This window comes from Plantactinospora sp. CNZ320 (assembly GCF_002846275.1).
Genome location: NZ_PJMP01000001.1, coordinates 230,687 through 288,357, shown reverse-complemented (window position 1 = coordinate 288,357; position 57,671 = coordinate 230,687). Strand labels below are relative to the sequence as shown.

Sequence of the window (57,671 nt, the reverse complement as noted above, 5' to 3'; positions counted from 1 at the left end):
GGCGTCCTGTGCGGCGTTGACCGGTACGTTGACCCCGGTGTTCCAGTTCGACGGGGTGATCGTGGCGGTGCTGGCGCCGAGCGTCACGTCCGCGTCGCCGGTCTTGGCGAGGTTGACTGTGACGTTGCTGGTCGGCGCGGCGCTGAGCCGGACGTTGAGTGCGGCGTTGCCACCCTCGGGCACCGACAGGGTCGCCGGGACCACCACGCTCGCCTGGCTGGTGCCGCCGACGGTGAAGGCCACCTCGTCGATGCCGCTGAGCCCGGCGCTGTCGTACGCGCGGGCCTGGGCGGTGTACGACCCGGCCGGCAGCGCGCTGTTGGTGTAGCTGTACGGCGCACTGGTGTCGGTCCCGACCAGCAGGCCGTTGCGGTAGAACTCGACCCGCTCGACCGGTCCCTCGGCGTCGGTCGCGGTGGCCGAGACGGTGACGTCGGCGGGTGCGGTGAAGGTCGCGCCGTTGGCCGGGCTGGTGATGTCAACGGTCGGCGCGGTGTTCTGGGCGCCGTTGCAGGGGTTGCCGTTGATGGTGAACGCGGTGGGGTTGGCGTTGGTCCCCGAGTAGGAGCCGTTGAACCCGATGCTGGTGGAGGCGCCGGTGGCCAGGTTGCCGTTCCAGGGCATGTTCGTCGCGGTCACGTTCGCGCCGGACTGGGTCCAGTTCGCCGACCAGCCCTGGGTGACCCGCTGGTTGCCCGGGAAGGTGAAACCGAGGCTCCAGCTGGTCAACGGGTCGCCGACGTTCCGGATCGTGATGGAGGCGCTGAATCCGGAGCCCCAGCTGTTGGCGGTGTAGGTGACGTCGCAGCCGGGTGCCGCGTAGGCGGTGCCGGGGACGACGGCCACACCTCCGACCACCAATATGCCGGCGGCGGCCATCGCCACTCGGCGTCTTCCCAACCTCAACTTCATGTCGTGACTTCTCCTCGCGGACCGGGCCGCGGTACTGCCGCGGCTGGGCGCCTCCTGCGCGTGGTACAGGAGCGGTGCGCATGGGTGGGTAGGCGCCGGAATGGTGGTGATCAACCCGTCCCGGACCGGGGTCGGCGGACGCCGGAGGAGACGCCGGACGTGGCGGCTCCGAGCTGTGCAGGGGCGCCGTACCGAGAGACTCGGATGCCCTGGCGGCCCATGATCGCGTCAGCTTCTGGCTCCCCTACCGCGATGTTTCGACAGTGTGGCATGGGAGCGCTCCCGCAGCAAGTGGAGTCGGACCGGGCTCCACTGCGGACATCCGCAGGAGGACTCTGAGCTGGGCATCGATGCGATCGAGAGCAGCACAACGGAGTTTCCTCGACGTTGGCCGGATGTTTCGATCTTATTTTGGGTCTTTCACAAAGCCGTGACGCGGGCTACAGTCCAACCAACGTCGATGGGAGCGCTTCCATTGATGATGGTGTAAGTAGCTTGGATCGCACCACCACGGGTGTTGCGAGGACCCGGCCCTCCGGGTCGACAGCTCCCCGTTGGGCGAGCTACGGCAATGCCACGTAGCCGCCGACCGCTCAGCCAGAGGGCTGAGGGCGGGCCAGCCCGGACTCCGCCGTCAGCCACCTCACCACCGTCGGAAGGAGGTGGAACCAGAGCCACTCGCGTGGCCCGGCTCCCGCGCGGCACGCACGACCTGGACGCCAATTCCGCTCGTGCGTGTTTTGTAACTCAAGCTGGGGACGGGGGTTGCCCTCCCCGTCCCCACACTAACCCCCCGCCAACGACGGGAAAATCGGTCATCGGTACAGCGTCTCGGCGCCGAACCGGTCGATCGGCTGCGTCATCGGCACCTCGGACGGCGACCAGCATCGTCGCGCAGCGACGAGCGGGTCGCCGTGGTCGTGACGCAAGTGGGGACGGGCAATGGACGAGGCCCAGACCCGCCATTGCCACCCGAACATCCCATACGCAATCGCTCGGTAGATCGCTACGCTCCTCCATGGGAGCGCTCCCGGGCGTCGTGCGGAGGGCCCCACTCACGAGGAGACAGCATGTCCGTACTGACTCGGCGGGATCAGCTGCGCCGCGCCGCGTTGACCGCCAGTGCCGCGCCCGCCGGCCCGCTGCCGACGAGCACGGCGGCAGCCGCCGTCGTCGACGCGCCGCTGGCCGCTCACGACGCCGCCCCCCAGGTCGACGACGAGCGACGTACGGCACCGGAGGCGCAGCTCGGACTCCGCTTCCCGGACGGCTTCGGGTGGGGCGCCGCCACCTCGGCATACCAGATCGAGGGAGCGGCCAAGGACGACGGACGGGGCGAGTCCGTCTGGGACACGTTCAGCCACACCCCCGGCCGGGTCCGGGGCGGGGACACCGGCGACATCGCCGCCGACCACTACCACCGGTACGTCGAGGACCTGGACCTGATGAAGGACCTCGGGCTGCGGACGTACCGGTTCTCCATCTCCTGGCCACGGATCCAGGCCGACGGCACGGGCGCGCCCAACCAGCGCGGACTCGACTTCTACCGGCGCCTGGTCGACGGCCTGAACGACCGGGGAATCGCCCCGATGGCCACGCTCTTCCACTGGGACCTGCCGCAGTCGCTCCAGGACGTCGGCGGCTGGGAGTCCCGGGACACCGCCTACCGCTTCGCCGACTACGCCGAGGCGATCTACGAGGCGCTCGGCGAGCGCGTGCCGGTCTGGTTGACCATCAACGAGCCCAAGACCGTGGTGCAGAACGGCTACCTCCAGGGCCACCACGCCCCGGGCCTGCGCGAGCCGGACGCGGCCTACCTGGTCGCGCACCACCTGCAACTCGCGCACGGACTGGCGGTACGCGCACTGCGCGCCACCGGCAGCAGCAGCCGGATCGGCCCCGCGCTCAACCTGCACCCCTGCTACCCGGCCGACGCCACCGCCCCCGGTGCGGCCGAGGCGACCCGGCTCTACGACGGCTACGAGAACCGGCTCTACCTGGACTCCATCTTCAAGGGCGCCTACCCGGCCGACGTGCTGGCCGACCTCGGCCCGGACAGCCGGATGGTCCGGGGCATCCGGGACGGCGACCTGGCGATCATCTCCTCCCCGGTCGACCTGCTCGCCGTGCAGTACTACACGCCGCTCTACGTCACCACCGACGGCGACACGGTCCGCAGGTGGCCGACCTCCGAGGCGGACTGGCAGCAGATCTTCCCCGACGGGATGTACGACACCCTGACCCGGGTGACCCGCGACTACGGCGACGTGCCGCTCACCGTCACCGAGAACGGCCTGCCCACCCCGGACCGGCTCGACGGGGACGGCACGGTCGACGACATCGGCCGGATCGCCTTCCTCCGCGACCACCTGGCGGCCGCACACCGGGCCATCTCCGACGGCGTGCCGCTGGAGAGCTACCACGTCTGGTCGCTGATGGACAACTTCGAGTGGAACGAGGGCTATGAACAGCGATGGGGGTTGATCTATATTGACTTTCCCACCCAGCGCCGGGTCCCCAAGCGCAGCGCGCACTGGTACCGGCGGGTGATCGCCGACAACACCGTCTGACCCCGAGTCCGGAAACCGCACCTCGGGTAGGCACCGCCGCCCGACCGTACCGCCAGGGGGTCACATGGAGCACCAGAGCACGACCAGGAGACACCTCACCGAGAGCGAACTCCGGTCGCTGGTCCGGCGCGGCTTCGGTGAGCGCACAGTGATCACGGACTGGCGGGAACTGACCGGCGGCACCTACAACGCGGCGTACGGCGTGACCCTGGGTGAGAGCACCGAACTGGTACTCAAGGTCGCGCCGTCACCCGAGCTGAAGCTGCTCAGCCACGAGGTCGACCTGATGCGCACCGAGGTCGACTTCTACCGCCGGGCAGCCCGGGTGGTGAGCGTGGTGCCCGAGGTCGTCTACGCCGACTTCGAGCGGGACCTGATCGGCACCGACTTCGTCTTCCTCAGTCGGATACCCGGAACGGACCTCGGGGGCCGCCGGGACGAGCTGACCCCGGCCCAGCTCGCCGACGTACGCGGTGAGATCGCCGCACACGCCGCCCGGGTGCACACGGTCACCGGTCCGGCGTACGGCTATCCACTGCGCGGCAGCCGGAGCTGGCAGCCGTCCTGGCGGGCCGCCTTCGGGGCGATGGTCGACGACATCCTCGCCGACGCCATCCGGCTGGGCAGCGCGCTACCCGCCACGCCGGACCGGATCGGCGACCTGATGCGCCGGCACGCCGACGTCCTCGACGAGGTGCACCGCCCCGCGCTGGTCCACTTCGACCTCTGGGACGGCAACGTCTTCGTCGCCGACGATCCTGCCGGTACGGTCCGGGTGACCGGCCTGATCGACGGCGAACGGGCCTTCTTCGGCGACCCGCTTGCCGAACTGGTCTCGATGACGCTCTTCCGCGACCTGGAGGACGAACCGGAGATCCTCGCCGGCTACGCCTCCGCCGGGCACGGCCAGCTCGAACTGACCGCGTCGGCCCGTCGCCGGCTCACCCTCTACACCAGCTATCTCTATCTGATCATGTGCATCGAAGGCGCCACCCGGGGCTGGGAGGGGCCGGAACGCGTCGAGTACGAGCGATGGCTCGCGGGCCTGCTCGACGCGCAACTGGGCCGACTGGACCAGGTCCGGCAGGACTGAGACGACGCCACACCGTCGCCCCGGCGACCGGACGCGGCAGGTCAGCGGGGCAGTGCCTGCTGGAGTTCGGCCCGCAGCGCCGGCGTGAGCATCTCACCGGCCGCCTTGGCCAGCTTCGCCATCTCGTAACCCACCACGCCGATGTCGGCGTCGTTGGCGGCGAGGGTGGCCAGGATGGAGCCGTCCCGGATCTGCATGACCAGGAAGTATCCCCGGCCCATCTCGACCACCGTCTGCTTGACGATGTCGCCGTCGAACATCTCCGCTGCTCCGGTGGTGATGCTGGACAACCCGGACGTGACCGCGGCGAGCTTGTCGGCATGGTCCCGGGGCAGGTGCTCGGAGACCGCCACCAGCAGTCCGTCGGCGGAGACGACGATCGCGTGCGCCACTCCGGGTACCCGTTCCGTGAACCCGCTCACCAGCCAGTTCAGATCCCGCGCCTCTTGACTGAGCGTGTTCAATACTTCTCCTCTTCGGTGCGCGCGCCGGCCGGCGCCATGGGTATCACCATCGTGTCTTCCGCCTCGGCCCGGCGGAGACCACCGTAGTACCGCGACAACATCCCGCCCACCTGCTCCGGATCCGGCTCCTCACGCTGGATCGGCGGCCTGGGCTGGGCAGGCTCCGCCTTCACTCGGAGCTGGGCCATCGGCACCCGGATCGGCAGCCCGTTGGCGTTGGTACCTCCGGTCACCGGCACCGCCGGTGGGGCGTTGCCGGTGACCGGCTCCGCGGACGCGGCACCGGCACCGGCAGCCGGGAGCGCCGCGCTCCCCTTGCCCTGCCGGGACCACCAGGTACTCGCCGGTGCGGAACCGGCACCGGCGGCCATCCCGAGCACGTCCTCGGCCCGGGTCGGAGTCTCCCGGCGCCCCGTGCGGCGCAGCGGGCCGCCGTCAGCGCCCTCGGCCGGCCGGCCGGTCGACGCATCCGTGCCGTTGGAGCCGGCGACCGTACCCGCGACGATCTCGAGCATCCGCCGTCCCGAGCCGCCCGCCGGCTCCACCGCCGGGGCCGGGGCGAGCAGGTTCGCCGGCAGCCAGACCGCCGCGACCAGTCCACCCTGCTCGTTGGTGCGCAGCCGCACCCGGACGCCCTGCCGGGCGGCCAGGTGGCTGACCACGAAGAGACCCATCCGCTCCGACGCGGCGACGTCGGCGGCCGGCGGTACCGCGAGCATCTGGTTGGCCCGCTCCAGCGCGGTCGGGCTCATCCCCAGCCCCTGGTCGACGATCTGCACCAGCACGCTGCCGTCCCGCTGCAGGGCCGTGTCGACCTGGACCACCGTGTCCGGGCGGGAGAAGGACGACGCGTTCTCCAGCAGCTCGGCGAGCAGGTGCACCAGGTCGGCGACGGCGTGTCCGACGACGTACAGCTCGTCGGCGACCCGGTGCCGGATCCGCTGGTACTGCTCGATCTCGGCGACCGCCGCCAGCACCACCGTGGCGAGCAGCACCGGACGGTTCCACCGCCGGGTCGCCTCGGTGCCGGCCAGCACCAGCAGGCTGTCGTCGTTACGGCGCATGCGGGCGGCGAGATGGTCCAGTTTGAACAGGTTGTCGAGCTGGTCCGGGTCGCTCTCGTCCTGCTCCAGCTCGTCGAGCAGCTCCAACTGCCGCTCGACGAGCACCTGGCTGCGTCGGGCCAGGTTGACGAACATGGCGTTGACGTGTCGACGCATGACGGCCTGTTCCAGCGCCACGGTCACCGCGCTGCGGTGCACCGCGACGAACGCCTCGGCCACCTCGCCGATCTCGTCCATCGACCGGACGTCGGCCGGTGGCACCTCGAACTCGCTGGCGACCGGATCGACCCTACGCAGCCGTTCCAGCGTCTCCGGCAGCTCGACCTGGGCCACCCGCAACGCCTGGCTGCGCAGCATCCGCAGCGAGCGCGCGATGGAGCGGCCGATCGCGATCGAGGTGAACAGGGCGGCCAGCAGTACGCCCAGCACACCGACCGCGGTGAGCAGGGTACGGCGCAACTGCTCGGTACTGCGGGCGTCGGCCAGCCCGACCGCGTCGTCGACGGCACCCGCCTCCACCTGGCGGAGCAGATCCTGGCGCTGCTGGCTCGTCGTCCACCACTTGCCGGGTTCGAGCACCGCGGCGGTACGCCCACCGGCGGAGAAGGTCGTCTCCTCCATCCGGACCGCGGCCACGAAGTTCGGGTCGGTCGAGACCTGGTCGTAGCGTTCGATCTGCCGGTCGGTGGCCGAGAGCCGGAAGCCGGCGAGGCCGGTGAGCTGCTGCGCCCGCAGGTCGGAGAGTGTCACCAGGTCGTTCTGGTCGTACCGGCCGGCCCGGGCCGCGGCGTAGAGCTGGCCCCGGATCCGCGAGTTGATTTCCTTGACCCGGGCGAACTCGACGTAGCGCAGCACCGCGTCGGTAAGGTCGGCCCGGTCCGTACCGGGCGACGGCTCGGCCAGCAGGACCAGCAGCACCTCGATCGTCCGGTCGTACTCGGCGAGCACCGGGTCCGGGTTCGAGCCGGCCGCCGGCACCGAGGACCGGATCTCCGGCAGCCGCTGCAGTGCGTTGTCGACCCGGTCGTAGGAGATCCGCCACGAGGCCTCGCCCTGGGCCAGCGGCGACGCCGCCGTACGGAACCGGTCGGCGGCACGGTCTGCGGCCGGGTAGACCGACTCCAGCGCCGGCAGCGGGCGACCTGGCTCGACAGGCTGTGACGCTCCGGCGTTCAGGGCCGCCAGCTCCCCCGCCGTCTGGTCCCGCTCGCGCTGCAACTCGTGCACCAGCGCGGTGATCTCGCGGCCGACCGTCACCTGGTCGGCGAACTCGTCCAGCAGGTCGGCCTGGCTCACCAGCGCGCCGGTCTGCGCCCCGGCGAGGACCAGGAACGCGACCGACGGGACCACGAGGACGGCGCCCAGCTTGGTACGCATCCGCCAGTCCCGCAACCGAAAGGGCGACCTGCGGCGATGCGGCACCACCCGGACGTCGAGGCGGCGCCGGCGGTGACGCGAGACGGCGCCGTGTGACGGGTCCGGGGCCACAGCCACCATGCCTCCTACCGTCCTCGATGCGGGGCGCGCCAAGGAGCGGAGCTATTTCAATTCAGGCCTGGACCTGCTGTCAATGATCAGGGGGGCGGAACAGCTCACGAAGGATACTGCGGGCGATCAGATCTTGTCGCTGTCGCCGACTCGTCCTCAGCCGTCCGGACGATACGCTCAAGCCCGGACGCTCCGTCCAGTCGTCCGATCGCCACCAGAGCCGCGCCAACCGCACCGATCTCCGGATTTCGGACGTGATGCACCTCGCGCGGGGCCAGCGCGACCGAAAACGAGCGCCGCCACCACCCGGAGGCGGCGACCGCGCCGCCACCCAGGACCACTTGGACCGATTTGTCCAGCGTGGACTCGATCGCCCCGACCCCGGCCGCGACCTGCCGACAGAGCGCGTCCATCAGTCCGGCCAGGATGTCCACGGCCGTGGTGTTGAAGCTCAGCCCGGACAGCCCACCGGAGCCGGCCGGGGCGAGCCCGGGTGGACGGTCGCCACCCAGCCGGGAGTCGGCGGGTATGCCGTCGCCGGGCGGCACCCGGGCCAGCGCCCGGTCGAGCTCCGGCCCCTCGGGCAGCCGCAGCTCCCGGCTGGCCCAGGCGTAGAGGTTGCCGCCGCCGGAGTAGGCGGTGCCGGTCACCACGTGCTGGTGGTCCACCCGGTAGCGCCACAGCTCCTCCGGCAGCGGCGGCAGCTCGACGCCCGCCGGGGCCGGCTGGACCAGCCGGACGGCCGCCGAGGTGCCGACGGTGACCGCCGCACGTCGACTGTCGTAGCAGCCGGAGCCCACGTTGGAGGCGGCACCGTCGCCGCTGGGCGGTGCCCACCGGGCGTCCCGCAGCGCCGGCCAACGCCGGGCGTACTCGGGGCGGAGCCGGCCGTGCCAGGCCAGCGGAGCCAGCGTCGGCAGCTCGCCCCGGCGTACCCCGGCCAGCTCGCACGCCTCCGTGTCCCACTCCAGGGTCCGCAGGTCGAGCAGGCCGGTACCGGAGGCCTGGGAGATCGACATGACCGCCTCGTCGAGCAGCCTGCCGAGGACGTACTCGACCAGGCCGGCGAAGTGGATCCTGACGTCGCCGCACCGCTCCCGCAGCCAGGGCAGCCGCACCGACCAGTAGAACCGGTGCCACCAGGTGCCGGTACGCCTGTGGTAGTCGTCCGGATCCGCCGGCCCGGTCACCCCGGCCGGTGCGGTGGCGCGGGTGTCCAACCAGGTCAGCACCGGGCCGAGCGGCTCACCGGCGGAGTCCAGCGGCACCGCCGAGTGCCACTGCGCCGAGGCGACTACCAGGCCCACCCCGTCCAGCTGACCGGCGGTGGACAGCTCGTCGAGGCACTCGACGAGGGCGGCGAGGTAGGCCGGCCCGTCCAGGGTGGCCCCGCCGTCACGCCCGATCATGACCTTGGCCGGTCGGCGGGCCAGCGCACCGGGCAACGGCCGGGCGGCCGCGTCCAGCACCAGGCCACGCACCGACGACGTACCGAGGTCGAGAGCGAGAATTCTCATCGACGAGAACCGTACCGGTTCGGCGGTGCCGACCAGGGCAGGGACGGACGGTACCGGCCGGACGGGCCGCGTCGCAGGGCGCCGGAGGGCGCCCACCTGGTGGACAGCTGGGCCGAAGGGGTGCCACCCGGGGCGGTGTCTGACCTAGACTCGGCCCGTGCTCGCGCGACTCAACTCCTGGTGGCCCGCCATTCCGGCGGCCGACCTCCGCGCGTAGCGATCTTCGACGCGGCCGCCCCACGCGGCGGCCGCCAGGGTTCCCAGCACGTCTCTCCGGCCACCGCTCGGGACGGCCCCCGGCTGTGAGGGACGACCGATGACCCTGCTCGACCACCTGCTCCGCACCATCGCCGGCGGCACCGACCCCGGCCCGTTCGCCCTGCTCCGCCGGGACGGTGCCACCAACCTGGAGGTCTTCACGGGGGTGCCGCGCACCGCCGGCAGCCTCGCCGACATCCCCCTGCCGGCCGGGCCGGCCGGACCGCGCACCCTCGCCGTGGTGCCGTACCGGCAGGTCGCCGAGCGCGGCTTCGCCTGTGTCGACGACGGCGCCCCGCTGGAGTGTCTGGTGCTCGACGAGCCCGAGCGGGTCCCGCTGGCCGACGCCCTGGCGGCCCTGCCCGAACTGCCGGTACCGGTCCGGGACGCCGGTTTCGACATCCCCGACCCCGAGTACGCGGAGATCGTCGACCGGGTGCTGCGCGACGAGATCGGCCAGGGCGAGGGAGCGAACTTCGTCATCCACCGCTGCTACCTAGGCACCCTGGCCGGCGCGCCGCTGCCGGCGGCGCTCGCCGCACTGCGCCGGTTGCTGACCGGCGAGCGGGGCGCCTACTGGACGTTCCTGGTCTACACCGGCAGCCGGATTCTGGTCGGCGCCTCCCCGGAACGGCACGTCAGCGTCGAGGACGGGCTGGTCATGATGAACCCGATCAGCGGGACGCTGCGCCACCCGGGACGGCCGGCGGACCGGGAGGAGCTGCTGCGCTTCCTCGCCGACCCGAAGGAGATCGACGAGCTGTACATGGTGCTCGACGAGGAACTGAAGATGATGGCGACAGTGGCCGAGCAGGGCGGCCAGGTGATCGGGCCGTACCTCAAGGAGATGGCCAACCTGACCCACACCGAGTACCTGCTCGCCGGGCGTGGCTCGCTCGACGTCCGGGAGGTGCTCCGGGAGACGATGTTCGCGCCGACAGTCACCGGTTCGCCGATGGAGAACGCCTGCCGGGTGATCGCCCGGCACGAGCGGCGTGGCCGGGGGTACTACGCGGGCGTACTCGCGCTGCTCGGCTTCGACGAGGCCGGCCGGCAGACCCTGGACGCGCCGATCCTGATCCGTACCGCCGAGATCTCGCCGGCCGGGCGGTTGCGGGTGCCGGTCGGCGCGACCCTGGTGCGGCACTCCACCGCCGCCGCCGAGGTGGCCGAGACGCACGCCAAGGCCGCCGGCGTGCTGACCGCGCTGGGCCTGCTGCCGGCGCCGGCCGGCCCGGACGACGAGCGGTCCGGCGCGGCTGCCCGGGCCGGCGTTGGGCCGCAGCGGACCGGACCGGCACCCGCCGCCGAGGTCCGGCTCGCCGACGACCCGGCGGTACGGGCGGCGCTGGCCGCCCGCAACGCCGGACTCGCCCCGTTCTGGTTGGAGCAGCGGACCCCGGGTGCACCGGTACCACCGGAGTTCGCCGGCCGCCGGGTGATGGTGGTCGACGCGGAGGACACCTTCACCGGCATGCTCGCGCACCAGTTGCGGGCACTCGGCCTGACCGTGGTGGTCCGCCGCTGGGCCGAGGTCACCGAGCCGGGCGGGTTCGACCCGGGCAGCGTCGACCTGACCGTGCTGGGGCCGGGGCCGGGCGACCCGGGACACCCGACCGATCCGAAAATGATCGCCCTGCGCGACCTGGCCGGCCGGTTGCTCGACTCCGGGGCGCCGATCCTCGGCGTCTGCCTCGGGCACCAGGTGCTGGCCGCCCGGCTCGGCCTGACCCTGCACCGGCGCGCCGCCACCTACCAGGGACTCTGCCGAGAGGTGTCGCTCTTCGGCACCGTGGCCCGGGTCGGTTTCTACTCCAGCTTCACCGCGCTTGCCGACACCGACCGGCTCGACACGGTGTACGGGCCGGTGCGGCTGGCCCGGGACCGGGGCGACGGTGCGGTGCACGCGCTGCGCGGACCGACGTACGCCGGGGTGCAGTTCCACCCCGAGTCGGTGCTGAGCCGGGACGGGATGGCGGTGTTGACCGAGCTGGTGGGTCCGCTGCTGCCGACCCCGTCCGGGGCGCGGGCGCATACTTCCCGGCATCCCGGGTAGGCATTCGCAAGCCGGTGGTCCGGGCGGGTTGAGAGCCCTCGTCCGGGCCGCCGGTCCGCGTGTGCCGCCCTCCCGAGTGGGCGTGGGACCATGGGATCCGTCCCGGGCTGCTCCGTCGGCCCCGGCGAGCCCCTGGTCCGGTGCGTTGGAGGTCTGCTGCGATGTCCGGCAACGCCCTGTCGACCGGACCGGCCGGCGACGTTCCGGAGTCCGCCTCGCCGGGTCCGGCCGAGCCGGGCAGTTGGGCCATGCGTTACCGGTTCTGGGACCTCTACTTCGGGCTGGTCGCGCTCGGTGTCGCCGGTGTCGTGGTGGTGCACGGCATCGACTCGTCGTCGCGGCTCGCGGCACTGCTCCCGCTGGTCGGGCTGACCGGCTGGTACGTCGGCTTCGGCCGTCACCTCATGCGCGACGAGATCGAGGACCGGCGCGGGTACGTCTATCTCGGCGTTGCCCTGCTGCTCTACGTACCCGCCGTACTGCTCGACGGGACGGTGTCGTTCCTGCTCTTCGCGCTCTGCCCGCAGGCGTACATGGTGGCGGCTCCGGTGCCGGCCACGGTCGCGGTGGTCGCGTTCAACTCGGTACACATCGCGGCGATGCTGGCCAACGGTGTCGAGCCGGTGGAGGTGGTGACCGGCCCGCTGCCGATCGCGGCTCTGATCGTGGTCTTCTCCGCGACCCTCGGCACCTGGAGCCAGCGGGTGGTCGCGCAGAGCCAGGAGCGGGCCCGGCTGATCCGCGAGCTGGACCGGTCCCGTTCGGAGGTGGCCCGGCTCTCCCACGAGGCAGGCATGCTGGCCGAGCGGCAGCGGCTGGCCGGCGAGATCCACGACACCATCGCGCAGGGTCTGGCCAGCGTGGTGTTGCTGGTGCAGGCGGCCGACGACGACGTGGACACCGATGCGCAGCGGGCACACCGGCATCTGGCGCTCGCCGCGCGTACCGCCCGGGAGAACCTTGCCGAGACGCGTGAGTTGATCGCGGCATTGACCCCGTCGGCGCTGGCCGGCACCTCGCTTACCGACGCGCTCGCCCGGCTGGTCGACCGGTTCACCGCCGAAACCGGCATCCCGACAGACTTCCGGTATGTCGGCGATCCCATCCCGCTGGGCACGTCGATCGAGGTGGTGTTGCTGCGAGCCGCCCAGGAGTCGCTTACCAACGTCCGCAAGCACGCCGCGGCCGGGACGGCCTCGGTGCGGCTCGACTTCGGGCCGGACCGGGTGCTGCTCACCGTCACCGACGACGGCCGTGGCCTGGCCGCGACCTCCGGCGACGGTCCGACCCCCGGCGGTTACGGGCTGACCGCGATGCGGGCCCGGGTGGCGCAGGTGTCGGGGACGCTCACCGTCGGTCCGGGCACCGCCGAGGGAGCCGGCACCACGGTACGGGTCGAACTGCCCGCCTAGTGCCTCGTCTTTGACGGTTGATGGGGTGGTCGTTTAGGTGTGGGGCACCTTGGGCGAGGTGTTTTCCAGCCGTTGTGATCGTGTCGGTGATCCGTCATTCGGATCACGGTTTCAGGCCGTGAGCGATCGGCGGCGGAGCCGGGGGTGGTCGGCGCGGAGACTGTCGAGCTGGGTGCACAAGCGGGGCACGGAAGCCGGGGTTGCCGACGGCGTGCCGCGGTTCGGGTCGACCGCCAGGCAGGGGCCGGGGGTTCGGGCAGCCCGGGAGGGTGGGCACACAAGCGGGGCAGCTCGACAGTCTCCCCGGCGCATATCCCCACCCCACACCCGACCCGACGTCAGAACGCCAACCCAGAGATACCTGGCGGCACCGGATCACCCGATCAACCCGCAAAGACGAGGCACTAGCTGTAGCGACCGTCGACGGATTCGCCCTGCCGGGCCCAGGTGTCGAGGCCGGTCAGCACCTCGCGGAGGCCGGCACCGCGCGCGGTGAGGAGGTAGCTGATCCGGGTGGGTGGCCCGGGCTCCACCCGGCGACGCAGCAGTCCCTCGTCGGCGAGTTCGCGCAGCCGTTCGGTGAGCACCCGCCGGGAGACGCCCGGCAGGGCCTCGGCGAGGTCGCGGAACCGGGCCTCGCCGTGGCCGAGCACGTGCAGCAGGTCGAGAGTCCAGCGCCGGCCGAGTGTCTCCAACGCGGCCGAGGTGGCCGCCGGTGGTCGCCGCTCGACAGCGATTACTTTTTCCAACCTGGTTTCTTGTTTCACGACTCGTCGACCGTCCGGGCCTGACGAGCCGGTCGGGGTGGACCCGCCGGGCGGGACAGGCTCGCCGCTGAGAAAGACGCCGATGCCGTCGAGTACCCGGGCCAGGCCGAACTCGAAGTCCTGCCGTACGGTCGCGGGTGCGGCGCCGACCTGTTCGGTGAGGCGGGACAGCACCGGAAACCGGCCGGTGTCGAGCAGCCGGGTCAGCGTCGGCGTCTGGGTCGCCCACCACTGCTCGGCGTCGACACCGGTCCGTCGCTCCTGCTCGGCCTCGGTCTGCACGTAGCGGGCGGCGCCCTGCACGTAGTCGCTGACGGTCAGGTAGACCTGGAGCATCCTCGCCGGGTCGAGCCCGAAGCCGTCGACCGCGCCCAGCACCCACTCCACGCTGGCCAGCACGTTCGGTCCGAGCGGTGGGCGACCGGTGCCCGCCACGATCGGCAGCACCCACGGATGCCGCCGGTACATCGCCCACTCCCGGCGGGCGGAGAGTTCGAGCCTGGCCCGCCAGCCGGCCGGGGCCGGCTCCGGATAGTCGATCTCGCCGAAGACGTTCTCCACCATCAGATCGATCAGCTCGGCCTTGCCCGGCACGTACCGGTAGAGCGACATCGCCCCGGCGTCCAGGGCGGCGGCGACCCGACGCATCGAGAGAGTCGCCAGGCCGTGCGCGTCGGCGAGCCCGACCGCCACCCGCACGATGCGGTCCAGACTCAGCCCCGGGCCGGTCCCGTCACCCTCGCCTGCCATCCGCCCGTCCCGATCGTCGCTACCCGGTACGCATCCTCGCGTACACTGTACCCACGATCCCCCGAGGGTGACGAGGTGACGATGACCGAGACGATGGCGGTACGCCGGGCCGGGCTGGCCGACGCCCGGGCCGTTGCCGAGGCGGTGGGCCGAGCAGGGCTGGACGAGGCGGTCTTCAGCTGGGTGGTGCCGGACGAGGCCGCCCGCCAGGCGTGCACGCAGGCGTGGGTGGAGTTCGCCCCGGCCTGGGTCTCCGGGCTGCTGGAGATCGGCGAGATCCTGCTGATGCGGGACGGTTCGGCAACGATCGGCGGCCTGTCGGTCTGGGAGTTGCGCGGTCCCGGGCGGGACGCGTCGGGCACCGCCGTCGACCCGGTGGAGGCCGAGCGGCAGGCCGCCTTCCTCGACCGGGCGTACGGCCGGTACGCGCCCCGGATGGCCCTGGTCGAGGAGCTGATCGCGGCCCGCCACCCGGACGGGGAGGCACACTGGTACCTCCAGCAGATGGCCGTACTGCCGGCACTGCGTGGCCGGGGACTCGGCGGTGCGATGCTTCGCCACCAGCTCGGCCGGGCCGACGCCGACGGGATCGGCACCTATCTGGAGGCGAGTTCACCCCGCAACCGCGCCCTCTACCAGCGGCACGGCTTCCGGGCACAGGGTGAACCGATCCGGCTGCCGGACGACGGCCCCACCCTCCAGCCGATGTGGCGCGACCCGCAGCCACCCCACCCCACAACCGGCAACTGACCTCACGACCGGCGGCTCAGGCCACGACCGGCGGCTCAGGCCACGACCGGCGGCTCAGTCCACGACCGGCGGCTCAGTCCACGACCGGCAGCCGAGCCTACGGGCAGCGGCGCAGCCCACGACCGGCAACTGAACCGACGGCCCGCGACCGGGCCGGGGATCCCGGAGCGCGCCCGCCGGGCGGTCAACCGCCCTCGAAACCCTCGCGGCCGGTCGAGCGGGTGCTGGCCAGCCAGATCCCGAAGCCCATCGCCAGGATGGCGGGCACCTCGACCAGGAGCCGAAGGCCGCCGAAGGAGAGCGTCTCGTGGAAGGCGGTCACCCCGATCACGACGCTGGCGACCGGGTCCACCAGGGTGATGGCGGTGAGCGGCGCGGCGAGTGGACCGTTCTGAAAGGCGTTCTGGTTCAGCGCGACCGAGGCGAACCCGACCACGGCCAGCGCGTACAGGTGCCAGTCGGTGAGCGTCGAGAACGGGTCACGGGTGATCCGCTCGGCGACGGTCTTCAGCAGCGAGGCGGTACCGGCGTAGAGCAGCCCGCTGGCGATGCCGAGCAGGGTTCCCCGGGCGGCGCCGGTGGCCCGGTGGGCGAGGAGCAGGCAGAGCGCGACGAGCGCACCACCGATCAGCGCGACTCCGAGCCAACCCATCACTGACGGTTCGGCCACTCCAGCCCGGGGTCGGGCGGCGATGAGGAAGACGGTCAGCCCGAGTACGCAGGCGGCGACCGCGGTCACGTCCCTCGGATGCGGTCGCCGGTGGTCCAGAGCCGCCTCCAGCGGGATCGCCAGGAACATCCCGCTGATCAGCAGGGGCTGGATCAGGGTCAGCGGCCCGAACCGGAGGGCGAGCGCCTGGAGGACCGTGCCGGCCAGATCGGGGATCTTGGCAAACAGCCAACTCTTGCGGCGCAGCAGCCGGATCAGCAACCTCGGATCGGCGGTGGCGTGCTGCGGCTCCCGTCTCGCGGCACGCTGTTGCAGGGCGGCCCCCAGGGCGAAGCAGGCGGCGGCACCGAGCGCCAACACGACCGCCTGGGTGTTCACGTGACGGTCCCGGCGGCCGGCGGCGACCCGCACTCCGTACCCACACAGCTACGCTACGTGGTGAAATCGCCTGCCACGGACGGTTCCGAGCGCCGGTCGACAACCCGTCGCCGGTACGGCTCGACCATGATCCGGTACGGCTCGACCAAGATCCAGCACGGCGGCGGTGCCCGGACCGACCGGGAGATTCCCGGCCCGCCCGAGCACCGCCGATGCCGAGCCCAAGTCCCGGTCGGCCCCGACGCACGAAACGGCTCAGGAGGCGAGCGCTCCGCCGGCCCGCCCCTCGTGCAGGGTGAGGTTGCGGCCGTTCGACGGGTCGAACAGATGGATCTTCTCCAGGTTGAACCAGATCCGGTGGTTGCCTCCCTCGGCAACCGGAGACTCCGCCGACAGTCGGGTCACCAGGTTCCCCGCCCCGCCGCCGAACCCGTCCGCGCCGACGTCGGCGGCGAGTTCCTCCAGCTCCGCCGCGCTGGCCCGCTCACCCTCGACCGTCAGGTAGACGTACTTGTCGGAGCCCATCGACTCGACGATCTCGACCGGCGCCTCGAACTCCATCCCCCGGCCCCGGCTCTGCTCGTCGATCAATCCGGCGTCCTCGAAGTGCTCCGGCCGGATGCCGAGGATCAGCTCCCGGGGAGCGTCCTCGGCGGCCAGCTCCCGACGGAGCCGGTCCCCGAGGGGTACGTCGCCGATCGCCGTCCGCAACCTGTCGTCCTCGACCGCGGCGTGCAGGAAGTTCATCGACGGCGAGCCGATGAACCCGGCGACGAAGAGGTTCGACGGGTGGTCGTAGAGCTCCTGCGGCGGGCCGACCTGCTGCACGGCACCGCCCCGCATGATCACCACCCGGTCGCCCAGGGTCATCGCCTCAGTTTGGTCGTGCGTGACGTAGACGGTGGTGGTGCCGAGCTTCTTCTGCAACCGGGACACCACGGTACGCATCTGCACCCGCAACTTGGCGTCGAGGTTGGAGAGCGGCTCGTCCATCAGGAAGGCCTTCGGGTTGCGGACGATCGCCCGCCCCATCGCCACCCGCTGGCGCTGCCCGCCGGAGAGGTTCGCCGGCTTGCGGTCCAGCAGCGGGGTCAGCTCCAGCACCTTGGCCGCCTCGTTGACCTTCTGCTCGATCGTCGCCTTGTCCAGCTTGGCGAGCCGGAGCGGAAACGCCATGTTCTCCCGGACGGTCATGTTGGGATAGAGGGCGTACGACTGGAAGACCATCGCGATGTCCCGGTCCCGGGGCGCCTTGTCGTTGACCCGTTCGCCGTCGATGCGCAGCTCGCCGGAGCTGATGTCCTCCAACCCGGCGATCATGTTCAGGGTGGTCGACTTCCCGCAGCCCGACGGGCCGACCAGGATCACGAACTCGCCGTCGGCGATCTCCAGGTCGACGTCCCGGACCGCGACCGTCCCGTCCGGGAAGCTCTTGCTCACCTTGTCCAGCACGATGTCAGCCACTGCGACCTCACCCCTTGACGGCGCCGGACGTCAGGCCCGACACGATGCGACGCTGGAAGAACAGCACGAACAGAATGATCGGAACCGTGATCACCACGGCGGCGGCGGAGATCGCCCCGGTCGGGTCCTCGAACTGCGACTCCCCGGTGAAGAACGACAGCGCCACCGGTACCGTGCGGGACCGCTCGGTGGAGGTCAGCGAGATCGCGAAGAGGAAGTCGTTCCAGCAGAAGATGAAGACCAGGATCGCGGTGGTGAAGACTCCGGGGGCGGCCAGCGGTGCGATGACCCGCCGAAACGCCTGGCCCGAGGTGGCGCCGTCCATCTTGGCGGCCTTCTCCAGGTCCCACGGGATCTGCTTGAAGAACGCCGAGAGCGTGTAGATGGCCAGCGGCAGCGAGAAGGTGATGTACGGCAGGATCAGCCCCGGCCAGGTGTCGAAGAGCCCGAGCGACCGCTCGATCTCGAACAGCGGCGAGACGAGCGAGACCTGCGGAAACATCGCGATCAGCAGGGAGACCCCGACAAGCGCCTTCTTCCCCGGAAAGTCCAGCCGGGCCACCGCGTACGCGGCCATGGTGCCGAGCACCACCGCGATGGTGGTGGCGATCAGGGCGATCCCGATCGAGTTGCCCAGCGCCCGGACGAACTGGTTGGTGGAGAAGATCGTGCGGTAGTTGTCGAGCGTCCACTCCCGGGGGATGAAGTTTCCGTCGGTGAGCGTGCCGGTGGTCTTGAACGACAGCGACGCGATCCACAGCACCGGGACCAGCGCGAAGACCACCACCACGACGTCCAGCAGTCCCCACCGCCACTTCGCGGCGGCAGTGCTCTCACTGGCAGCCATTAGAGCTTCCTTTCGTTCGCGACTGCGGTGCTCCGCTTCGCTGCGCTCCTCGCGCTCACCGGCGGCTTCCTTTCGTTCGCGACTGCGGTGCTCCGCTTCGCTGCGCTCCTCGCGCTCACCGGCGGCTCCCCTCGTCAGTGCTGCCCGGAGCAGCCGTACCGAACAGCTTCACGAAGATGAACGCGATGATCGCCACGGCCAGGAAGATCAGTACCGACATGGTCGACCCGATCCCGAGGTTGAGCCCGCGCATCAGGTTGTTGTAGGCGAGCATCGACACCGATGACGTCTCGTTCGACCCGGCGGTCAGCACGAATATGTTGTCGAAGACCCGGAACGCGTCCAGGGTGCGGAACAGCAGCGCCACCAGGATCGCCGGCTTCATCACCGGCAACATGACCTTGACGAACCGCTGCCAGGCGGTGGCGCCGTCCATCGAGGCTGCCTTGAGCAGGTCCTCCGGCACCAGCGCCAGCCCCGCCATCAGCAGCAGCGCCATGAACGGGGTGGTCTTCCAGATCTCCGCCAGCATGATGATCGCCAGCGCGCTGGCCCGTTCGGTGAGCGGCGCCCCCTCGCCGAAGAGGTTGGCCAGATATCCGGTGCCGGGCGTCCAGGCGTACCGCCAGGAGAAGGCCGCGACGACAGTGACGATGCCGTACGGGATGAGCGCCGAGGTGCGGACCAGCCCGCGCCCGACGATGGTCCGGTGCATCACGATGGCCAGCCCCATGCCCAGCACCAGTTCGACGGCGACCGTCACGACGGTGATCAGCATGGTCACCCCGAACGCGGTCCACCAGTAGTCGTTGGTCAGCACCGTTACGTAGTTCGCCAGTCCGACGAACTCCCGCTCGTCCGGGAACTTGAGGTCGAAGCGCTGCAACGACAGCCAGACCGAGTAGAGGATCGGATAGGCGGTCACCGCCAGCATCACCAGCGCGGCCGGGGCGCAGAGCAGCCAGCCGAGCCGACGCTCGGCCCGCTTCCCCTCGCTCAGCGGCGCCCGCGCGGCCCGGCCGCCGCGCCGGGGCGCCGGCACCGGGCCGGTCGTCCCGGCCCGGTCGGCAGCGGTCGCGGAAGCGGAATCGGCTTGCGTGCTCACGGCAGCACCCCCTTGGAGTCGAGCGCGTCCTGGGTCGCCTCGCGCATCCGGTCCGCGGTCTTCACCGGGTCGATCGCCGACGGCGGCGAGAGCGTCGCCGACAGCACGGTCGAGATGTTCTGGTACGCCGGACTGCGCGGCCGGGTCGCCGAATCCTTCAGCTCCTCCAGGATGGTGTCCCGCATCGGGTACGCCTCGGCCATCTCCGGCTCGGCGTAGACGCTCTCGATGGTCGGCGGCACCCCGTCGTTGATCGCGGAGAACTTCTGGTGCTCGGCATTGCGCAGGCAGGTGGCGGCGTCGAAGGACTCGTCAGGATGTTTGGTGTAGCGGCTGATCCCGAGGTTGAACCCACCGATCGTGACCTTGCTCGGTGTCCCGGGCTCGACGCCCGGATAGCGGGCCCACTTCACCTTCTTCGCCAGCTCCGGGTCGGCCTCCTGCATCGCCGGATAGACGAACGGCCAGTTGAGCTGGAACGCGCCCGCCCCGGACTGGAAGTCGAGCCGGGCCTGGTCCTCGATCGTGTTCGAGAAGGAGGATGTGGTGATTCCGGCGGTGGCGAAGTTCCGCAGCACCTCCAGGGCCCGTACGGCACCCTCGTCGAAGACCGCCTTGCTGCCGTCGTCGTTGATGATCTGGCCGCCGGCGCTGGCCACCAGGGTGTTGTAGAGCACCACCAGCCCCTCGTACTGGGCACCCATGGTGATCACCCGGTACGGCTGGCCGCGCCCGCGCAGCTCCTGGGCCATCCTGATCATCTCGTCCCAGGTCTGCGGCGGCTGCGGCACCAGGTCGGAGCGGTACCAGAGCAGTTGCACATTCGTGTTCTTCGGCGCGGCGTAGAGCCTGCCCTCGTACCGGGCGGTCTCCAGCGGGCCGGCCAGGGTGCCGCGCTCGACCTCGGCCTGACGCTCGCCGGTCCACTCCAGCAGCCAGCCCGCGCTGGCGAACTCCTGCGTCCAGGTGACGTCCAGGCCCAGGATGTCCATCCCGGTGTCCTCGGCGGCCAGCCGCCGGACAAGTTGCACCCGCTGGTCGTCGGCGGCCCGGGGCAGCACCCGGTACGCGATCCGGTAGCGTCCGCCCGCCTCGGCGTTGCAGTCGTCGACGACCTTCTGGATGTTCTGCTCGGTGGTGTAGTAGAGATTGATCGTCGGCACGCCGCCGTCGTCGTCACCGGAGCCGCAGGCGGCAAGCGGTGCCAGCAGCGTCAGCCCGGTCAGCGCCGCCGCGAGCCGGCGGCGCCCGGGGGTACGCCACCGCAGCTCAGACATGGCGGCGCCCCGTTCCCGTTCCGGCTGGTTCCCCCACGTCGGCGTCCGCCGATCGTGACCGCGGACGATGTCCCACCGACCACAGGTAGCGCATCCGGTGACCGCTCATCGCGCCGTTCTCCCCTCCACGACGCCGGGGCGGCGTCCGTCCCGGCACACGGCGAAAGCACCCCGCCTCTGGCCGCAGGCGAACCGCCGGACCGGGCGTAGGTGTCGGACTCCCCCACTGCCCCACCGCCCACGAGCCGAAACATCGACATCCCTCAGCGCCAGTGGTCCGCCGCGCCGATCCGGGCTCCACTGTGGTATTCCCGGCCGGCGGCGCCTCGGATACCGTGGGTGCAACCTCCGGTGCCAGCAGGTCGCCGTCGACGCCGACCGCCCGGTGGACCGGCCAGCTCGCCCGCGTGGCGCGTCCCGGCCCCGACCCGTCCCGGGCGGCAGGTTCCGATAGGCGAAACGCGCCCCCGTTCCCGCGATCCACGGGCAGGATCGTCCGCAAGAGGAGGTGCCGCCGTGCAGCACACCCGCACGCTCACCCTGGCCTTCGAGGTCAACGGGCCACCGCCGGTCAAGACCGAGGCACTGTCGATCTTCGCGGCCGGGCATCGGCAGGCCGCCCGGGTCCGTACCCTGCTCCAGGCCGCCTGCGCCGCCGCGCAGCGCAGCGGCTGGACGGCCCTGACCGGACCGGTCGCCCTGGAGATCGTGCTGCGCTGCCCGCCCGGTCGACGGACCTCCGACGCCGCGACCCTGATCGGCGGGATCGGCGCCGTGCTCCAGGACAAGAAACGGGCCGCCGACATCGGCCTCGCCCACCTCGGGGTACTCGCAGACGTGGCGCTCTACGTCGACGACCGGCAGGTCCAGCAGGTCTCGTACCGGGAGGAGCCGGCCGAGGAGCTGTCGTACCTCGTCCGGGTGACCAGCCTGCGGCCCACCGCCTGAGCCAGACCGGTTTGCCCCCTGCCCATCGCTGGGTACGCGGACGCGACCGGCGGGTGACGGGGAACCGGCGGGGCAACGACATCGGCGACGAAGGGAGCGGTCATGTCGGAGCCACACGTCACGCTCGACCCCACCGGGCTCGACCCGGCGCGGCAGCATCTGCACGGACCGCTGGAGGAACAGCTCAACTCCGCGTTGCGGGCGGCCACCGAACGGGTCCGGGCCGACTATGCCGGTGAACCGGTCGAGGAGGTCTGCCGCCGGCTGCTCGACGAGACCCGGTCGGGGCTGCATCCGGACATCGCGGCCGGATTCACCCCGGACATGGACGAGTTCTGCCGGGTGGCCGTGGCGATAGTCCGCCGCGATCCCGCCTAGCCCCGCTGACCGGCGACGGGAACTCGGCCAAGATCGATGACTGTCGGCGCGGAGCGTTGGCCGTGAACCTCTGGCCTCCGTACACTCAGTGCGCCGTCACGGCCGACCGTGCGCGTCCCGCGTCCCCCTGCACCGGATTTGGTCGATCTCTACGGGAGGCTCAGTGCCCGCACTGCCGTCAAGCGTGCCCGCCGCGGTGCTCGACACCACCTCCACCGCGCTGCTGACCACGGCGGAGAACGGCGAGGTCACCTGGTACAACCGGGCGGCGCAGCGACTCGGCCAACTCGTCGGCGCGGACATCGGCTCGCTGCCCTTCGACACCGCCACCCCGGGCGGGCCGCCGGTCGAGCTGCGCTGCCAGACGGCCGGCGGCACGGTACGGCACCTGCGGGTGACCTGCCGGCGGCTGCCGCCGCTGCCGCGTACCGCCCCGGAGCCGGACGGCCAACTGGTGTACGAGCTGGTCGATGTCACCGAGCAGCGCGCTGACCAGCGCCGCGCCGAAGACTACGCCTGGCGGCTGTCCCACATCGAGCAGTTGGCCCGGGTGGGCACCTGGGAGTGGCACCTCCCCACCGACCAGGTGGTCTGGTCGCCCACCCTGAAGGCGATGATCGGGCTGTCCCCGGAGACCGCGCTCGACTACCCGACCTACCGGACGATGGTCCACCCCGACGACGTCGAGATGATCGAGGCGACCCTGCACCAGGCGATCCGGGAGGCCACCCCGTTCACCTACACCCATCGGATGTACCAGGCGAACAGCCGTCAACTGCGCGTCCTGGAGTGCTACGGCGAGGTCTTCACCGACGAGTCCGGCGAGCCGTTGCGGATGCTCGGTACGGCGCACGACATCACCGAGATCCGCCAGGTCCAGGACGAGCTGGCGTACCTCGCCGAGCACGATCCGCTGACCGGGCTGCCGAACCGGCGGGCGCTGACCGCGAGGCTGAGCCAGCTCACCAGTGCCGGTGGCGCGACGGCGGCGGCACTGCTGCTGATCGACATCGACAACTTCAAGGACATCAACGACCTGCGCGGGCACGCCATCGGCGACGAGGTGCTCCGGCTGCTGGCCCGGCTACTTCCGGACCACCTGCCCGCCGAGGCGGTGCTCGGCCGCCTCGGCGGGGACGAGTTCGCAGTCCTGCTTCCCTGCTGTGACGCCGACCGGGCGCTGGCGATCGGGGCGGGCCTCTGCGACCTGGTCGCGCACACCCCGCTCGCGGTGCGCGGCGAGCCGCTGCGGGTGACGCTGAGCATCGGCGCCGCCCCGCTGGACACCGCGGACGACGACACCCTGCTGCTCGCCCACGCCGACCTGGCGCTCTACCAGGCCAAGGGCGAGGGTCGGAACCGGGCCCGGCTCTTCGCCCCGGAGCAACAACGGCAGGCGGCCCACCGGGTCGACCTGGTCTCCCGGGTACGCCGGGCGCTGGACACCGGCCAGTTGCAACTCGACGCCCAGCCGATCATCGACCTCGGCGACGACCAGGTACGCAGCTACGAGCTGCTGATGCGGGTACGCGACGACCACCAGCGGCAGATCGGTCCCGGGGACTTCCTGCCGGCGCTGGAGCGTGGCGACATGATCTACGAGCTGGACCGCTGGGTGGTGGAGACCGCCACCGGGGCGCTCGCCGCGGCCCGGGCCGCCGGGGTGGAACTGCGGCTGGACGTCAACATCTCCAGCCGCTCCCTCGAGGATCCGAGCTTCGGTGACTGGGTGGTCGGCACCCTGGCCGCGGCCGGCGTACCGGCGACCCAGCTCGGCCTGGAGATCACCGAGACCACCGCCATCGCCAACCTGGCCGCGGCCCGGCGGCTGGCCTCCACGCTCACCTCGGCCGGCTGCCGGTTCAGCCTGGACGACTTCGGTGCCGGATACGGCTCCTTCGTCTACCTCAAGCACCTGCCGTTCAGCGCGGTCAAGATCGCGGGCGAGTTCGTCCGGCACGTCGACCAGGGCGGTTCCGACCCGATCCTGATCGACGCCGTGGTCCGGGCCGCGCACGGGCTCGGGATGCGGACCGTCGCCGAGCACATCGACCGGCCCGAGTTGGTGCCGGTGCTTCGCGACCTCGGGGTGGACCGGGGTCAGGGCTACCACCTGGGCCGGCCCGAGCCGCTGCGCGAGTTGATGGCCCGGACCATCGCCCGGGCCGGGGTCTCCGCGACCATCCGGTAGCCGCGCGATCAGTCGGCGGCCAGCGCCACCACCTCGTCGGCGCAGCCCCAGCCCAGGGTGACCCCGGCACCGCCGTGCCCGTAGTTGTGGATCAGCGGGGCGGGGCCGGCCAGCCCGGAGGCGTCCCGGGCCAGCCGGGCTCCGCCGAGCCGGCCGGGCCGCAGCCCGGCGAGCTGCCCGAGCACCGGTGCGGTGGCCAGTTCGGGGACCAGCGCGACGCACCGGGCCAGGATCGCCGCCGCAGCCTCGTCGTCGGGCCCGGTCTCCGTCCGGTACGGCTCGAAGGTGCCGCCCAGCACCACGTCCCGCGAGCGCGGGTGTACGTAGGTGATGCCGGCGGGACTGTGCTCGTCGCGGGTCGAGGTGTCGAGTCCGGGGTTGCCGACCAGCACGATCCGCCCCCGGATCGGGTGCACGGCCGGGTCGCCGGCGAGTTCGCCGGCGGCCAGCCCGGTGGCGTTGACCACCAGTGGTGGCCGCCGCACCGAGGGCCACAGCTCGGCTGCGATCGCAGGCACGTCGGCGAGCCGGTCCACCCGGTACCGGCGGACCGGCACCTCCAGCCGGGCGAGCCTGTCGACCAGCCAGCCGAGGTACGGGCCCATCTCGACGCTCGGCACGGTGAACCGCCACTGCCCGGCGTACCCGTCCGGCGGCGCGACTGTGCGGAAGTCGGGGACCGCCGAGGCCCACCACGGGTCAGCGGTCACTGGCTCGCGCAGCAGCATCCGGGTCGGCCGCATCACCACCCCCGGCACCTCCTGCCGGGCCTGTCCGGCGAGCACCTCGAAGGTGCACCGGGCCCAGCCCAGCACCCGGGGGTCACCGCTGGTCCGGGTCGGATACCACACCGCGGCGGCGATCCGGGAGACGGTGTCGGCGGGTTCGTCGGCGGTCAGCACCGCCACCCGGGCACCCGCCTCGGCCAGGCGCACCGCGCTGGTCAGCCCGATCACTCCCGCGCCCAGCACCATGACGTCGCGCATCAGACCAGCCTGCCGGTCGACTCCGGCGCAAAACAACCTCCCGCAGGGTAATCGAGTTCTCACTCAATGTCCATACAGGAAGACCCCTAAACTGCGCCGGAACCCCGTAAGTAAATAAACTCCCTTGACGGGGGATCAATGAGGGTTTCTGCGCATGAAAGGTACGACTATGCTCAGGACCGTGAGGGAAGAGATGGACCGCGAACTCAGCGCTTCCACCCGGACCCAGCGCTACGTGGTGGTGTCCGAGGTGGTCGTCGAGGTCGAGAACGACTATCGGCTTCGGGCGGCGGCACTGGTCAAGCTGGATGCCGTGGCATCCAGCACCCCGGAAGGGCTGGAGCGGATGCGCAGCCGCATCGAGGGCGACACCGCGGTCGCGCTCGACTTCCTCACCGATCCCGTCGCGGCGATCGCCGCTGCCGACGGCATCCGCGCGCACGGCCACGGCATCCGGGTGCGTCGATATCTTCCCCGGGACGACGGCGATGGCGACCCCGGCAGCAAGCAGCGGTGACGGCCCCGGCCGGCCGGGGCACCCCGGCCGCCGGGCTCACCGGGGCAGGATCCGCTCCACAAGCAGCGGGACCAGCCGGTCCGCCTGGTCGTCCAGATAGAAGTGCCCGCCGGGCAGCGAGTGCACGTCGAGCCCGGCGCTGGTGTGCACGACCCACCGCCGGGCGTCGGCGGTGGTGAAGGTGTGGTCCCGGTCCCCGACGATCGCGGTGATCGGGCAGTTCAGCGGCTCGCCGGCCGCGTAGTGATAGGTCTCGATCAGCCGCAGGTCGCTCCGGACCATCGGCAGCGTCAACTGCCGGATCTCGTCGAGTTCCAGCAGCTCCACGCCACTGCCGCCAAGCTCCCGAAGGTATGCGACCACCCCGTCGTCGTCGCGCAGGTGCACCCCGATCGAATGTCGGGCCGACGGTGCCGGACCGGCCGACGCGAAGAGCCGACGCACCGTCAACGAGTCGCTGCGGCGCAACCGCCGGGCCACCTCGAAGGCGACCACCGTACCCATGCTGTGTCCGAAGAAGACCACCGGTCCGGTCAGTTCCCGCTCGACCGCCGCGACGATCTCGTCGACGAGTACGGCCATGTCGTCGATGACCGGCTCGCCGTAGCGGTTCTGCCGGCCCGGATACTGCACCCCGATCACCTCTATCGCGTCGGGGACCAGTTCCGCGAAGCGCCGGTAGCCGGCCGCCCCGCCACCCGCGTGCGGGAAGCAGACCAGCCGGACGGTGGCCCGGGGCGCGGCCGCGAAGCGGAGGAACCAGTCGTTCGTGACCCTGCCGTACGTGCTCACCGGTGCGGCCCTTTCCCTCGGTGGAGTCTTTCCGGGCGGAGCCGGGCGGTCACCCGTTCTCCTTGGCGTCCGGGCCGGAGCGGCTGCCGAACGTCCGGTCCAGTGCCGCGTACCGCTCGTCGGCCGTCTCCTCGTCCGCGGCCTGCTCCATGGCGAGCGCCCGGACCAGATCGTGGAAGAAGTACCGTGCCTGGCTCGAACCGTCGACCTGGACGACGTCCAGCAGTCGGGCGTCGACGAGTTGCTCCAGCAGCTCCCGCGCGGTGGCGAGGGTGACGTCGAGCAGCACCGCTGCGGTCCAGATGGCGAACCGGGGCGCGTCCAGCAGGGCGAGCAGCCGGAAGGCGCGCCGGGCCGGCTCGTCGAGGCCCTGGAGGCTCAGCGCCACGCTGGCCCGTACCTCCAGGTCACCGATGCGCAGCTCGTCCAGCCGCCGCCGCTGGCTGGAGAGCCGGTCGGCGAGCCGGGCCAACCGCCAGTGCGGCTTGGCGGTGAGCCGGGCACCCGCGATGCGTACGCCGAGCGGCAGGTGACCGCAGAGTTCGACGATGCGTACCGCCGACTCCGGCTCGGCGGCCACCCGGGCGGCACCCACGATCTTGGAGAGCAGTTCCAGCGCCTGCTGGTGTTCGAGGACGTCCAGGTCGATCAGGGGTACGCCCTCCAGCGCCGCCAGCCGGGCCCGGCTGGTCACCATCGCCGCGCAGGTCGGGCTCTCCGGCAGCAGTGGGCGTACCTGCTGCTCGCTGGCGGCGTTGTCGAGCAGTACCAGCACCCGCCGCCCGGCGAGCCGGTTCTGGTAGAGCTGGATCCGGTCCGCCATCGACGGTGGGATCTCCGACGCCTCCACCCCCAGCGCCCGCAGGATGGTGCCGAGCAGGTCGACCGGGTCCGCCGGCTGTGGTCCGGCGCCGCGCAGGTCCAGATAGATCTGCCCGTCCGGGTACGACGACCGCAGCAGGTGCCCGACGTGGATCGCCAGGGCGGTCTTGCCCAGCCCGGCCATCCCGCCGATCACGCAGGCGAGCCGCCGTCCACCGTTGTCCGCCCGGGTACGCAGCAGTGCGACCACCTGGGCGGCCTCCCGGTTCCGGCCGGTGAAGTCCGCCACGTCCGGCGGGAGCCGGGCCGGCAGCGGCTCGGCCGGGGTACGCCGGACGGCCACCCGGACCTCCGGCGCCGGCAGGGTCAGCGACGCCTCGGCGGCCAGTATCGACTTGTGCAGGTCCTGTAGCTCGCGTCCCGGGTCGATCCCGAGCTCCTCGGCGAGCAGGTGCCGGTAGTCCTGGTAGCTGGCGAGCGCGTCGGCCTGCCGGCCGCACCGGTAGAGCGTCAGCATGAGCTGGCCGCGCAGTTGCTCGCGCAGCGGGTCCGCCGCGACCAGCCCGGTCAGCTCGACGACCAGCCGTCCGTGCTGGCCGAGCGCCAGCTCCGCGTCGATCCGGTCGCCGAGCGCGGCCAGCCGCGCCTCCTCCAGGCGGGGCCGCTCCGCGTCGCTGAGGAACTCGGTCACCCCGGCGAGGGCGGGGCCGCGCCACAGCGCGAGAGCGTCCCGCAGCGCCTCGGCGGCCTCGGCCGGCCGGCCCTCCGCGAGGGCGTCCCGACCCCGCGCCGCGAGCTGCTCGAAACGCACCAGGTCGAACCGCTCTGGTGCGACCCGCAGCACGTAGCCGGGGCGCTGCCGGACGATCTCGGCGTCCGGCGCGAGCTTGGCGCGCAGCCGGGACACGTAGGTCTGGATCTGCGCGGCGGCGGTGACCGGCGGGTCGTCGCCCCAGAGCACCACGGCGAGTCGCGAGTCGGAGACCACCCGACCCCGGGCCAGCAGCAGAGCGGCGAGCACCGTGCGTACCTTGGAGGCGCTCAGCTCGACCAGACCTGTCGAGTCGACCACCTCGACCGAGCCGAGGATGCGGAATTCCATCTCTCCCGGTCGGGGGTGGCCGGCCGTCCCCGGGTCGGTGGAATCGACAGGTGCCGGAGTCGGCGGGGTGTCGAACATCAGGGCCTCCCGCCGGATGTCACCGGAAGTCCTTGCCGTGGCCCACCGCGAGCGGTCGGCCCACGGCGCGGTAGCGACGCCGGGTCTCGATGTCCAGGTCCTCGTAGACCGGGTCGAGGGCGTCGGCCATGAACAGCTCCCGCATCAACGCCCGCTGCACCTTGCCGCCTGGCGACTTGCGCACCTTGCCGGGGCGTAGGAAGGCCACGTTGGCCACCCGAACCCCGAAGCATCGGCTGAGCCAGTCCTTGACGCCGCGGGCCAGCGACGACAGCGTCGCCGGGTCGGCCGGCTCCGCCTGGACCTCGTGCAGGACGACGATCTCCTGCCGGGGTGACGGCACCGCGAAGACGGTGCCGGTCAGGTCGGCGAACCGGGTGTCGGAGGTGCGTACCGCCTTCTCCATGTCGTGCGGATAGAGGCTGCGTCCGCCGATGACCAGCATCTCGCGCATCCGGCCCAGCACGTAGAGTTCCGCACCGGCCCAGACACCGAGATCACCGGTACGCAGATAGCCGCCCTCGCCGTCGGCGGTGGTCGTATCGAAGACCCGTTCGCTCTCCACCTCGCGCCGCCAGTAGCCACGGGCCACGCTCCGGCCCCGGATCCAGATCTCGCCGAGCCGCCCCTCCGGCAGTACGGCGGTGGTCTCCGGATCAACGATCCTGACGTCAAGACCATTTACCGTGCCGCTACTGACAAGCGATCTAGCCGCGGCCGCATCGGTCGCCGCCGGCAACAGGATGTTCTGTTCCAACCGGCTCGGGTCGAACCGTTCCACCGCGAGCGGGCGACCGGGGCGGGTGCCGGAGACGAACAATGTCGACTCGGTGATGTGATAGCCGACCCGCACCGCCTCGCGGCGGAAGCCGGCCGGTGCGAACCGGTCGGCGAATTCGATCAGCGGCTCGGGCTCGATCGGGTCCGCACCGCCGACACAGGCGTGCTCCCACCGGGCCAGGTCCAAGCCCCTGACCTGCTCGTCGGTCACCGCCCGCGCGCACATCCGGTAGGCGAAACCGGGCGCGGAACTGAGTCGTACATCGTATTTGTCGATAGCTTTCAACCAGCGGACCGGATCGGTAAAGAAATTATCGGCCGACATGAGTACGGCGGTGGCGCCACGATAGAGCGGCTCCAGCAGCATCTGGAGCAGACCGGCACCATCATGCAATGGCAACCAACCGAGGGATCGATCCTGCGGCGTCAGACAGAAAGCGTCGCTGAGCATCTCGAAGTTGTGCGTCAGGTTCTCATGGCTGACCATCACGCCTTTCGGGTCACTCATGGACCCGGTCGTATAGCGCAAAAGCGCCAATGCGCTCGGACCGATATGTGTCGGCCCGTCCCAGCTGCCCGGTGCGGCCGGCCCGGCGAGGTCGGTGGCGGTGCAGAGCAGCCGGTCCAGCCCGTCCTGGCTCATCCAGTCGGAGACCGCGACCAGGCTCGCGCTGTCGGTCAGCACGATCCTCGGGTCCGAATCCAGCGCGATCCCGGTGGCCCGCATGAGGTGGTGCTTGTCCCCGTCGGGCAGCGGGGCGGGCACCGGCACGACACCGGCATACATACAGCCCAGGATGCTTTTGACAAACTCGAGCCCGGTTGGATAGAGAAATAGCGCGCGATCGCCGGGACGACAACGGTCCCGGAGTCGGCCGGCCAACTCCCGGGCGGCCCGGTCCAACTCGCCGTAGCTCAAGAACTCTGAACGTTCTTCACGTTCGTCCCAGCGGAGGAGGACAACAGCCTCCCGCTCCGGATCATGGTCAGCGTGTCGGGCGACCCGCTCCACCAAACCCACGATTCCCACCCGCATTTCCCCCCAAATGTTGGCTACGGGAAGCGTGGCCAACCACGGCAGGCCACCGAATGAGCGACACGCTCCCAGCGGCCACCACCACGGACGCCAGATCTCCCCAAACGCGCACGGACGGTTCCGCCTACGATATCGGTGCACCCATATTGAATCAAGTCAGGTTGGAGACAGCGATAAGAACTTCCAGGGAAACATCAGGATAACGACCCAACGCATATCGCGGTCGGAGCTTAACTACCGAAAGGTAACCCCGCCTGCATTGCCACAATGTCCCGCCCACCAGGGCAATTGACCCGACCGGTCGGGATACCTGGCGTTCCTTTGCCGACGCAAACAACATAGTCCGGCGTCTGGATACGGCCGCGTATCCAGAAGACAAGACAGTTTCACATACTTGTCCGCAACCGGGCGATCCGGAGTCGGAACAGGACGGGCAGAGTCGGAAATAGGGCGACACGCCAGAAGCCCGCCCTGGCGGCCGGGTGGCTGCCGGGGCGGGCTTTCGCTTGCGCTGGGATCAGGCGTCGGGTTAGGCGTTCGACGGCTCCGCCATCGCCACCGCGATCTGCCGAGGGCCGGTGAACGGCTCGCGCCCGTGGGCCGCGAGCATGTTGTCGACCACGAGCACGTCGTCGTACTGCCAGTCGAACCGTACGGTCGCGGCGCGGTAACAGTCGCGCAGGTGGGCGATGACGTCGTCCGGGATCCGGGCACCGTCCCCGTAGTAGGTGTTCGTCGGCAGGTCCTCCTCGTCGAACATCTCCAGGACCCCCTCCCGGACGTCCTTCGGCAACGTCGTCACGTGGAAGAACGTGGCGTGGTTGAACCACACCGTCTCGCCGCTCACCGGGTGGGTGTGCACCGGTTTGCGGACCGCCCGGGTACGCAGCCCGCCACCGTCGTGCCACTCGGTCTCGATCCCGTTGCCGGCGCAGTACTCGGTGACCGCCGCCCGATCGTCGGTGTTGAAGATCTGCTGCCAGGTCGTGCCGAACGAGCCGTGGAAGTTGCGTACCACCATCCAGCCCCGGCGGACGAACTCCTCGCGGATGGTCGGGTCGATCGACCGGTACACCTTGCGGATGTCGGCCAGCGGGGTGGCGCCCCGGGTCGCCGGCGCCTGCCGGCAGTAGAAGTAGAGCGTCAGCGGCCACACCGCCTGGTAGGAGTTCTCGTTGTGCAGGAAGATCTCCTCTTCCGGCGGGTAGTCGGTCGAGGTGTAGACCTGGCCCTTGATCGTGCTGCGCGGCGAGGAGCGCTCCGAATAGGTCAGCGGCGGGCCGGAGAGGGCGCGTACCACCGCGTCGAAGCCGTCGACACCGCCGACGGAGAAGCCCCGCAGCAGCAGTGCGCCCCGCTCGTTCAGGATCTTCCGCAGGCCGGCACGCTCGGCCCGGATCAGCTCCCCGATCTCGGCGCCGGCCGACTCGCGGGTGACCAGGTGCGGCATTGTTCCGATGTCAGTAGTGGAGGAAGTCATGGTCCGGCCCTTCGGTCTGGACAACTCCGCGCGGCGACCCGGCGGCTCAGTCGGACATGGCGACGAGGACCCGGCGCCGCCCGGTGAACGGACGCCGGCCGTGGCCGACCAGTACGTTGTCGATCAGCAACACGTCGCCCTGTCGCCAGTTGACGTCGACGGCGGCCTCCAGACCACGGTCGCGCACCTGGATCACGTACTCGTCCGGGATCGGGGTGCCGTCGGCGAAGGTGACCGACTGCGGAAGCTCGTCCGGCGGCAGCACCTCGGCCAGCGACTTCGCGGTCTCGTCACCGAGTGCCGCCGGGTGCCACTGGTCGGACTGGTTGAACCACACCTCGACCCCGGTCACCGGGTGCCGGGTGGTGGAGGGGCGGTCCTGGGTGACCCGCAGCCCACCGTCGGACTTCCACTCCCAACTCGCCTCGGTGCTGCTCAGGAACGCCTCGACCTCGTCGCGGTCGGCGGTCTCGAAGGTGTCCTGCCAGCTCTTGCCGAGGCCGAAGCCGTCGTGCAGGTTCTGGGTGTAGCGCACCCCGTTGGCGTACGCGGCACGCACCTGCGGGTCCAGCGCCTCCAGCCAGCGCACACCGTCGACCACCGGGGTGGCGCCACCGGTCTCCGCCGCCGTGTGGCAGAAGAACATCAGCCGGGACGGCCACTGGTGGGCGTACGACAGCTCGTTGTGCATCGAGATGGTGAACTCGGGCGGGTACTCGGTGGAGGTGTAGACGTTCTTCCCCACCTTGGTACGCGGCGAGTTGCCGTGCACGTAGGCCAGCCGGTTCGGCAGCAGCCGGTCCATGACCGGGTCGAGCGTCTCCTCGGTCACCTGGAAGCCGCGGAAGACCAGCGCCTTCTCCGCGGTCAGCAGCTTCTCCAGGTCCGGCGTGGTCGAGAGGTAGTCGACCAGCCCCTGCGGGCTCGCCTCGACCCCGGCCGCCGCCGGATCGATCTCCATCGGTCTCCAGGTCTGGTGACCTTCCATCGGACTCTCCCTTCGAGGGGACTCCCGCGAAAGGTGGAGACCGGTAGCGGGAATCGGAAGGTAATGCGTCGGTGACACAGCCGTCATCCAGTCCAAGGATGGAGGCAAGATCTATACTTTCTCGATACTGCGGCCATTGGCCGGCTGAGCTGCGGCAACGGTCGGGCCGTCGGCGCCGTTCCCGGCCTGGACACCGGCGGCCGGGGGCAGGTTGTTGCGGCCGGGCGCCGCGTGCCGGCCGAGCCGGCGGACCATCCGGGCGTTGTCCGGCGTCCGGGCGATGCCCCGCACCGCCGGGCTGAGCACGGCGAGCAGCACCAGCGACGACATCACCGCGCTGAGCCAGAGCACTGTCGCCCTGATCCCGGCACCGGCCAGCAGAACCCCGCCGCCCAGCGCGCCGAGGAAGTTCGACCCCGAGGCCAGCAGTGTGGCCACCCCGCCGACCCGGCCCATCATCGGATCCGGGGTGATCCGGACCATGTAGACCATGCCGACCACGTTGAACAGGCCGCCGACGTAGCTGTTGACGGCGAAGATCACCGACAGGTGGACCGGGTCGGTGGTGAACGCCATCAGCGGCACGGTCACCGCCCAGGCGGCCAGCCCACCCACCACCAGGGCCCGCAGGGTGGCCCGGCGCAGCCACCACATGCCGCTCAGCGCGCCGAGCATTCCGCCGATGCCGCTGGCCCCGATCACCGCGCCGACCACCGCGGCCGAACCGCCACCGTTGCGGACGACGACCATCAGGGTCAGGGTGAGTGCCTGGAAGACGGCATTGCTGATCGCCACGAACCCCAGCACGGTACGCAGAAAGCGCTGTTGCCACATCCACGCCACGCCCTCGGCGATGTCGGCGCGAACTGTCGTGGCGCGTCGCTGCGTACGGGCCTGTTGGAAGGGCTTGCGGATCAGCAGCAGCGCGATCAGCGAGCCGAGGTGCGCGATGGTGGTGAACAGGAACGGCGCCCACCTGGCCGCGGTGAACAGCACCCCGCCGACCGGCTGGCCGATCAGCACCGCCGCCCGGCCCCGGGCCTCGTTCTGGGTCAACGCGGTCGACAGCTGCTCGGCCGGGACGAGCTGCCGGACGGCGGCCCGCTCGCCGAGCTGGTAGAAGACGCTCAGGCTGGTCTGCACGAACGCCACCACCATGAGCTGGGGCACCCAGATCCGGTCGAAGAGCACGGCCAGGGCCACGCTGCCGGTGGCGACGAGACAACCCAGGTCGCAGAAGATCATCAACCGGCGCCGGTCCCAGCGGTCCACGAACGCCCCCGCCGGCAACTGCACCAGCAGGTGCGGCAGCAGCGCGGCGGCACCGACCAGGCCCGCGTTGCCAGCCGAGCCCGTGTACCAGAGCACCAGCATCGGGTACGCGATCGAGGTGATCCGGGCCCCGACCAGGGTGCCGGCCGCGGCGACCCAGAGCAGCAGGAAGTCCCGGTTGCGCCGCAGCGGCACGGTCGGCGACGGCGGCGACCTGTCCGACGCCTCGGCACCGGGCGGCGGTGGCGACCCGCTCGACGGCTCGACACCGGGCGGCGACCCGCTCGACGGCTCGGCACCGGGCGGTCCCGGCGCACCGGACGGCGCCGCCCCGCGCGATGGCGGGGCGGGCTCCTCCACGATGCTCACGATCCGGTCCGCGGCGGCCCGCCGACCGGACCACCACGGCACCACTCCAACACCGCCATCGCGCTGTGCAGCTTGTTCTCCGCCTGCTCGAAGGCGATGCTCGCCGGGCCGTCCAGCACCTCGGCGGTGACCTCCTCGCCCCGGTGCGCCGGCAGGTCGTGCATGAAGACCGCGTCCGGACTGCCGACCCAGAGCCCGGCGTCGACCTGGAACGGCGCGAAGATCTCCCGCCAGTTCGGGTCGGGCTTGCTGGTGCCGGTGGTCTGCCAACGGGTGGTGTACACGACGTCGAAACCACCGGGCAGCTCCGCCATGTCGTGCCGCTCGCAGATCGTCGCCGTACCCCGGGCCGCCTGCGCGGAGGCGGTCGCCCTGATCTCCTCGGTCAGCCCGTAGCCGGGCGGCGTACGCAACTCCAGGTGGGTGCCGGCGTACCGGGTCAGGGCCAGGGCGAGCGCGGCGGCACTGTTGTTGCCCTCGCCGACGTAGAGCACCCGAAGCCCGTCGATCCGGCCGAAGTGGTCGAGCATCGTGGTCAGGTCGGTGAGCGCCTGGGTCGGGTGCTCGTCGGCGGTCATCGCGTTGACCACCGACATCCGGTCCTGGTCTGCCATCTGGCGCAGTTCCGCCGGATCGCCCGAGGTCCGGGCCACCAGCACGTCGAGCATCCGGGACATCACCCTGCCGGTGTCGGCGTGCGTCTCACCGGTGTTGAGCTGGAGGTCGTCCGGCCCGTACGCGATGATCTGCGCGCCGAGCCGCAGCGCGCCGCTGGAGAACGCGGTCCGGGTCCGGGTCGAGGTCCGCTTGAAGTAGACGCCAACCACGTCGCCGTCGAGCGGCCGCTCCCGCCGGGCCTGCCCGGACCGGAACCGAACCCCCCGGGCCACGATGGACCGCAGGTCCTCGTCGGTCAGGTCGTTTATCGAGATCAGGTGTCGCACCGTCCGCGTCTCCTCCCGCACCGCACCGGTGACCGGCGCCGTCTCCCGGGCCAGGCCGGCCTCGGCACGGCCGGCCGGCTGACCGACCCGGATGGTCTCGCCGTCCCCGGCCGCGGCGTAACCCGCCGTCGTCGCCGCGCCGCCGGGCCGCTCGACCCAGCCGGCCAGCTCGGTGGCGACGAACGACTGCACCGCCTTGCCGGACTCGGAGTTGGTCAGCACCACGAAGCCGTCACCGGCGCCGAGCCGGCCCATCGTCATCGCCCGGTAGCCGACCGTCTCCCCCGGATGCCCGAACTCCAGATCCGGCACGGTGTCGTCGACGACCGTGCCGAGGCCGTAGAAGCTGCCCGGCGAGGCGACCGCCACCAGTCCGGCGGCGAGTTCCGGGGTGAGCAGCTCGCCGCCGCCCAGGTGCGCCCGGTGGATCTCGACCAGCACCCGGGCCAGGTCCGCGGCGGTCGTCCAGAGACCCCCGGCCGCCAGCGCCGGACGGTTGCGCCAGCCACCGGGTACGGGTACCCCGTGCGCGTCGTGCCCGAGCGCGACCCGTCGGGCCGGGTCGGCCGGGAACGCCGGGTCGAAACTGCTGTCGGTCATGCCCAGCGGTGCCAGTACGAGCCGGCGGATCAGCTCCGGGAACGGTTCCCCGGTCAGGTCGACGAGCACCTGTTGCAGCACCGCGTAGTGGCTGTTGGTCTTCCGGAACGACTCCCCCGGCACCAGTTCGGGTCGGATCGGCGCGGAGTCCGCCGGCGGGCGGCCGTACAGCACGTCGAGCAGGGACGGTGTCGGCTCGGTCGGGGCGTACCCGGTGTTCGGGCTGGTAGAGAGGCCGGAGAGGTTTGCCAGCAGGTGGCGTACGGTGACCGGCGCCGGCCCGTCCGGCAGCCGCCACGAGGTCAGGTACCGGTTCACGTCGGCGTCCAGCTCCAGCCGCCCCTGACCGACCAGCCGGAGTACCCCGAGCGCGGTGACGTGCTTGCTGATCGAGGCGACCTGGAACGGGGTCTCCGGGGTGACCGGCTCGGATCCACCGGCCACGAGTACGCCGTAGCCGCGTACCTCGGCGAGCTGGCCGGCCCGGACCAGCGCGACACTCGCGCCGGGAACGTGCTGCGCGGCCATGGTGGGCAGCGGCGACGGCCCGGCGGCGAGCCGACCCGGTCCCGCCTCGATCCGGGCGTCCGGCACAGGTTCGGGGTTCGGGGCGGCGGTCGGAGAGTTGGACTGGTTTGACGTGATGACGGGTAGCAACTGGGTCGGTTCGACGAGCAGGCTCGCCGGAGCCGGCGCGCCGAGGGCGACGGCCAGTTCGGCGACCGTGCCGTGCTGGTAGAGCATCCGCAGCGACACCGGAAGGTCGGCCCTGCGGGCGGCGGTGACGAGCTGGACGATCCGCATCGAGTCGGCGCCGATGTCGAAGAACCTGTCGTGCACCCCCACCCGGTCGATGCCGAGCACCTCCACGCAGACCCTGGCGATCCGCCGCTCGATCTCGTTGCGCGGCGCCACGAACTCGCGCTCGCCGCCGAACGACGTCCGCTCCGGCGCCGGCAGCGCCCGCCGGTCCACCTTGCCGGCCGAGTTCAGCGGCAGCGCGTCCAGGGTGACGAACGCGGCCGGCACCATGTAGCCGGGCAGCGCCTCGGCCAGGAAGTCGCGCAGCCCGCCCGGCTCGATCGGCCGGCCGTCGGCGGGTACGACGTAGCCGGCGAGCCACTTCTCGCCACCCGGGTCCTCCCGGGCCACCACCACACCGTTGCGGACGTCCGGATGGGCGAGCAGCCGCTCCTCGATCTCCGGCAGCTCGATCCGGTGCCCCCGGATCTTCACCTGGTGGTCCGCCCTGCCCAGGAACTCCAGGTTGCCGTCCGGCCCGTACCGGACCAGGTCACCGGTGCGGTACATCCGGCTTCCGGCGGCCCTGCCGAACGGCTCGGGCAGAAACTTCTCGGCGGTCAGCTCGGGCCGGTTGACGTACCCCCGGGCGACGCCGTCACCGGCGATGTACAGCTCGCCGACGACACCGACCGCGACCGGCTGGAAGTCCCGGTCCAGCACGTAGGTCCGGGTGTTCGCGATCGGCCGGCCGATCGGCACCACCTCGACGTCCCCGGGCACGTCCCAACTCGTCGACCAGATCGCGGTCTCGGTCGGGCCGTACACGTTCACCAGTCGCTTCACCCGGCCACGCAGGTCACCGGCGAGCGCCGGAGGCAGCGCCTCGCCGCCGACCAGCGCGACCACCGGCCGCTGCCCGAAACCCGCGTCCAGCAGCAGTTTCCAACCCGACGGCGTCGCCTGGACGTGCGTCACCGGGTAGCGGTCGAGCAGGCTGAGCAGCTCCGGACTGTCCCCCACCTCGTCGTCGTCGGCCAGCACCAGCCGGCCGCCGGTGACCAGCGGGAGATACAGCTCCAGTCCGGAGATGTCGAAGGAGAGCGAGGTGGCGGCGAGCCAGACGTCGTCGGTGCCGGCGTCCAGCAGCCGGCGCATCGAGAAGAGCAGGTTCAGCAGCGACCGGTGCGAGATCTGCACGCCCTTGGGCCGCCCGGTCGAGCCGGAGGTGAAGATGATGTACGCCAGCTGGTGCTGGTCGTCGCGGCGGGGCACCGGCTCCGCCGGCCGGGACTCGATCACGTGCTCGTCCCGGTCGGCGAGGACGTGCCGGCCGGAGTAGACCCCGGCCAGCCGGCCGATCAGCCTCGACTCGCTCACCACCAGTTCGGCACCGGCGGTTTCCAGCATGTAGCCGAGCCGTTCCGCCGGCAGTTCCGGGTCCAGTGGCACGTACGCCGCGCCGGCCTTCCAGACCGCCAGCAGCCAGGCCACCAGCGACGGCTCCCGCCCCAGCAGCACCCCGACCACCGACTCCGGCCCGACCCCGATCGCCCGCAGGTGCTGGGCGTACCGGTTCGCCAGCGCGTCGAGTTCGGCGTACCGGACCCGTTCGCCGCCCTGGACCACGGCCACCGCCTTCGGGGTGGCCGCGGCCTGCGCCTCGACAATGTGGTGCACCGATCGACTCATCCCGCTCACCACTCCACAGCCGTGTCGTTCCAGTCGGTCAACACCGCGTCCAGCTCCCCCGCCGGCACGTACGTCGCCCGGGCGTCACCGTCGGCACCGGCGGCCATCGACTCCAGCACCGCCCGGTACATCGCGACGACCCGCTCGGCGTTCTCCGGCGTCAGCGCGGAGCGCCGGACCCGCAGCATCAGGTGCCCGGGACCGGTCGACACCGCGAGCGCGAACTCGTTGGCGGCGTCGCCCGCACCGGCCCGCACGTCGACCAGATCCGTATCGACCTGATGGAAGTCCTGATAGCTGAACATCACCTCGATGAGCTGCCGCCCGCCGAGCCGGCGCTGGATCGCCGGCATCGGATAGCGCCGGTGCGGCCAGAGTTCGACCTCGCGGTCGAAGACCTGCCGGACCAGGTCACCCCAGGTGCCTGCCGTCCTGTCGTGCGCGAACGGCAGGGTGTTGAGGTACATCCCGTAGACCTTGTCGGCGCCGTCGACCTCCGGCCGGGCGCTGCACACCAGGCCGGTGAAGAACGCCGGCTCGTCGGTGAGCTGGCTCATCACCTTCAGGTGCGCCGCGTGCAACACCGCCTTCATCGAGGTACGCGTCGACGTGGCAAGCGCCCGCAGCCCCGGTTCCAGGTCCGGGAATCCGACCGGGACCCGGTAGCTGCCGGCGTCGTCGGCGGCGCCACCCCAACCGGCCGGCAGGGTGAACCGGGCGTGCCGGGTGACGATCCCCTGCCAGTAGTCGCGGTCCCCGGTCGAGGCGAGCGAGTCGAGTTCGGCGGCGATGAAGTCCGCGTACCGGACCCCGGGCGCCACCACCGGCTCGGGTTTCCGGCCGGCGGCGAGCTGCCGGTAGAGGTCGAGCACCTCCATCAGCAGCGACTGCTGGCTCCAGCCCTCGGTGATCGCGTGGCACTGGGTGAAGCCGAGCCGCCAGGCGTCGTCGCCCTCCACGAACCCGGCCATCCGCAGCAGCGGCGGGGCGGCCAGGTCGAAGAGGTTCGCCCGCTCCCGGCTGATCAGGTCGTGCAGGGCCTGCTCCCGGCCCGGCTCGTCCAGGTGCCGTACGTCGCAGACCTCGACCGGCATCTCGGCGGAGTCGTGCACGAGTTGCATCGGCACCGAGTAGCTGGTCAGGTCGAACGAGGTACGCAGCAGTTCGTGCCGCTCGACCACGATCCGGGCCGCCTCGCGCAACGCCTCCGGCTGGAAGGGCTGCTCGTCACGGATCCGGAAGAAGCTGGTGTTGTGGTAGCGGTTGCCACCGACACCGCCGAGCATCTCGACGACCATGCCGAGTTGCACCTGTGACAGCGGGTACGCGTCGACCACCCCGACCGGCAACGCGGCTTGATCCTCTGTGGACAGCAGAGCGAACGGCGCGATCGGAGCGGACTCGACGGACTGGTCGGCAACCGACTGGCCGGAGAGCGTCTCGGCGAGTTCGGCGATCGTGCGGTACTGGAACACGTCCCGGACCGCCACCTCGAACCCAGCAGCCCGCAACCTCCCCACCAACGCCACCGCACGAATCGAATGCCCACCCAGATCGAAGAAACTCTCCGTCACCCCAACCCGCTCAAGACCCAACACCTCACACCACACCCCGGCGATCCGCTCCTCCACCGCAGTACGCGGACCCACAAACACCGGACCCGCATCCACCAAAGCGCTGTCCGGATCCGGCAACGCCCGACGATCCACCTTCCCGTTCGCGTTCAACGGCAACGCATCCAGGGCGACGAACACCGCCGGAACCATGTACTCCGGCAACCGCACACCACAGTGCTCCACCAGCGCACCCACCGGCAGCTCACCGGGCGAGGCCGGCACGCAGTACGCCACCAGACGCCTGTCCGACGCCGCACCCACCGCGACCACCACCGCATCGCGCACAGCCTCGTGCTCCAGCAACACCGACCGGATCTCACCCAACTCGATCCGATAACCGTGCACCTTCACCTGGTCGTCAACCCGACCCACGAACTCCACATCACCCGACGGCAACACCCGCGCCTGGTCACCGGTCCGATACAGCCGGGCACCCGGAACAGTGCCGAACGGATCAGGCACGAACCGCTCCGCCGTCAACTCCGGACGATTCACATAACCCCGAGCCACACCAACGCCACCGACAAACAACTCACCCAACACACCGACCGGAACCGGCGACAGATCAGCGTCCAGCACGTACATCGACATGCCGGGCAGAGGACGACCGATCGGGACGACCTCGGAGTCGGGCGTCCGGGTGACGGGGTAGACGCAGGTGCCGACGGACGCCTCGGTCGGGCCGTACTCGTTGACCAGGCGGCCGTCGCCGAGGATCCGGCGCCAGTTCTCGGCGACCGGGCCGGGCAGGGCCTCGCCGGCCACCACCACGATCTCGGCCAACGCGGCGAGCTGGGCGTCCTCGGCCTGCTGGCCGATGATCTCCAGGTGGCCGGGGGTGAGCTTCAGGAAGCTGAACGGACCCGCCGCCAGCAGTTCAGGGCCGAGATCCGCCATGTCCAGATCCGGACCCGCCAACCACACCCGCTGACCCGACACCAACGGCGCCCACAGATTCGGCACCACCAGATCGAACGCCACCGACGAAAACAACGCCGAACCACCAACACCACGACCAACCAACTCCCGCGCCGCCCACGACACATGGTTGACCAACCCACGATGCGACACCGCCACACCCTTCGGCCGACCCGTCGACCCCGACGTGAAAATCACGTACGCGAGACGGTCCAGATCGGCGGGTTCGGCGATCGGGCTGGCGGGGCGGTTGCCGATCTCCAGGCGCTCGGTGTCGACGAGGACGCAGTCCAGTGCCGGTTCGAACCGGTCCGCGTGCCGGGACCGGGTGACCACCACCCGGGCACCGGCGTCGGCGAGCATCGTGTTCACCCGGTCGGCCGGGAAGGACGGGTCCAGCGGCACGTACGCGCCGCCGGTCTTCCAGACCGCCAGGAAGGTGGCGATCAGCTCGGGTCCCCGGTCCAGCAGCACCCCGACCAGCGACTCCGGGCCGACTCCCCGGGACCGCAGGTGCCGGGCCAGCCGGTTCGCCCGGGCGTCCAGCTCGGCGTAGTCGAGTTCCAGCTCGCCGAGCGCCACCGCGATCCGGTCCGGATGCGCGGCGGCGACGTCCGCGACCAGCTCCGGCACGGTACGGGTCGGCACGGCGGTCGGGTTGACGGCGTACTCGCCGAGCAGGCGTTCCCGCTCGTCGGCCGGCAGGTGGTTGTCCCGGGCGTCCCCGCGAGCACCGGTCGCCGCCATCGCCGCCAGCACCGCCCGGTACATCGCACCCAGTCGGGTGGCGTCCGGCCGGCTCAGCACGTGCGTGTCGGCGGTGAGCACCAGGCTGCCGGTCATCGCGGCGACGGCCAGGCCGAACTCGGTGGCCCCCTCGCCGAGACCGGACTCCACGTCGACCAGTTCGGTGTCGACCGCGTCGAAGTCCTGGTAGCTGAATCGCACGTCGAGCAGGCGCTGGCCGTCGGCCAGCTCGCGCTGGATCGCCGGCATCGGGTAGCGCCGGTGCGGCCAGAGTTCGATCTCGCGGTCGAAGACCTGCCGGACCAGCTCACCCCAGGTCGCCGCGCCGCGCCGGTGCGCGAACGGCAGGGTGTTGAGATACATCCCGTAGACCTTGTCGGCGCCGTCGACCTCGGGCCGGGCGCTGCACACCAGGCCGGTGAAGAAGACGGACTCGTCGGTGAGCTGGCTCATCACCTTCAGGTGCGCCGCGTGCAACACCGCCTTCATCGAGGTACGCGTCGACGTGGCCAACGCCCGCAGCTCCGGCTCCAGGTCCCGGACCGGCACCGTGATCGAGTACGGCTCCCGTGGCGTGGACGGGTCAGCGGCCCAGCCGGCCGGCAGCGACAGCCTGGGGTAGCCGTCGACGATCCCGCCCCAGTAGTCGCGGTCCTCGGTCGAGGCGAGCGAGTCGAGTTCGGCGGCGATGAAGTCCGCGTACCGGACCGCCGGGCGGGTCACCTGGGTCGGTGCCTCGCCGGCCCGGATCTGCTGGTAGAGCTCCAACAGCTCGGTCAGCATCGCCCGGTGGCTCCACCCTTCGGTGATCGGGTGGGAGACCGTCACGGACATCCACCACGCCTCGTCGCTCTCCTCGTGCACGGTGAACCGCAGCAGCGGCGCCACCCCGAGGTCGAACAGCTCGGCCCGTTCCGCGGTGGTGAACTCCCGGATCGCCTGCTTCCGCCCGGCCGCGTCGAGCTGCCGGATGTCGCGTACGCCGATCGGGATCTCGGCGGTGTCGTGCACGAGCTGCATCGGCACCGAGTAGCTGGTCAGGTCGAACGAGGTACGCAGCAGTTCGTGCCGCTCGACCACGATCCGGGCCGCCTCGCGCAACGCGTCCAGCCCGAACGGCCGCTCGGTGCGCAGCCGGAACGAGGTGACGTTGTGGTAGGCGTGCAGGTCGTTGTCGGCGAGCATCTCGACGACCATGCCGAGTTGCACCTGTGACAGCGGGTACGCGTCGACCACCCCGGCCGGCAACGCCGCCTGGTCCTCTGTGGACAACAGTGCGAACGGCGCCACGGTCGGCCCGTCGACGGTGGTACCCGCGACGACCGCCTCCGGCACCGGCCCGGCCAGCTTCTCGGCGAGTTCGGCGACGGTGCGGTACTGGAACACATCCCGGACCGCCACCTCGAACCCAGCAGCCCGCAACCTCCCCACCAACGCCACCGCACGAATCGAATGCCCACCCAGATCGAAGAAACTCTCCGTCACCCCAACCCGCTCAAGACCCAACACCTCACACCACACCCCAGCGATCCGCTCCTCCACCGCAGTACGCGGACCCACAAACACCGCACCCGCATCCACCACCGCAGAATCCGGATCCGGCAACGCCCGACGATCCACCTTCCCGTTCGCGTTCAACGGCAGAGCATCCAACCCCACGAACACCGCCGGCACCATGTACTCCGGCAACCGAGCCGACACATGCCCGGTCAACCCAGCCACATCCAACTCAGGCGAGGCCGGCACGCAGTACGCCACCAGACGCCTGTCCGACGCCGCACCCACCGCGACCACCACCGCATCACGCACCGACCCGTGCTCCAGCAACACCGACCGGATCTCACCCAACTCGATCCGATAACCGTGCACCTTCACCTGGTCATCAACCCGACCAACAAACTCCACATCACCCGACGGCAACACCCGCACCAGATCACCAGTCCGATACAACCGGGACCCAGCCGACCCGAACGGATCAGGCACGAACCGCTCCGCCGTCAACTCCGGACGATTCACATAACCCCGAGCCACACCAACGCCACCGACAAACAACTCACCCAACACACCGACCGGAACCGGCGACAGGTCAGCGTCCAGCACGTACATCGACATGCCGGGCAGAGGACGACCGATCGGCAGTACGTCGGCGCGCTGCGCACCCCGTACCGGATAGATGCAGGTGCCGACGGAGGCCTCGGTCGGGCCGTACTCGTTGACCAGCTCCGCGTCCGGGGCGCACTCGCGCCAGCGCTCCAGGGTGTGCCGGGTGAACGCCTCGCCGGCCACCACCGTGATCCCGGCGAGCCCGCTGGCCTCGCCCGGTGCGAGCTGGTGGGCCAGCACCTCCAGGTGGCCGGGGGTGAGCTTCAGGAAACTGAACGGACCGGCCGCCACCAACTCCCGACCCAGATCCGCCATATCCAGATCCGCACCCGCCAACCACACCCGCTGACCCGACACCAACGGCGCCCACACATTCGGCACCACCAGATCGAACGCCACCGACGAAAACAACGCCGAACCACCAACACCACGACCAACCAACTCCCGCGCCGCCCACGACACATGGTTGACCAACCCACGATGCGACACCGCCACACCCTTCGGCCGACCCGTCGACCCCGACGTGAAAATCACGTACGCCAGACGATCGAGATCGGTCGGGACCGAGAGCGGGGTGGCCGGCTGTTCCGCGATGCTTGACGCGTCGTGGTCCACCAGGACCCGCACCGGGATCTCCGGGAGCCGGTCGGTGTAGCCGGAGCCGGTCACCACCACCCGGGTACCGGCGTCGGCCAGCATGTCGGCGAGCCGGTCGGCCGGGTGGGCCGGGTCGAGCGGGACGTACGCGCCGCCGGCCTTCCAGACCGCCAGCATCGCCACCAGCAGCTCCGGTCCCCGGTCCAGCAGCACTCCGACGACAGACTCCGGCACCACACCGCAGGCGCGCAGGTGCCGGGAGAGCCGGTTCGCCCGGGCGTCCAGCTCGGCATAGCTGAGCTGCTGGCCGGCGCACTCGACCGCCACCGCGTGCGGGGTGGCCGACACCTGCGCGACGAAGCGCTCCGGCACGGCCGGTCCGGCCGGTTCGGCTGTGGTGCTGTTCCACTCGACCACCAGCCGCTGCCGTTCCTCGTCGGCGAGGAAGACACCCCGGGCGTCGCCCTCCGGGTTCGCCGCCATCGCCTCCAGCACGGCCCGGTACATCGCACCGATCCGGTCGCCGTTGGCCCGGCTCAGCACCCGGGGGTTGACCGCCATCGTCACGTAGCCGAGCCGGACCGCCACGGCGAGCGGGAACTCGGTCGGGCTGTCGTCGATGCTGGCCAGATAGTCGACGAGATCCCGGTCGACCTGGTCGAAGTCGTGGTAGCTGAACCGGACGTCCATCAGCCGCTGGCCGTCGCCGAACTCGCGCTGGATCTCCGGCATCGGGAACCGGCGGCGCGGCCAGATCTCCATCTCCCGGGCGTAGGTCCGGGCCACCAGCTCCAGCCAGCTCCGGGCGCCCCGGTCGTAGCCGAACGGCAGGCTGTTCAGGTACATCCCGTAGACCCGGTCGGCGCCGACCACCTCGGGCCGGCCGTGCAGCACCAGGCCGGTCAGGAACGACTCCTCGGCGGTGAGCTGGCTCATCACCTTCAGGTGCGCGGCGAGCAGCACCGTCTTCAGCGACGCCTTGGCCCGGCTGGCCAGCTTGCGCAGGTCGGCCTCCAGGTCGTGGAACGGCACCCCGAGCATCAGCGACTCGCGCGGCGCGTCCTCGTCGCCCCAGCCGGTGGGCAGGGTGAACCGGGCGTACCTGCCGACGATGTCCCGCCAGTACTCCCGGTCCTCGGTCGAGTCCAGCGAGCGCAGCTCGGCGGCGATGAAGTCGGCGAACCGCACCGGCGGCGGCTCGACCTCGGCCGGGGTACGGCCGTCGCGGATCTCCCGGTAGAGGTCGAGTACCTCCATCAGCAGCGAGTGGTGGCTCCAGCCCTCGATGATGGCGTGGCACTCGGTGACCGACAGCCACCAGGTCTTGTCGTCGCAGACGTGCGCGTGCAGCCGCATCAGGGTCGGCTGGCCCAGGTCGAAGACGTCGGCCCGTTCCGCCGCGGTGAACTCCCGCAGCGACCGGTCCAGCTCGGCGGCGTCCAGGTGTCGCAGGTCCCGTTCCCCGACCGGCATCTCGGCGGTCGGATACACCACCTGCATCGGCACCGAGTACGTGGTCAGGTCGATCGCGGTACGCAGCACCTCGTGCCGGGCCACCACGATCCGGGCCGCCTCGCGGAGTGCCGCCAGTGCGAACGGCTGCTCGTCCCGGATCCGGAACGACGTCACGTTGTGGTACGCGTGCAGCTCCCCGTCGGAGAGCATCTCGACGACCATGCCGGCCTGGACCCGGGACAGCGGGTACGCGTCGCTCGCGCCGGCCGGCACCTTCGCCCGGTCCTCGGCGGAGAGCAGCTCGAACGGCGCCACCGGGCGCTCCTGCGCGGCCGGCGCCGACCGGCCGTCGAGGATCCCGCAGAGTTCCGCGACGGTGCGGTGCGCGAAGACGTCCCGGACGGAGACGTCCAGTCCGATCGAGCGCAGCTCGCCGACCAGGGCGACCGCCCGGATCGAGTGCCCGCCAAGGTCGAAGAAGCTGTCGTGCACGCCGACCCGCTCGACCCCGAGCACGCTGCGCCAGATCGCCGCGACCCGCTCCTCGACCGGGGTACGCGGCGGCACGTAGGCCTGCTCCCCGTGCAGTGCGGCCCGGTCCGGTGCGGGCAGCGCGCGGCGGTCGAGCTTGCCGTTGGCGGTCAGCGGGATCTTCTCCAGCGGTACGAACGCGGCCGGCACCATGTATTCCGGCAGGCCCCGGGCGAGGAACTCGCGCAGCTCGGCCGGGCTCGGCACCTGGTCGCCCTCGGCCACCAGGTAGCCGACCAGCCGTTTGTCGCCGGGGATGTCCTCCCGGACCACCACCACCGCGTCCCGGACCCCCGGGTACGCGGCGAGCACGGTCTCGATCTCGCCCAGCTCCACCCGGTAGCCACGGATCTGCACCTGGTCGTCGATCCGGCCCAGGAAGTCCAACCCGCCGTCGGGACGGCGCCTGGCCAGGTCACCACTGCGGTACATCCTGGCCCCCGGCGCGGCCGCGAACGGGTCCGGCACGAACCGCTGCGCGGTCAGCTCCGGCCGCTTCAGATAGCCCCGGGCCACGCCCGGACCACCCACGTGGATCTCGCCGGGCACGCCGACCGGGACCAGGTTGCCGTACCGGTCGAGGAGGTAGATCCGCAGGTCGCCGAGGGGGTAGCCGACCGGGTTGCCGGGGTCGGCGATGTCCTGCGGGCGTACCTGGTGGAAGCTGGAGTGCACTGTCGTCTCGGTGATGCCGTACATGTTGAGCAGGGCGGGGCGGTCCAGACCGAACCGGTCGGTCCAGGGGGCCAGCTCGGCCATCTCCAGCTTCTCACCGGCGAAGACCACGGCCCGCAGTTCCAGGGCGGCGAGCCGGGGATCGTCGTCCCGGGCGAAGCCGACCAGGCTGCGGAACGCCGACGGGGTCTGGTTGAGCACGGTGACCCGCTCGGCGACCAGCAGCTCCAGGAACTCGTCGGGCAGCCGGGTCACCTCACGGGGTACCACCACCAGCCGGCCGCCGTAGAGCAGCGCGCCCCAGAGTTCCCAGACCGAGACGTCGAAGGCGTACGAGTGGAACAGCGGCCAGACGTCGTCGGCGGAGAACCGGTAGTGGGTGTCGCCGACGGTAAGCAGCCGGAGCACGTTGGTGTGGGTCAGGCAGACGCCCTTCGGTCGGCCCGTCGACCCCGACGTGTAGATGACGTAGATCAGGTTCTCCGGGCCGGAGAGCTGGACGGGGTTCTCCGCAGGCTGCCCGGACAGGTCCTCCTCGTCGAGGTTGACCACGACACCTGTGGAGAAGCCGGCGACCGTGCCGGCCAGCGAGGACTGGGTGACGATCACCGACGCGCCCGCGTCGCCGACCATGAACCCGAGCCGGTCCACCGGCTGCGCCGGATCCAGCGGCAGGTAGGCCGCGCCAGACTTCAGCACGCCGAGCAGGGTCGGGACCAGCTCGATCCCCCGCTCCAGGCAGACCCCGACCAGGGACTCCGGGCCGGCGCTGAGCGCGCGGAGCCGGTGCGCCAGCCGGTTCGCCCGGGCGTTCACCTCGGCGTACGTCAACGAGACGCCCTGGAAGGTCACCGCGACGGCGTCCGGCGCGGCGGTCACCCGCTCCTCGAAGACCTGGTGCACGGTCCGGGTCGGGCGCACCGCGTCGATCCGGAACGGGTCGGCGACTCCGGTCACCTCGGCCCGTTCGGCGTCGTCGAGCAGGTCGACCGCGGAGAGCGCCCGATCCGGGTCGGCGACGACGGCCTGGAGCAGCCGGACCAGGTGTCCGCCGAGGCGTCGCATCGTGGACGCGTCGAAGAGCGCGGTCGCGTACTCCAGATGGGCGCGCAGCCCGCCGTCGGCGGCCTCCTGGATCTGGAGCGTCAGGTCGAAGCGGGAGACCTGGGAGAGCGCGTCCAGCGCCGAGACGGTCAGCCCCGGCATCGCGTACGCCCCGGCGCCCGCCTCGTGCATGGTGAAGGCGACCTGGAACAGCGGGGTACGGGACATGTCCCGCTCCGGCTGGAGCTCGTCGACGAGCTGCCCGAACGGCACCTCCTGGTGGTCGAAGGCGGCCAGCACGGTCTGCCGGTTGGCCGACAGCAGCTCGCCGAAGGTGACGTCGGAATCCCAGCGGGCCCGCATCACCAGGCTGTTGATGCCGTACCCGATCAGCTTGGAAAGCTCGGGCCGGTTGCGCCCCGAGACCACCGTGCCGACCGGGATGTCGGTGCCGCCGGTGTACCGGGACAGCAGCGCCTGGTAGCCGCTGAGCAGCACCATGAACAGGGTGGCGTCGTGCCGCCGGGCGAGGTCGCGCAGCTGCCCGCCGAGCCCGGCCGGCAGCTCCACCTCGACCACCGCACCGGCCCAGTCCCGGGTCGCCGGGCGGGGGCGGTCCGCCGGCAGGTCCAGCGGCGGCACCCCGGCGAGCTGCTGCCGCCAGTAGTCCAGGTGCCGCTGGTGCTCCGCCTCCGAGCGGTTGCGCTCCCAGGCGGCGTAGTCGGCGTACTGCACCGGCAGCGGGGCGAGGGTGCTGGGCCGGCCGGCGAGCGCGGCCGCGTACAGCTCGCTGAGTTCCTCGGCGAAGACCCCGACCGACCAGGCGTCGCAGGCGACGTGGTGGAAGACCACTACCAGCAGATGGTCGTCGTCGGCCAGCCGGACCAGCCGGGCCCGGACCGGCCACTGGGTGGCCAGGTCGAACGGGATCGACGGCTCCTCGGCGGCCCGCTCGAAGCCCCGGCGCTCCCGCTCCGCCTCGGGCAGGTCGGTCAGGTCCGACACGGCCAGCTCGACCGGCCCGGCCGGGTCGATCACCTGGACCGGCTCGCCGTCGACGAGCGCGTACCGGGTACGCAGGATCTCGTGCCGGCCGACCATCTCGGTGAACGCCCGGCGCAGCGCGACGGAGTCCACCGGGCCGCGCAGCCGCAGCGCCAGCGGTACCAGGTATTCCCAGCTGCCCGGGTCCAGCCGGCTCAGAAACCACATCTGCTGCTGCCCGAAGGAGAGCGGCAGCGGACCGCTCCGGTCGACCCGGGTCAGCGCCGCCCGGCGACCGCCGCGCAGCCGCCCGGCGAGCCGGGCCCGCAGCAGTTCCTCCCGGGCCGCGTCGACACCGCGTTCGATAGTGCCCTCGCCCGTGCTCATCTGTTCTGCTCCTTCAGCAACGCCAGGCCGGCCAGCAGGTCGGATTCGGAAAGCTCGTCGATCTCGGCGCGGATCCGCTCCTCGACCGCCTCGGCGATCCGCGCGATCGTGGGCCGTTCGAAGACGGTCCGCACCGGAAGGTCGATCTCGAACTCCTCCTGGATCCGGGAGGCCAGCCGGACCGCGAGGATCGAGTGGCCGCCGACGTTGAAGAAGTTCGTCTGGGTACCGGCGTCCACGCCGAGCAGCTCGGTCCAGATCTCGGCGATCCGCTCCTCGACCGGCCCCTGCGCTGCGACGTAGCCCGCCGCGTCCAGCTCGGCGACCGTACGGGCCGGGGTCGGCAGCGCCCGACGGTCGAGCTTGCCGTTCGGGGTGAGCGGGATCTTCTCCAGCGGCACGAAGACGCCCGGCAGCATGTAGTCGGGCAGCCGGGCACCGCAGTGCCCGACCAGCTCGGGGACGAGCGGCGGGTTGTCGGCGTCGGGCACGTAGTAGGCGACCACCCTCGGCTGGCCCGGCTCCGGCTCGTCGGTGAGCACGACCGCGTTCCGGACCCCGGGGTGGGCGGCGAGCACGGTCTCGATCTCGCCCAGCTCCACCCGGTAGCCACGGATCTGCACCTGGTCGTCGATCCGGCCGAGGAAGTCCAGCCCGCCGTCGGGACGGCGCCTCGCCAGGTCACCACTGCGGTACATCCTGGCCCCCGGCTCGGCCGCGAACGGGTCCGGCACGAACCGCTGCGCGGTCAGCTCCGGCCGCTTCAGATAGCCCCGGGCCACCCCGGGACCACCCACGTGGATCTCGCCGGGCACACCGACCGGGACCAGGTTGCCGTAGTCGTCCAGGAGATAGATCCGGGAGTCGCTCAGCGGGAAGCCGATCGGGTTGCCGGCACCGGTGATGTCCTGCGGGCGTACCAGGTGGTAGGTGGAGTGCACCGTCGTCTCGGTGATCCCGTACATGTTGACCAGCGCCGGCCGGTCACCGAACCGGGCCACCCAGGGGGCCAGCTCGGCCATCTCCAGCTTCTCGCCGGCGAAGACCACGGCCCGCAGCGAGAGCAGGTCCAGCCGCGGGTTGCCGTCCCGGGCGAACCCGACCATGGCCCGGAACGCCGACGGGGTCTGGCTGAGCACGGTGACCCGCTCGGCGACCAGCAGCTCCAGGAACTCGTCGGGCAGCCGGGTCACCTCGCGGGGTACCACCACCAGCCGGCCGCCGTAGGCCAGCGCGCCCCAGAGTTCCCAGACCGAGACGTCGAAGGCGTACGAGTGGAACAGCGTCCACACGTCGTCGGCGGAGAAGCCGTACTGCGGATGGGTGGTGGTGAAGAGCCTGTGCACGTTGGCGTGGCTCAGGCAGACCCCCTTCGGCCGGCCCGTCGACCCCGACGTGTAGATCACGTAGATCAGGTCCTCGGGGTGTGAGACCGGCGCCGGGTTCTCCACCGGCTGCCCCGACAGGTCCTCCCGGTCCAGCACCAGCTGGTCGCCGTCGAAGAACCCGGAGACCGTCCCGACCAGCGACGACTGCGTCACGACCACCGGGGCGCCCGCGTCGCCGACCATGAAACCGAGCCGGTCCACCGGCTGCGCCGGATCCAGCGGCAGGTACGCCGCACCCGACTTCAGCACCCCGATCAGCGTCGGGACCAGCTCGATGCCCCGCTCCAGGCAGACCCCGACCAGCGATCCGACACCGATCCCGCCGGCCCGCAGCCGGTGCGCCAGCCGGTTGGCCCGGACGTTCACCTCGGCGTACGTCAACGAGACGCCCTGGAAGGTCACCGCCACCGCCTCCGGGGCGAGCAGCACCCGGTCCTCGAAGACCTGGTGCAGGCAGCGGTCCGGGGTGCCGGTGCGGAACGGGTCGATCCGACCGGTGCCGACCAGCTCGTCGACCGGGTCGAGGAAGTCCACCGCGCCGAGCCGCAGCTCCGGGTCCGTGGTTACCGCCTGGAGCAGCCGGACCAGGTGCCCGCCCATCCGATCCACTGTGGAACGGTCGAAGAGCGACGTCGCGTACTCCAGCGCGCCGAGCATCGTGCCGTCCTCCTGCACCCGGACGAAGAGCGTCAGGTCGGTCTTGGCGATCTGCCACGCCCCGGTGAACGCGGCCAGGTCGTCGGCCCGCACCGCACCACCGGTCAGCCCCTCGTCGTGCAGGTCGAAGGCGACCTGGAACAGCGGGGTACGGGACATGTCCCGGTCCGGCTGGAGGTCGTCGACGAGCTGCTCGAACGGCAGCGTCTGGTGCGCGAACGCGGAGCGGCAGACCTCCCGGGTCGCCTCCAACGCCTCGCCGAACCGCATGGCTGCGGTCAGGTTCGGCCGCAGCACCAGCGAGTTGAGGAAGAAGCCGACCATCTCCTCCAGCTCGGGCCGGTTGCGGCCGGCCACCGGGGTGCCGACGGCGACGTCCCAGCGCCCGGCGTACCGGGCGAGGAGGGTGCTGAACGCGGTGAGCATCGTCATGTACGGCGAGGCGCCGTACCGCCGGCCGAGGTCACGGATCGCGGCGGCCAGTTCGGCCGGGATGGTGAACGGGGCGAGCGCGCCCCTGGGATCGCGGTGGGTCGGTCGGGGCCGGTCGGTCGGCAGGTCCAGCGGTCCGAGCCCGTCCAGGGTCTTCCGCCAGTACGCCAGCTCCGCCGCCAGCACCTCCTCGGTCAGCCAGCCCTGCTGCCAGCTGGCGAAGTCGGGGTACTGGATCGGCAGTTCCGGCAGTTCCGGGGCACGTCCGGCAGCCGTCGCCGCGCAGAGTTCCCGCAGTTCCCGTTCCAGCACCACCGACGACCAGCCGTCGCAGGCGATGTGGTGCAGGGTGAGCAGCAGCACCGACTCGCCAGCCGGGGTACGGCCGGCAGTGGCCGGGATCCGCACCGAGGTCGGCGGGGTAGGTGTCGGCGTACCCGGGAAGCGGACCAGCAGCGCCCGCCAGACCGGCCCGGTGGCCAGGTCGAAGCCGCGCTCGAACTCGCCGCGGAACACCGTCTCCAGGTCTGCGGAGTCGGCCTCGACCACCCGCAGCTCGACCGGGCCCGGCGCGTCGACCACCTGGCGCGGCTCGCCGCCGTCCTCGACGTAGCGGGTGCGGAGGATCTCGTGCCGCCCGGCCAGCACGTCCAGCGCCCGCTGCACGGTGCTCGGGCCGACCTCCGCGCCGAGCCGGACGAAGAGCGGGGCGACCCACTCGGTGTTGCCGGGCTCCAGCCGGTCGAGGAACCAGAGCCGGCGCTGCCCGAACGACAGGGGCAGCGGCCCGGTCCGGGGCACCGGGACGATCGGCGGTCCGTCGTCGGTAGGCACCGCGATCAGCTTCGCCTGCTGCTCCACTGTGGGCGCGGTGAAGAGGCCGCGCAGCGGGACCTTGCTGCCGGAGGCCGCCCGGAGCTGGTTGGCCAGCCGGGTCAGCAGCAGCGAGGAGCCGCCGAGCGAGAAGAAGTCGTCGTGCGCGCCGACCCGGTCCATCCTGAGCAGTTCCGCCCAGGAGCGGGCGACCAGCCGCTCGGCTGCGGTACGCGGCGCCACGTACGGCGGGCGGCCGTCCTCGGCACCGATCTCCGGGGCCGGCAGCGCCGCCCGGTCCACCTTCCCGCTGCTGTTCAGCGGGAACTCCGGCAGGGCCACGAAGGCGGCCGGGATCATCGGGTCGGGCAGCCGGTCCCGCAGGAAGGTACGCAGCCGGTCGGCGGTCGGCACCCGCTCGCCGGTGACGTACCCGACGAGCCGCTTGCCGCCCTCGGCGGTCTCCACCGCCAGCACCACCGCGGCGTCGACGTCCGGGTGGGCGACGAGCGCGGACTCCACCTCGCCGGGCTCGATCCGGACACCGTTCACCTTCACCTGATGATCCAGCCGCCCGATGTACTCCAGGGTGGCGTCGGTACGCCAGCGGACCAGGTCACCTGTGCGGTACAGCCGGGATCCCGGCGGCCCGTACGGGTCGGGGACGAACTTCTCGGCGGTCAGCTCCGGCCGGCCGAGGTAGCCCCGGGCCACCCCGACCCCTCCGGCGTGCAGTTCACCGGCGACCCCGACCGGCACCGGGTCACCGTTCGCGTCCAGCACCAGCACCCGCAGGTTGGCCAGTGGCCGGCCGATCGGCACCGGGCCGGTCGGCAGCGCCGGGTCGTACGGGTGCGCGGTCACGTCGATGGCGCACTCGGTGGGCCCGTACGTGTTCCAGAGGGTGACCTTGAGCCCGTCGGTGAGCCGTCGGCACAGCTCGGCGTGCAGTGGCTCGCCGGCCGAGAAGAGCAGCCGCAGCGAGGTGCAGTCCCGCCAACCCGGGTCGTCGGCGACCAGCCGGAGCACCGACGGTACGCCCTGGAAGACTGTGACGCCGTACCGGCTGATCGCCCGGACCAGCGCCGCCGGGTCACGCTCGGCGCCGACCGGGGCGAGGGCCACCGCACCGCCGCTGACCAGCGGGGCGAAGTACTCCCAGCAGGCCGCGTCGAAGGTCAGTGCGGTCTTGCACAGCACCCGGTCGGCCGGGCCGAGACCGTGCTGCCGGACCGCCCAGTCGACCCGGTTGGCGATCGCCGCGTGGCTGATCATGACGCCCTTGGGTCGGCCGGTGGAGCCGGAGGTGTAGATCGCGTAGGCGAGGTTGTCCCCGGTCACCGGGTTGACCGGCGGCTCGTCGGGCAGCCCGGCGAGTTCGGCCGCGATGTCGTCGAGCCGGACGACCCGGGCACCGGTGCCGGCCACCAGCTCGGCGTGCGCCGACTCGGTGAGCACGATCGTGGCGCCGGTGTCGGTCAGCACCCAGGTCGCCCAGTCCCGCGGGTGGTCCGGGCTCAGCGGTACGTAACCGGCACCCGCCTTCCAGACGCCGAGCAGCGCGACGACCAGGTCGACGCTGCGGGGCAGGCAGACCCCGACCAGCGTGTCGGGTCCGGCACCGAGGCCGCGCAGGTACCGGGTCAGCCGGTTGGCCCGGCGGTCCAGTTCGGCGTACGTCACCTCGACGTCGCCGGCCAGCACGGCGACCGCGTCGGGCGTGGCCGCCACCTGGCGGGCGACCAGCGCCGGCAGGATGTTGGCGGACCCGGCGACGTTCGCCGGCCCGCTGGAGTCGCCGACCAGGTCAGTCCGGCTTCGATCGGGGTTCATGGGTGCTTCTCCTCACCTTGTTGCGGGGAGCGGTCAGCTCTGCGCCGCCGCCATCCGCTGGCGCAGGCTCAGCGGGCGCATGTCGGTCCAGACCTCGCCGATCCGGGCGAGGCAGTCGGCACGAGGACCCTCGGTGCCCTCGGCGTGCCAGCCCGCCGGCAGATCCCGGTCGGCGGGCCAGATGGAGTACTGCTCCTCGTCGTTGCGGACCACCCGGTACACCCGGTCGTCGGTCTGCTCGTCAGCCATCGGAACTCCTTGTGGTTGTCGGGACTCCGGCCGGAGCCGGCGCACCCGGGATTCGGGGTGCCGCCCGGAGCGGGCGGGTCTTCTGGATTCGGCGTGCCGCCGGTGCCGCCCGAAGCCCGGCGGATCGCCTGGATTCGCGGTGCCGACAGGTCCGGCCCGGTGCGAGCGGACTCGCGGCGCAGCCCGCCGCCACCCACGGTGGGCGGGTCATCTGGGACTCGCGGTGCCGCCGGTGGCGGGCAGGAAGTCGTCGACGCGGGTGCCGAGGCCCCGCTCGACGGCGGCGGCCCGGACGAACTCCGCGAGGGCGATGTCCAGGGCGCCGAGTCCGAACGGCGAGAAGACCACCGTCCGGTCGGGATCGCGGCGGAAGCCGCCGGTGCCGCGCAGGATCTGGCCGATCGGCGCGTCGATGAAGTCGCGGTGCCCCACCTGCTGCTCGGTCAGGTGCAGCGAGGTCCGTTCCCGGCAGACGTGGTCGGCGTCGTCGACCACGTTCTGGCTGGCCAGGATCGTCGCCGGGGTCAGGTCGCGCAGCGAGACGTGCAGCACGAGGGTGCCGGGGCGGGCCGGGCCGAGGTCGAGGTGCGGCTCGGCCGCCGTGGTGGCGATCGAGACCAGGTCGTGCGCCGCGACGGCCCGGCCGGCGTCGGCGGCCAGCGTCACGTGCAGGGTCGGCGAGAGGTCGGCACAGTGCCGGGCGAACGCCGCCGCCCGGGTGCAGTCGCTGTCGAAGAGGGTCACCTCGGTGAGCGTCGGCAGCGCGGCGAGCAGGAAGCGCAGCACCTCAAGGTTGATCACGCCGCAGCCGATCAGCGCCACCCCGCTCGGACCGGGCTCGCGGACCAGCACCCGGGCCGCCAGCGCGGCACTGGCCGCGGTCCGCTTGGCCGAGATCACCGAGCCCTCCAGCAGTGCCGTCGGCACTCCGGTCTCCAGGTCGTTGATCACGATCGACGCGCTTGCCCGGGCCAGCCCGCTGGCGATGTTCCCCGGCCAGGAGGCGATCCACTTCATCCCGGCGGCCGGCGACTTCCCACCGACGTACGCGGGCAGCCCGATGATCCGGTTGCGGGGCTGGTCGGGAAAGCGGAGGAAGATCGAGTGCGGTACCGCCGTGGCACCCTCGTCGTGCAGCCGGTACGCCTCACCGACCAGCTCGATCAGCGCGAGTTCGCGCTCGGCGAGGATCTGTCGCACGTCGTCATGTCGAAGGATCAGCATCAGGCCTGATCACCACCGGAGGCTTCCTTCCAGAGGTGCGAAACCTCGCCGAAGCGGCTCCGTACCCAGTCGTCGGAATAGATCGTGTCGAGGTAGCGGTCGCCACCGTCGGGGAAGATGAGCACGCACTTCGCGTCCTCGGGGATGTTCGGGACGCGCCGCTCCAGGGCCGCCACGGTGGCCCCGGAGGAGCCGCCGGCCAGGATCGCCTCCCGGGCGGTGAGCCGACGGCAGGCGGCGACGCACTCCAGGTCGGTCACGTGCATGACCTCGTCGGCGGCGTCCGGGTCGAAGAGTCCCGGCCGCAGCGACGCGCCGTGCCCGGGCAGCAGCCGCTCGATCGGCTGCTGCCCGTCGAAGATCATGCTGCCGACGGCGTCGACCGCGACGATCTTCGTGTTCAGCCCGTGCTGCCGGACGTAGTCCGCACAGCCGCGCAGGGTGCCGCAGGAGCTGACCGCGCAGAACAGGTAGTCGACGGAACCGTCGAGTGCGTCGACGATCTCGCCCATGGTCTGCCGGTGCGCGACCGGGTTGAGCGGGTTCGCGTACTGGTTGGGCCAGAACGCGTGCGGGGTGTTCGACACCAGTTCACGGACCCGGCGTACCCGCACCGGCAGGTACTCGCCGCTGTCCGGGTCGGGCCGGTTCACCACCTCGACCGACGCCTGGTACGCCCGCAGTATCGCGATGTTCTGCTCTGTCGTCTTGGCGTCCACGACGCAGACGAACCGGAGCCCGAAATACCGGCAGATCTGGGCGAGCCCGACCGCCAGGTTTCCCGAACTGGACTCGACCACCACCGACCGGCCCGGCTGGAGTTCGCCGCTGCGGATTTTCTCCAGCAGCATGCTCAGCGCGGTCCGGTCCTTGACGCTGCCGCCGGGATTGAAGCGCTCCAGCTTGGCGAACACCCTGATTCGAGAATCGGGTACCAGGCGTTCGAGTTCCACCAGGGGCGTGTTCCCGACGGCCGCGAGGATGCCCTTCAGCGCGTGCGGTGAACCTTTTTCAACCTCCCCTTGAGGTTGGTCGTGGCCGCCGGTGAGGGCCGGCGTGCAGGCGCCGCGCTCTCCTGGTCGTAAAAGGTCCATTGGCACGGCTTTCCCTTCGCGGGTCAGTGACGTTCCGACGGAAACGTCACCGCCCAGGTGCCGTTCCCACGGTTGGCGCCGGCCTGCTTTCTCGGCTCCCGGCCTGCTTTCTCGGCTCCTGGTCATCCTGCGACCCGCGGCTATACCAGCCCCATATCGAAACTATCTTCGAAAACGAACCGGGCTCCGCCACCTGACAAAACAGGTGACGGAGCCCGGACAACAGTCCGATGTGGACGGTTTATTCGCGTACGCCGGCCAGCTCGACCGCGCGGGTCCGGTTGGCGAGCCGGACCGGCACCACCGCACCGAGTACGGCAAGCGCGGCGCTGACCACGGTGATCACCGCGACGGTGCCCCACGGCA

The 57,671-nt window shown here is 71.3% G+C and carries 33 protein-coding genes and 1 pseudogene (2 of these 34 running past the window's edge); 9 read left to right on the top strand and 25 right to left on the bottom strand.

The window, feature by feature from the left end; translation table 11 throughout:
- Nucleotides 1–900 carry the start of a glycoside hydrolase family 48 protein gene (locus CLT71_RS01115; protein WP_486482968.1) on the bottom strand. Its footprint begins 1,998 nt before the window's first position, so 900 of the gene's 2,898 nt are visible here — the first part of the coding sequence; the start codon lies at nt 898–900; the stop codon falls past the left edge of the window.
- 1,082 nt (nt 901–1,982) lie between these two features.
- Between CLT71_RS01115 and CLT71_RS01110 the strand changes: the two genes are divergently transcribed.
- Nucleotides 1,983–3,482, top strand: coding sequence for a GH1 family beta-glucosidase (locus tag CLT71_RS01110; RefSeq protein ID WP_101365439.1), 1,500 nt, complete (start codon nt 1,983–1,985; stop codon nt 3,480–3,482).
- 64 nt (nt 3,483–3,546) lie between these two features.
- A complete protein-coding gene (locus CLT71_RS01105) occupies nt 3,547–4,575 on the top strand; it encodes an aminoglycoside phosphotransferase family protein (RefSeq protein WP_101365438.1) in 1,029 nt (342 codons plus the stop codon).
- 41 nt (nt 4,576–4,616) lie between these two features.
- On the opposite strand, the gene CLT71_RS01100 is transcribed toward CLT71_RS01105, so the two are convergent.
- The 3 genes from CLT71_RS01100 to CLT71_RS01090 all read right to left on the bottom strand — a co-directional run bounded on the left by CLT71_RS01100 (nt 4,617) and on the right by CLT71_RS01090 (nt 9,108).
- Nucleotides 4,617–5,039: a roadblock/LC7 domain-containing protein gene (locus CLT71_RS01100; protein WP_101365437.1), complete on the bottom strand. Its 423-nt coding sequence runs from the start codon at nt 5,037–5,039 to the stop codon at nt 4,617–4,619.
- A complete protein-coding gene (locus CLT71_RS01095) occupies nt 5,036–7,480 on the bottom strand; it encodes a sensor histidine kinase (RefSeq protein WP_486482967.1) in 2,445 nt (814 codons plus the stop codon). The genes CLT71_RS01100 and CLT71_RS01095 overlap by 4 nt, the downstream gene beginning before the upstream one ends.
- A 215-nt stretch (nt 7,481–7,695) precedes the next feature.
- Nucleotides 7,696–9,108 carry an FGGY family carbohydrate kinase gene (locus CLT71_RS01090; RefSeq protein WP_101371028.1) on the bottom strand — a complete coding sequence of 471 codons (1,413 nt, stop codon included), beginning with the start codon at nt 9,106–9,108 and terminating at the stop codon, nt 7,696–7,698.
- 316 nt (nt 9,109–9,424) lie between these two features.
- On the opposite strand from CLT71_RS01090, the gene CLT71_RS01085 reads away from it, so the two are divergent.
- Nucleotides 9,425–11,422 (top strand): anthranilate synthase family protein, encoded by a 1,998-nt coding sequence (locus CLT71_RS01085; RefSeq protein WP_101365435.1) that lies wholly within the window; start codon nt 9,425–9,427, stop codon nt 11,420–11,422.
- A gap of 161 nt (nt 11,423–11,583) precedes the next feature.
- Nucleotides 11,584–12,834, top strand: a complete 1,251-nt coding sequence (locus CLT71_RS01080) for a sensor histidine kinase (protein WP_486482966.1) — start codon at nt 11,584–11,586, stop codon at nt 12,832–12,834.
- A 404-nt stretch (nt 12,835–13,238) separates the two neighbouring features.
- Here CLT71_RS01080 and CLT71_RS36865 read toward each other — a convergent pair whose 3' ends face one another.
- Entirely contained in the window at nt 13,239–14,351 is a 1,113-nt protein-coding gene (locus CLT71_RS36865; protein WP_158242143.1) for a TetR/AcrR family transcriptional regulator C-terminal domain-containing protein, read from the bottom strand.
- A gap of 81 nt (nt 14,352–14,432) precedes the next feature.
- Between CLT71_RS36865 and CLT71_RS01070 the strand changes: the two genes are divergently transcribed.
- On the top strand, nt 14,433–15,101 hold the full coding sequence (locus tag CLT71_RS01070) for a GNAT family N-acetyltransferase (RefSeq protein WP_101365434.1): 669 nt from the start codon (nt 14,433–14,435) through the stop codon (nt 15,099–15,101).
- A gap of 184 nt (nt 15,102–15,285) precedes the next feature.
- Here the strand turns inward: CLT71_RS01070 and CLT71_RS01065 are convergent, their stop codons facing one another.
- From CLT71_RS01065 to CLT71_RS01045, 5 genes are all read right to left on the bottom strand, one after another.
- Complete coding sequence (locus CLT71_RS01065; RefSeq protein ID WP_143743317.1) at nt 15,286–16,149, bottom strand: DMT family transporter; 864 nt, start codon at nt 16,147–16,149, stop codon at nt 15,286–15,288.
- Nucleotides 16,150–16,404: 255 nt separating this feature from the next.
- A complete protein-coding gene (locus tag CLT71_RS01060) occupies nt 16,405–17,613 on the bottom strand; it encodes a sn-glycerol-3-phosphate ABC transporter ATP-binding protein UgpC (RefSeq protein ID WP_101365432.1) in 1,209 nt (402 codons plus the stop codon).
- 7 nt (nt 17,614–17,620) lie between these two features.
- A complete protein-coding gene (locus CLT71_RS01055) occupies nt 17,621–18,460 on the bottom strand; it encodes a carbohydrate ABC transporter permease (RefSeq protein ID WP_101365431.1) in 840 nt (279 codons plus the stop codon).
- Nucleotides 18,461–18,575: 115 nt separating this feature from the next.
- Nucleotides 18,576–19,565 carry a carbohydrate ABC transporter permease gene (locus CLT71_RS01050; protein ID WP_486482965.1) on the bottom strand — a complete coding sequence of 330 codons (990 nt, stop codon included), beginning with the start codon at nt 19,563–19,565 and terminating at the stop codon, nt 18,576–18,578.
- On the bottom strand, nt 19,562–20,842 hold the full coding sequence (locus CLT71_RS01045) for an ABC transporter substrate-binding protein (protein WP_101365430.1): 1,281 nt from the start codon (nt 20,840–20,842) through the stop codon (nt 19,562–19,564). Before CLT71_RS01045 ends, CLT71_RS01050 begins: the two co-directional genes overlap by 4 nt.
- Nucleotides 20,843–21,358: 516 nt before the next feature.
- Between CLT71_RS01045 and CLT71_RS01040 the strand changes: the two genes are divergently transcribed.
- The 3 genes from CLT71_RS01040 to CLT71_RS01030 all read left to right on the top strand — a co-directional run bounded on the left by CLT71_RS01040 (nt 21,359) and on the right by CLT71_RS01030 (nt 24,359).
- The gene (locus tag CLT71_RS01040) at nt 21,359–21,790 is read left to right on the top strand and encodes a hypothetical protein (RefSeq protein ID WP_101365429.1); all 432 of its coding nucleotides are present in this window, start codon (nt 21,359–21,361) and stop codon (nt 21,788–21,790) included.
- 102 nt (nt 21,791–21,892) lie between these two features.
- A complete protein-coding gene (locus CLT71_RS01035; protein WP_101365428.1) occupies nt 21,893–22,168 on the top strand; it encodes a hypothetical protein in 276 nt (91 codons plus the stop codon).
- Between the two features lie 163 nt (nt 22,169–22,331).
- Complete coding sequence (locus CLT71_RS01030; RefSeq protein ID WP_143743316.1) at nt 22,332–24,359, top strand: EAL domain-containing protein; 2,028 nt, start codon at nt 22,332–22,334, stop codon at nt 24,357–24,359.
- An 8-nt stretch (nt 24,360–24,367) separates the two neighbouring features.
- Here CLT71_RS01030 and CLT71_RS01025 read toward each other — a convergent pair whose 3' ends face one another.
- Complete coding sequence (locus CLT71_RS01025) at nt 24,368–25,345, bottom strand: FAD-dependent oxidoreductase (protein ID WP_101365426.1); 978 nt, start codon at nt 25,343–25,345, stop codon at nt 24,368–24,370.
- Nucleotides 25,346–25,538: 193 nt separating this feature from the next.
- On the opposite strand from CLT71_RS01025, the gene CLT71_RS01020 reads away from it, so the two are divergent.
- On the top strand, nt 25,539–25,862 hold the full coding sequence (locus CLT71_RS01020) for a hypothetical protein (RefSeq protein ID WP_101365425.1): 324 nt from the start codon (nt 25,539–25,541) through the stop codon (nt 25,860–25,862).
- A gap of 36 nt (nt 25,863–25,898) precedes the next feature.
- Here the strand turns inward: CLT71_RS01020 and CLT71_RS01015 are convergent, their stop codons facing one another.
- The 14 genes and pseudogenes from CLT71_RS01015 to CLT71_RS00955 all read right to left on the bottom strand — a co-directional run.
- Nucleotides 25,899–26,654, bottom strand: coding sequence for an alpha/beta fold hydrolase (locus tag CLT71_RS01015; protein ID WP_101365424.1), 756 nt, complete (start codon nt 26,652–26,654; stop codon nt 25,899–25,901).
- A gap of 49 nt (nt 26,655–26,703) precedes the next feature.
- A complete protein-coding gene (locus CLT71_RS01010; protein WP_101365423.1) occupies nt 26,704–28,656 on the bottom strand; it encodes an AfsR/SARP family transcriptional regulator in 1,953 nt (650 codons plus the stop codon).
- A gap of 19 nt (nt 28,657–28,675) precedes the next feature.
- Entirely contained in the window at nt 28,676–30,472 is a 1,797-nt protein-coding gene (locus tag CLT71_RS01005) for a fatty acyl-AMP ligase (protein ID WP_101365422.1), read from the bottom strand.
- A 529-nt stretch (nt 30,473–31,001) separates the two neighbouring features.
- Complete coding sequence (locus tag CLT71_RS01000; protein ID WP_486482964.1) at nt 31,002–31,922, bottom strand: TauD/TfdA family dioxygenase; 921 nt, start codon at nt 31,920–31,922, stop codon at nt 31,002–31,004.
- Between the two features lie 76 nt (nt 31,923–31,998).
- Complete coding sequence (locus tag CLT71_RS00995; RefSeq protein WP_101365420.1) at nt 31,999–32,940, bottom strand: TauD/TfdA family dioxygenase; 942 nt, start codon at nt 32,938–32,940, stop codon at nt 31,999–32,001.
- 111 nt (nt 32,941–33,051) lie between these two features.
- Complete coding sequence (locus CLT71_RS00990; protein ID WP_158242140.1) at nt 33,052–34,581, bottom strand: MFS transporter; 1,530 nt, start codon at nt 34,579–34,581, stop codon at nt 33,052–33,054.
- Entirely contained in the window at nt 34,578–35,525 is a 948-nt protein-coding gene (locus tag CLT71_RS37720) for an ornithine carbamoyltransferase (protein WP_486483639.1), read from the bottom strand. Before CLT71_RS37720 ends, CLT71_RS00990 begins: the two co-directional genes overlap by 4 nt.
- A gap of 210 nt (nt 35,526–35,735) precedes the next feature.
- Nucleotides 35,736–38,558, bottom strand: a pseudogene (locus CLT71_RS00985) (non-ribosomal peptide synthetase); the annotation flags it as partial.
- A gap of 5 nt (nt 38,559–38,563) precedes the next feature.
- The gene (locus CLT71_RS00980; RefSeq protein WP_101365417.1) at nt 38,564–49,615 is read right to left on the bottom strand and encodes a non-ribosomal peptide synthetase; all 11,052 of its coding nucleotides are present in this window, start codon (nt 49,613–49,615) and stop codon (nt 38,564–38,566) included.
- A complete protein-coding gene (locus tag CLT71_RS00975; RefSeq protein WP_101365416.1) occupies nt 49,612–54,738 on the bottom strand; it encodes a non-ribosomal peptide synthetase in 5,127 nt (1,708 codons plus the stop codon). Before CLT71_RS00975 ends, CLT71_RS00980 begins: the two co-directional genes overlap by 4 nt.
- A 33-nt stretch (nt 54,739–54,771) precedes the next feature.
- Nucleotides 54,772–54,987, bottom strand: coding sequence for an MbtH family protein (locus tag CLT71_RS00970; protein ID WP_101365415.1), 216 nt, complete (start codon nt 54,985–54,987; stop codon nt 54,772–54,774).
- A gap of 207 nt (nt 54,988–55,194) precedes the next feature.
- Nucleotides 55,195–56,211, bottom strand: coding sequence for a 2,3-diaminopropionate biosynthesis protein SbnB (sbnB, locus tag CLT71_RS00965; protein ID WP_101365414.1), 1,017 nt, complete (start codon nt 56,209–56,211; stop codon nt 55,195–55,197).
- Complete coding sequence (sbnA, locus tag CLT71_RS00960) at nt 56,211–57,194, bottom strand: 2,3-diaminopropionate biosynthesis protein SbnA (protein WP_486483638.1); 984 nt, start codon at nt 57,192–57,194, stop codon at nt 56,211–56,213. The genes sbnB and sbnA overlap by 1 nt, the downstream gene beginning before the upstream one ends.
- Before the next feature lie 352 nt (nt 57,195–57,546).
- On the bottom strand, nt 57,547–57,671 hold the 3' portion of the coding sequence (locus CLT71_RS00955) for an FtsX-like permease family protein (protein WP_199187461.1). It continues 2,368 nt past the right edge of the window; 125 of the gene's 2,493 nt are visible here — the last part of the coding sequence; its start codon lies beyond the right edge, outside the window; its stop codon occupies nt 57,547–57,549.

Coding starts and splice junctions, on each gene's coding strand:
- CLT71_RS01085 (WP_101365435.1), top strand. CDS start 9,425: ATGACCCTGCTCGACCACCTGCTCCGCACCATCGCCGGCGGCACCGAC.
- CLT71_RS36865 (WP_158242143.1), bottom strand. CDS start 14,351: ATGGCAGGCGAGGGTGACGGGACCGGCCCGGGGCTGAGTCTGGACCGC.
- CLT71_RS00970 (WP_101365415.1), bottom strand. CDS start 54,987: ATGGCTGACGAGCAGACCGACGACCGGGTGTACCGGGTGGTCCGCAAC.
- CLT71_RS01105 (WP_101365438.1), top strand. CDS start 3,547: ATGGAGCACCAGAGCACGACCAGGAGACACCTCACCGAGAGCGAACTC.
- sbnB (WP_101365414.1), bottom strand. CDS start 56,211: ATGCTGATCCTTCGACATGACGACGTGCGACAGATCCTCGCCGAGCGC.
- CLT71_RS00980 (WP_101365417.1), bottom strand. CDS start 49,615: ATGAGCACGGGCGAGGGCACTATCGAACGCGGTGTCGACGCGGCCCGG.
- CLT71_RS01045 (WP_101365430.1), bottom strand. CDS start 20,842: ATGTCTGAGCTGCGGTGGCGTACCCCCGGGCGCCGCCGGCTCGCGGCG.
- CLT71_RS01000 (WP_486482964.1), bottom strand. CDS start 31,922: ATGCCGCACCTGGTCACCCGCGAGTCGGCCGGCGCCGAGATCGGGGAG.
- CLT71_RS01025 (WP_101365426.1), bottom strand. CDS start 25,345: ATGCGCGACGTCATGGTGCTGGGCGCGGGAGTGATCGGGCTGACCAGC.
- CLT71_RS01090 (WP_101371028.1), bottom strand. CDS start 9,108: ATGAGAATTCTCGCTCTCGACCTCGGTACGTCGTCGGTGCGTGGCCTG.
- CLT71_RS01055 (WP_101365431.1), bottom strand. CDS start 18,460: ATGGCTGCCAGTGAGAGCACTGCCGCCGCGAAGTGGCGGTGGGGACTG.
- CLT71_RS01005 (WP_101365422.1), bottom strand. CDS start 30,472: ATGCGGGTGGGAATCGTGGGTTTGGTGGAGCGGGTCGCCCGACACGCT.
- CLT71_RS01080 (WP_486482966.1), top strand. CDS start 11,584: ATGTCCGGCAACGCCCTGTCGACCGGACCGGCCGGCGACGTTCCGGAG.
- CLT71_RS00995 (WP_101365420.1), bottom strand. CDS start 32,940: ATGGAAGGTCACCAGACCTGGAGACCGATGGAGATCGATCCGGCGGCG.
- CLT71_RS01070 (WP_101365434.1), top strand. CDS start 14,433: ATGACCGAGACGATGGCGGTACGCCGGGCCGGGCTGGCCGACGCCCGG.
- CLT71_RS01010 (WP_101365423.1), bottom strand. CDS start 28,656: ATGTTCGACACCCCGCCGACTCCGGCACCTGTCGATTCCACCGACCCG.
- CLT71_RS01035 (WP_101365428.1), top strand. CDS start 21,893: ATGTCGGAGCCACACGTCACGCTCGACCCCACCGGGCTCGACCCGGCG.
- CLT71_RS00975 (WP_101365416.1), bottom strand. CDS start 54,738: ATGAACCCCGATCGAAGCCGGACTGACCTGGTCGGCGACTCCAGCGGG.
- CLT71_RS01095 (WP_486482967.1), bottom strand. CDS start 7,480: ATGCGTACCAAGCTGGGCGCCGTCCTCGTGGTCCCGTCGGTCGCGTTC.
- CLT71_RS01110 (WP_101365439.1), top strand. CDS start 1,983: ATGTCCGTACTGACTCGGCGGGATCAGCTGCGCCGCGCCGCGTTGACC.
- CLT71_RS01020 (WP_101365425.1), top strand. CDS start 25,539: ATGGACCGCGAACTCAGCGCTTCCACCCGGACCCAGCGCTACGTGGTG.